The organism is Methylobacterium oryzihabitans, from assembly GCF_004004555.2.
Taxonomy (GTDB): Bacteria; Pseudomonadota; Alphaproteobacteria; order Rhizobiales; family Beijerinckiaceae; genus Methylobacterium; species Methylobacterium oryzihabitans.
On the sequence record NZ_SACP01000007.1, the window covers coordinates 1 to 54,908 of the forward strand.

Annotated in this window: 56 protein-coding genes (1 of these 56 running past the window's edge); 24 read left to right on the forward strand and 32 right to left on the reverse strand. The window is 71.6% G+C overall.

Annotated elements, in window-relative coordinates; all coding sequences use genetic code 11:
- Nucleotides 1-168: 168 nt before the first annotated feature.
- Together EOE48_RS08885 and EOE48_RS08890 are read right to left on the reverse strand one after the other, a co-directional pair.
- Nucleotides 169-2,184: a putative bifunctional diguanylate cyclase/phosphodiesterase gene (locus EOE48_RS08885; RefSeq protein ID WP_246154059.1), complete on the reverse strand. Its 2,016-nt coding sequence runs from the start codon at nt 2,182-2,184 to the stop codon at nt 169-171.
- Between the two features lie 411 nt (nt 2,185-2,595).
- The gene (locus EOE48_RS08890; protein ID WP_127728448.1) at nt 2,596-3,453 is read right to left on the reverse strand and encodes a helix-turn-helix transcriptional regulator; all 858 of its coding nucleotides are present in this window, start codon (nt 3,451-3,453) and stop codon (nt 2,596-2,598) included.
- 1,195 nt (nt 3,454-4,648) lie between these two features.
- Between EOE48_RS08890 and EOE48_RS08895 the strand changes: the two genes are divergently transcribed.
- On the forward strand, nt 4,649-5,182 hold the full coding sequence (locus EOE48_RS08895) for a gamma carbonic anhydrase family protein (protein WP_127728449.1): 534 nt from the start codon (nt 4,649-4,651) through the stop codon (nt 5,180-5,182).
- A 6-nt stretch (nt 5,183-5,188) separates the two neighbouring features.
- On the opposite strand, the gene EOE48_RS08900 is transcribed toward EOE48_RS08895, so the two are convergent.
- Nucleotides 5,189-5,932, reverse strand: coding sequence for an aspartate/glutamate racemase family protein (locus EOE48_RS08900; RefSeq protein ID WP_127728450.1), 744 nt, complete (start codon nt 5,930-5,932; stop codon nt 5,189-5,191).
- 17 nt (nt 5,933-5,949) lie between these two features.
- A complete protein-coding gene (locus EOE48_RS08905; protein WP_127728451.1) occupies nt 5,950-6,678 on the reverse strand; it encodes a GntR family transcriptional regulator in 729 nt (242 codons plus the stop codon).
- Between the two features lie 258 nt (nt 6,679-6,936).
- Between EOE48_RS08905 and EOE48_RS08910 the strand changes: the two genes are divergently transcribed.
- The 4 genes from EOE48_RS08910 (at nt 6,937) to EOE48_RS08925 (ending at nt 10,582) form a co-directional block, all read left to right on the forward strand.
- Nucleotides 6,937-7,890 carry an ABC transporter substrate-binding protein gene (locus EOE48_RS08910; RefSeq protein ID WP_425463641.1) on the forward strand — a complete coding sequence of 318 codons (954 nt, stop codon included), beginning with the start codon at nt 6,937-6,939 and terminating at the stop codon, nt 7,888-7,890.
- A complete protein-coding gene (locus EOE48_RS08915) occupies nt 7,874-8,746 on the forward strand; it encodes an ABC transporter permease (protein WP_127728453.1) in 873 nt (290 codons plus the stop codon). The genes EOE48_RS08910 and EOE48_RS08915 overlap by 17 nt, the downstream gene beginning before the upstream one ends.
- Nucleotides 8,747-9,095: 349 nt before the next feature.
- On the forward strand, nt 9,096-9,869 hold the full coding sequence (locus EOE48_RS08920; RefSeq protein WP_127728454.1) for an ABC transporter ATP-binding protein: 774 nt from the start codon (nt 9,096-9,098) through the stop codon (nt 9,867-9,869).
- Nucleotides 9,869-10,582, forward strand: coding sequence for a maleate cis-trans isomerase family protein (locus tag EOE48_RS08925; protein ID WP_127728455.1), 714 nt, complete (start codon nt 9,869-9,871; stop codon nt 10,580-10,582). The genes EOE48_RS08920 and EOE48_RS08925 overlap by 1 nt, the downstream gene beginning before the upstream one ends.
- A 4-nt stretch (nt 10,583-10,586) precedes the next feature.
- On the opposite strand, the gene EOE48_RS08930 is transcribed toward EOE48_RS08925, so the two are convergent.
- The 5 genes from EOE48_RS08930 to EOE48_RS08950 all read right to left on the reverse strand — a co-directional run bounded on the left by EOE48_RS08930 (nt 10,587) and on the right by EOE48_RS08950 (nt 17,241).
- Nucleotides 10,587-10,778, reverse strand: coding sequence for a hypothetical protein (locus EOE48_RS08930; protein ID WP_127728456.1), 192 nt, complete (start codon nt 10,776-10,778; stop codon nt 10,587-10,589).
- 407 nt (nt 10,779-11,185) lie between these two features.
- A complete protein-coding gene (gyrA, locus tag EOE48_RS08935; protein WP_127728457.1) occupies nt 11,186-13,906 on the reverse strand; it encodes a DNA gyrase subunit A in 2,721 nt (906 codons plus the stop codon).
- 227 nt (nt 13,907-14,133) lie between these two features.
- A complete protein-coding gene (locus EOE48_RS08940) occupies nt 14,134-14,706 on the reverse strand; it encodes a Uma2 family endonuclease (protein ID WP_187371355.1) in 573 nt (190 codons plus the stop codon).
- Between the two features lie 130 nt (nt 14,707-14,836).
- Nucleotides 14,837-15,400 (reverse strand): single-stranded DNA-binding protein, encoded by a 564-nt coding sequence (gene ssb / locus EOE48_RS08945; RefSeq protein WP_127728459.1) that lies wholly within the window; start codon nt 15,398-15,400, stop codon nt 14,837-14,839.
- A 644-nt stretch (nt 15,401-16,044) separates the two neighbouring features.
- A complete protein-coding gene (locus EOE48_RS08950; RefSeq protein WP_127728460.1) occupies nt 16,045-17,241 on the reverse strand; it encodes a penicillin-binding protein activator in 1,197 nt (398 codons plus the stop codon).
- Between the two features lie 146 nt (nt 17,242-17,387).
- Between EOE48_RS08950 and rsmI the strand changes: the two genes are divergently transcribed.
- The 3 genes from rsmI to EOE48_RS08965 all read left to right on the forward strand — a co-directional run bounded on the left by rsmI (nt 17,388) and on the right by EOE48_RS08965 (nt 19,062).
- On the forward strand, nt 17,388-18,371 hold the full coding sequence (gene rsmI, locus EOE48_RS08955; protein WP_127728461.1) for a 16S rRNA (cytidine(1402)-2'-O)-methyltransferase: 984 nt from the start codon (nt 17,388-17,390) through the stop codon (nt 18,369-18,371).
- Nucleotides 18,361-18,738 (forward strand): YraN family protein, encoded by a 378-nt coding sequence (locus tag EOE48_RS08960; protein WP_127728462.1) that lies wholly within the window; start codon nt 18,361-18,363, stop codon nt 18,736-18,738. The genes rsmI and EOE48_RS08960 overlap by 11 nt, the downstream gene beginning before the upstream one ends.
- A gap of 105 nt (nt 18,739-18,843) precedes the next feature.
- Nucleotides 18,844-19,062, forward strand: a complete 219-nt coding sequence (locus EOE48_RS08965; protein ID WP_127728463.1) for a hypothetical protein — start codon at nt 18,844-18,846, stop codon at nt 19,060-19,062.
- 306 nt (nt 19,063-19,368) lie between these two features.
- On the opposite strand, the gene EOE48_RS08970 is transcribed toward EOE48_RS08965, so the two are convergent.
- Nucleotides 19,369-19,683, reverse strand: coding sequence for a response regulator (locus EOE48_RS08970; protein ID WP_425463642.1), 315 nt, complete (start codon nt 19,681-19,683; stop codon nt 19,369-19,371).
- 233 nt (nt 19,684-19,916) lie between these two features.
- Here EOE48_RS08970 and EOE48_RS08975 point away from each other — a divergent pair, with 233 nt between their 5' ends.
- The 5 genes from EOE48_RS08975 to EOE48_RS08990 all read left to right on the forward strand — a co-directional run bounded on the left by EOE48_RS08975 (nt 19,917) and on the right by EOE48_RS08990 (nt 24,135).
- Entirely contained in the window at nt 19,917-20,906 is a 990-nt protein-coding gene (locus EOE48_RS08975) for a glycine betaine ABC transporter substrate-binding protein (RefSeq protein ID WP_127728465.1), read from the forward strand.
- Nucleotides 20,907-20,966: 60 nt separating this feature from the next.
- A complete protein-coding gene (locus tag EOE48_RS08980; protein ID WP_127728466.1) occupies nt 20,967-21,941 on the forward strand; it encodes an ABC transporter permease in 975 nt (324 codons plus the stop codon).
- The gene (locus EOE48_RS08985; protein ID WP_127728467.1) at nt 21,938-22,660 is read left to right on the forward strand and encodes an ABC transporter permease subunit; all 723 of its coding nucleotides are present in this window, start codon (nt 21,938-21,940) and stop codon (nt 22,658-22,660) included. The genes EOE48_RS08980 and EOE48_RS08985 overlap by 4 nt, the downstream gene beginning before the upstream one ends.
- A 94-nt stretch (nt 22,661-22,754) precedes the next feature.
- Nucleotides 22,755-22,922 carry a hypothetical protein gene (locus EOE48_RS29130; protein WP_187371356.1) on the forward strand — a complete coding sequence of 56 codons (168 nt, stop codon included), beginning with the start codon at nt 22,755-22,757 and terminating at the stop codon, nt 22,920-22,922.
- Nucleotides 22,923-23,160: 238 nt separating this feature from the next.
- Nucleotides 23,161-24,135, forward strand: coding sequence for an MBL fold metallo-hydrolase (locus tag EOE48_RS08990; RefSeq protein WP_127728468.1), 975 nt, complete (start codon nt 23,161-23,163; stop codon nt 24,133-24,135).
- Nucleotides 24,136-24,492: 357 nt separating this feature from the next.
- Here EOE48_RS08990 and EOE48_RS08995 read toward each other — a convergent pair whose 3' ends face one another.
- The 8 genes from EOE48_RS08995 to EOE48_RS09030 all read right to left on the reverse strand — a co-directional run bounded on the left by EOE48_RS08995 (nt 24,493) and on the right by EOE48_RS09030 (nt 29,807).
- Nucleotides 24,493-25,149, reverse strand: a complete 657-nt coding sequence (locus EOE48_RS08995; RefSeq protein ID WP_127728469.1) for a class II aldolase/adducin family protein — start codon at nt 25,147-25,149, stop codon at nt 24,493-24,495.
- Nucleotides 25,150-25,208: 59 nt separating this feature from the next.
- Nucleotides 25,209-26,495: an NTP/NDP exchange transporter gene (locus EOE48_RS09000; protein ID WP_187371365.1), complete on the reverse strand. Its 1,287-nt coding sequence runs from the start codon at nt 26,493-26,495 to the stop codon at nt 25,209-25,211.
- Nucleotides 26,496-26,554: 59 nt separating this feature from the next.
- On the reverse strand, nt 26,555-27,262 hold the full coding sequence (locus tag EOE48_RS09005; RefSeq protein WP_127728471.1) for an NADPH-dependent F420 reductase: 708 nt from the start codon (nt 27,260-27,262) through the stop codon (nt 26,555-26,557).
- Nucleotides 27,252-28,142, reverse strand: a complete 891-nt coding sequence (locus EOE48_RS09010) for an aldo/keto reductase (RefSeq protein WP_246154061.1) — start codon at nt 28,140-28,142, stop codon at nt 27,252-27,254. Before EOE48_RS09010 ends, EOE48_RS09005 begins: the two co-directional genes overlap by 11 nt.
- Before the next feature lie 335 nt (nt 28,143-28,477).
- On the reverse strand, nt 28,478-28,705 hold the full coding sequence (locus EOE48_RS09015) for an AsnC family transcriptional regulator (protein ID WP_127728473.1): 228 nt from the start codon (nt 28,703-28,705) through the stop codon (nt 28,478-28,480).
- Between the two features lie 141 nt (nt 28,706-28,846).
- Nucleotides 28,847-29,056 carry a cold-shock protein gene (locus EOE48_RS09020; protein ID WP_127728474.1) on the reverse strand — a complete coding sequence of 70 codons (210 nt, stop codon included), beginning with the start codon at nt 29,054-29,056 and terminating at the stop codon, nt 28,847-28,849.
- Between the two features lie 201 nt (nt 29,057-29,257).
- Nucleotides 29,258-29,464, reverse strand: coding sequence for a hypothetical protein (locus EOE48_RS09025; RefSeq protein WP_127728475.1), 207 nt, complete (start codon nt 29,462-29,464; stop codon nt 29,258-29,260).
- A 22-nt stretch (nt 29,465-29,486) separates the two neighbouring features.
- The gene (locus tag EOE48_RS09030; protein ID WP_127728476.1) at nt 29,487-29,807 is read right to left on the reverse strand and encodes a DUF6496 domain-containing protein; all 321 of its coding nucleotides are present in this window, start codon (nt 29,805-29,807) and stop codon (nt 29,487-29,489) included.
- Nucleotides 29,808-29,980: 173 nt separating this feature from the next.
- Between EOE48_RS09030 and EOE48_RS09035 the strand changes: the two genes are divergently transcribed.
- On the forward strand, nt 29,981-30,364 hold the full coding sequence (locus tag EOE48_RS09035; protein WP_127728477.1) for a hypothetical protein: 384 nt from the start codon (nt 29,981-29,983) through the stop codon (nt 30,362-30,364).
- 48 nt (nt 30,365-30,412) lie between these two features.
- Here the strand turns inward: EOE48_RS09035 and EOE48_RS09040 are convergent, their stop codons facing one another.
- On the reverse strand, nt 30,413-30,628 hold the full coding sequence (locus EOE48_RS09040; protein ID WP_127728589.1) for a hypothetical protein: 216 nt from the start codon (nt 30,626-30,628) through the stop codon (nt 30,413-30,415).
- A gap of 227 nt (nt 30,629-30,855) precedes the next feature.
- Between EOE48_RS09040 and EOE48_RS09045 the strand changes: the two genes are divergently transcribed.
- The 6 genes from EOE48_RS09045 to ugpA all read left to right on the forward strand — a co-directional run bounded on the left by EOE48_RS09045 (nt 30,856) and on the right by ugpA (nt 37,780).
- Entirely contained in the window at nt 30,856-31,425 is a 570-nt protein-coding gene (locus tag EOE48_RS09045) for a type 1 glutamine amidotransferase domain-containing protein (RefSeq protein WP_127728478.1), read from the forward strand.
- A 238-nt stretch (nt 31,426-31,663) separates the two neighbouring features.
- Nucleotides 31,664-32,836 (forward strand): CaiB/BaiF CoA transferase family protein, encoded by a 1,173-nt coding sequence (locus EOE48_RS09050; protein WP_127728479.1) that lies wholly within the window; start codon nt 31,664-31,666, stop codon nt 32,834-32,836.
- 83 nt (nt 32,837-32,919) lie between these two features.
- Complete coding sequence (locus EOE48_RS09055) at nt 32,920-33,672, forward strand: CCDC90 family protein (RefSeq protein ID WP_187371357.1); 753 nt, start codon at nt 32,920-32,922, stop codon at nt 33,670-33,672.
- Between the two features lie 37 nt (nt 33,673-33,709).
- Nucleotides 33,710-35,386: a thiamine pyrophosphate-binding protein gene (locus EOE48_RS09060; protein WP_127728480.1), complete on the forward strand. Its 1,677-nt coding sequence runs from the start codon at nt 33,710-33,712 to the stop codon at nt 35,384-35,386.
- Nucleotides 35,387-35,571: 185 nt separating this feature from the next.
- On the forward strand, nt 35,572-36,888 hold the full coding sequence (ugpB, locus tag EOE48_RS09065; protein WP_127728481.1) for a sn-glycerol-3-phosphate ABC transporter substrate-binding protein UgpB: 1,317 nt from the start codon (nt 35,572-35,574) through the stop codon (nt 36,886-36,888).
- A gap of 10 nt (nt 36,889-36,898) precedes the next feature.
- Nucleotides 36,899-37,780 carry a sn-glycerol-3-phosphate ABC transporter permease UgpA gene (gene ugpA, locus EOE48_RS09070; RefSeq protein WP_127728482.1) on the forward strand — a complete coding sequence of 294 codons (882 nt, stop codon included), beginning with the start codon at nt 36,899-36,901 and terminating at the stop codon, nt 37,778-37,780.
- 10 nt (nt 37,781-37,790) lie between these two features.
- Here ugpA and EOE48_RS09075 read toward each other — a convergent pair whose 3' ends face one another.
- From EOE48_RS09075 to rpmI, 7 genes are all read right to left on the reverse strand, one after another.
- Nucleotides 37,791-38,651, reverse strand: a complete 861-nt coding sequence (locus EOE48_RS09075) for a DUF1186 domain-containing protein (RefSeq protein WP_127728591.1) — start codon at nt 38,649-38,651, stop codon at nt 37,791-37,793.
- 21 nt (nt 38,652-38,672) lie between these two features.
- Nucleotides 38,673-41,096 (reverse strand): phenylalanine--tRNA ligase subunit beta, encoded by a 2,424-nt coding sequence (gene pheT / locus EOE48_RS09080; RefSeq protein ID WP_127728483.1) that lies wholly within the window; start codon nt 41,094-41,096, stop codon nt 38,673-38,675.
- Between the two features lie 18 nt (nt 41,097-41,114).
- The gene (locus EOE48_RS09085; RefSeq protein ID WP_127728484.1) at nt 41,115-41,597 is read right to left on the reverse strand and encodes a hypothetical protein; all 483 of its coding nucleotides are present in this window, start codon (nt 41,595-41,597) and stop codon (nt 41,115-41,117) included.
- Nucleotides 41,597-41,890 carry a hypothetical protein gene (locus tag EOE48_RS09090; RefSeq protein ID WP_127728485.1) on the reverse strand — a complete coding sequence of 98 codons (294 nt, stop codon included), beginning with the start codon at nt 41,888-41,890 and terminating at the stop codon, nt 41,597-41,599. Before EOE48_RS09090 ends, EOE48_RS09085 begins: the two co-directional genes overlap by 1 nt.
- 22 nt (nt 41,891-41,912) lie before the next feature.
- A complete protein-coding gene (gene pheS / locus EOE48_RS09095; RefSeq protein ID WP_127728486.1) occupies nt 41,913-42,998 on the reverse strand; it encodes a phenylalanine--tRNA ligase subunit alpha in 1,086 nt (361 codons plus the stop codon).
- Between the two features lie 248 nt (nt 42,999-43,246).
- Nucleotides 43,247-43,624: a 50S ribosomal protein L20 gene (gene rplT / locus EOE48_RS09100; RefSeq protein ID WP_127728487.1), complete on the reverse strand. Its 378-nt coding sequence runs from the start codon at nt 43,622-43,624 to the stop codon at nt 43,247-43,249.
- Between the two features lie 42 nt (nt 43,625-43,666).
- Nucleotides 43,667-43,867, reverse strand: coding sequence for a 50S ribosomal protein L35 (gene rpmI / locus EOE48_RS09105; RefSeq protein ID WP_055879647.1), 201 nt, complete (start codon nt 43,865-43,867; stop codon nt 43,667-43,669).
- 371 nt (nt 43,868-44,238) lie between these two features.
- On the opposite strand from rpmI, the gene EOE48_RS09110 reads away from it, so the two are divergent.
- Together EOE48_RS09110 and EOE48_RS09115 are read left to right on the forward strand one after the other, a co-directional pair.
- Nucleotides 44,239-45,366, forward strand: a complete 1,128-nt coding sequence (locus EOE48_RS09110) for a glycosyltransferase family 4 protein (protein ID WP_127728488.1) — start codon at nt 44,239-44,241, stop codon at nt 45,364-45,366.
- Nucleotides 45,367-45,607: 241 nt separating this feature from the next.
- Nucleotides 45,608-47,911, forward strand: coding sequence for an amylo-alpha-1,6-glucosidase (locus tag EOE48_RS09115; RefSeq protein ID WP_127728489.1), 2,304 nt, complete (start codon nt 45,608-45,610; stop codon nt 47,909-47,911).
- Nucleotides 47,912-48,031: 120 nt separating this feature from the next.
- Here the strand turns inward: EOE48_RS09115 and infC are convergent, their stop codons facing one another.
- Nucleotides 48,032-48,553 (reverse strand): translation initiation factor IF-3, encoded by a 522-nt coding sequence (infC, locus tag EOE48_RS09120; RefSeq protein WP_246154063.1) that lies wholly within the window; start codon nt 48,551-48,553, stop codon nt 48,032-48,034.
- A gap of 213 nt (nt 48,554-48,766) precedes the next feature.
- Complete coding sequence (locus tag EOE48_RS09125) at nt 48,767-49,999, reverse strand: glycosyltransferase family 4 protein (RefSeq protein WP_127728490.1); 1,233 nt, start codon at nt 49,997-49,999, stop codon at nt 48,767-48,769.
- 197 nt (nt 50,000-50,196) lie between these two features.
- Between EOE48_RS09125 and EOE48_RS09130 the strand changes: the two genes are divergently transcribed.
- Nucleotides 50,197-50,988 (forward strand): alpha/beta hydrolase, encoded by a 792-nt coding sequence (locus EOE48_RS09130; protein ID WP_127728491.1) that lies wholly within the window; start codon nt 50,197-50,199, stop codon nt 50,986-50,988.
- A 24-nt stretch (nt 50,989-51,012) separates the two neighbouring features.
- Here the strand turns inward: EOE48_RS09130 and EOE48_RS09135 are convergent, their stop codons facing one another.
- Nucleotides 51,013-51,279, reverse strand: coding sequence for a BQ00720 family protein (locus tag EOE48_RS09135; protein ID WP_127728492.1), 267 nt, complete (start codon nt 51,277-51,279; stop codon nt 51,013-51,015).
- Between the two features lie 93 nt (nt 51,280-51,372).
- Complete coding sequence (locus EOE48_RS09140; RefSeq protein WP_127728493.1) at nt 51,373-51,807, reverse strand: Hsp20 family protein; 435 nt, start codon at nt 51,805-51,807, stop codon at nt 51,373-51,375.
- A gap of 169 nt (nt 51,808-51,976) precedes the next feature.
- Between EOE48_RS09140 and EOE48_RS09145 the strand changes: the two genes are divergently transcribed.
- Entirely contained in the window at nt 51,977-53,509 is a 1,533-nt protein-coding gene (locus tag EOE48_RS09145) for a carbohydrate porin (RefSeq protein ID WP_246154064.1), read from the forward strand.
- A gap of 414 nt (nt 53,510-53,923) precedes the next feature.
- On the opposite strand, the gene EOE48_RS09150 is transcribed toward EOE48_RS09145, so the two are convergent.
- Nucleotides 53,924-54,580: a DUF2939 domain-containing protein gene (locus EOE48_RS09150; protein ID WP_127728494.1), complete on the reverse strand. Its 657-nt coding sequence runs from the start codon at nt 54,578-54,580 to the stop codon at nt 53,924-53,926.
- 60 nt (nt 54,581-54,640) lie between these two features.
- Nucleotides 54,641-54,908, reverse strand: partial view of an RNA pyrophosphohydrolase gene (locus EOE48_RS09155; protein WP_127728495.1) — the 3' portion only. The gene runs 278 nt beyond the window's last position; only the last 268 of its 546 coding nucleotides appear in the window; its start codon lies beyond the right edge, outside the window — the gene reads right to left on this strand; it ends in the stop codon at nt 54,641-54,643.

Below are 54,908 nucleotides of genomic sequence, written 5' to 3' on the forward strand. Positions count from 1 at the left end.
GTGGCTCGGGCTCAGAATGAAACGCCGAATGTCGAGCTGCGCGGCTCGACCGTTGGTGCTTAATCTTGAGCCCGAGCCACCCTCACCCCTACCCCTCTCCCACTCGGGAGAGGGGATCCCGCGTTCAAAAATTACTCGTCAAGTCAGTCACTTGGAGACAGTTTCTATTTAGGCGGCCCGGCCCGTCGCCACCGTGGCGGGCGGCTCGGAGCGGGCCAGCATCGGGTGGTCGCGCAGCAGCGGCAGCGGCACGGCCCTGCCGATGAGGAAGCCCTGGACGAGGTGGCAGCCGAAGTTGCGCAGGCGGTCGAGCTGGTCGTCGGTCTCGACGCCCTCGGCGACGCATTCGAGCCCGAGATTGGCGCACAGGTCGAAGATCGTCCGCACGATGCTCTCGCCGGTCCGCGTGCCGAGGCCGGAGGTGAAGCTGCGGTCGATCTTGATCTTGTCGAGCCCGAGGCGGTGGACGTAGCTGAGGCTCGAATAGCCGGTGCCGAAATCGTCGAGCGCGATGCGGATGCCGCGCTGGCGCAGGCTGCGGATCGAGGCCTCGGCGGCGTCGAAATCCATCATCAGGGCGGTTTCGGTGAGCTCGAAGGTCAGCCGCTCCGGCGCCACGCCGCTGCCGCCGACGACGTCGAGGATCCGGCTCGTGGTCTCGGGCGAGATCAGGTCCTGCGACGACAGGTTGAACGACAGCCCGACCTCGGGCGGCAGGTCGCGCATGTCGCGCAGCGCCCGGGCCAGGAGCGCGAGGGTGAGCGCGTGGATCATGCCGCAGCGCTCGGCCGCCGGGATGAACCGCGCCGGCGACACGTCGCCGAGGGTCGGGCTGGTCCAGCGCGCCAGCCCCTCGACCAGCACGATCCGGCGCGCGCTCAGGTCGAGGATCGGCTGGTAGTGCAGCGTGAACTCGTCCTCGATGTCGGCGGCCTGGAGGGCGGCTTCGAGGCGGTGCCCGTCCTGGATCAGGTCGTCGTGGTGCTTGGAATACACCGTCACCATCCCGCGCCGGTGCTCCTTGGAGAAGTACAGGGCGTGGTCGGCCTGCTCGAACAGCCGGTGCGGCTCGCACTCCGCCTCCGCGCAGACGGCGAGGCCGCCGGAGCAGCCGGGCGCGAGTCGGGCCTCGCCGATGCGGACCGGCCGCTTCAGCCGCGCGGCGATCTCGGCGCAGAACGCCGCCACCGGCCGGTCCAGGCGCGCGACCTCGATCAGGACCGCGAACTCGTCGCCGCCGAGGCGGGCGACCCGGACGCCGTCGCCGGCGAAGGCCCGCAGGCGGTCGGCGGCCTCGATCAGGACGCGGTCGCCGACGGCGTGGCCGTAGGTGTCGTTGATCGGCTTGAAGCGGTCGAGGTCGAAGATCGCCACCGCCACCACCTGTCCGGGCGCGCGCGGCGCCCGGCACAGGGCGTCCAGCTCGGCGAAGAAGTAGCGCCGGTTGGGAACCCCCGTCAGGCTGTCGGTGTGCGCCAGCCGGAGGTTCTCCTCGACGAGGCGGTGCATCTCCTCCTGCTTGTCGATGAGCGCGGCCTGCGATTCGATCAGCGACAGGAAGGACTGGAAGTTGTTGAGCAGCACCCGGACCATCACGATGGTCACGAAGGCGATGTTGAGCGCGATCGCCCGGAACACCGCGTTCCCGCTCAGGAGGTAGTAGGACAGGAACACCACGCTGACGATGCCGGTGATGAGCAGCGCCGCCGGCGGCAGGTGCATGAGGCAGAAGATGCAGGCGATCACCGTGATCGCCACGAAGATCGTGACGTGTCCGCGCTCGAACGTCCCGCCGTACTGGTCGAGGACCATCGCCCAGCCCACGAAGGCGACCGACAGCAGGCCGGTGATCGCGATGGTCCGGCGCAGCCGCCGGTCGGCCTCGGCGTCGTCGATCCGGCTGACGTCGAGGCGGTACCAGTGCAGGGCCCGCAGGGCGCAGACCGGCACGAGGATCGCGAGCACCCCCGCGGTGAGCCAGACCGGGGCGAGGCTCCAGTGCGTCGCCGCCAGCGCGAGGGCGTTGACGGAGAGGCAGGCGTACAGCGCCGGGATCTGCTTCTGGATCTCGGTGAACTGCGCGATCCGGATCCGGGCCGCGAGAGCCGGGTCGGCCCCGGCGCCCGGTGCGCCGGCGGTCGGGCTCAGCCATCGGCGCAATCCGGCGCTGACGCGGGCGATCACCGGCGCCGTCCCGACAGGGCGCGGCCGCGGACGCCTTCCGCGCCCTCCCGCCGTCCGATCGGCTCCTTCCGCATGAGCGGCATCCTGTCTTCGGGCCGGGATCACCCGATCACCGTATTCCCTAGCATCCGGCATAGGCGGCCAGATGTTAATACGCCGATAATTCGGGAATAATGCTCGGCCGCGAGGCTCGCCCGGGCCCTGCGACGAATCCCTCCTGTATCCGGGATGCCGCATGGTTGTCGGGTCATTCACGAGCGTCGATTTTGCACTGCAACGATCGGGTCGCCGGCGGGCTGCCAATGCGGAAAGTAGCGGGGTTTGCGCTGCGCCGGCGCCGGGAGCCGCGATGGTTGCTTTCGCGACACGCAGCGCCGCCGCGGCGCAGCAGACGATCCGGCGCGCTTCGGTTCAGGGCACCGCCGAGGCGACGGAGACCGACACGTTGCCGTTCGAGGCCCGGTAGACGCTCTCCGTGAGGGCTTCGAGCGTCTGGAACGCCGGACCGGGCTGCAAGTGCTTCAGGGCCCAGATCGCCGCCTGGGTCCGGTTGGAGACGCTGATCTTGCGCAACACGCCCTTGACGTGGATCTTCACGGTCGACTCGGCGATCGAGAGCCGGCGGGCGATCGCCTTGTTGGACTCGCCCTTGACGAGGCCGTACAGGATTTCGCACTCGCGCTCCGACAGCGTCCGGCGGCCCTCGGCGACCGGGAGGGCGGCCGGGCGCAGCACGCCCGGTTCGGCCTGCGGCGGGCCGTCCGCCGCGACGGGGTAGGCATCGCCGATCAGCCCCATCGAGATGATGCTGAAATCCTCGGTCACCAGATAGAGCAGCCGCACCAGAGCGGCGGCCGAGATGTCCCGGCTCACCACCGCGTTGACCGCCCCGAGGGCGACGAGCTGCGCCGCCCCGGAGGCATCCGCGGCGGCCAGCACGACCATCCGGGCCGACGGGACCTGCTCGCGCAACCGGGCCGCCGCCGCGGCGACCCGCACCGCGTCGACCTCGTTCGCGCAATCGACCACCACGACCGATCCCTCGCGGACCGCCCGGGCGAGGGTCTCGCCGTCGTCGAGCCCCTCGACGCTGGCCGTCACCCTGATGCCGCTCGCCGACAGGACGCTCCTCAACCCCTCCCGGAACATGCCGCTGGGTCCGACGAGAACCGCCGCCGCGATCGTCTGCGGCTTCGACCGGCGACCCTGGGACGAGCCGGCCGGATGATTGCCGAACCGGCTGCTGCTGCCTCCCTGATGCTTCGGCATCCTTCCGGCCTCCCTCCGAGCAATGGGTTGTTGAATCATTCCGCAACGAGTATGGCCACCAATCAACATTTTCAAGCATAAAAACAAAATTTTTCCTAACAATCCCCGCAGTATTGGTTGTAGTTCAAATGAATGATGCCGCTACGTCGCTAAATACCCCAATTCATCACCGTATAGGAGAGAATTTTGAGCCTCTATATTGGCTGCCGAGCAGATTGCGGGCGATCCGATGCGCCAACCTCGTCGGGTTACTTGCGCAGCATACAGGTCGGCACCCGGCAATCGCCCGCACGGACCGATCGGGCCGGCAAGCGGTCGGTGCGTCCTGGTACGATGACGCGATCGGGATCATGTGGGATTCATTGCAAGAAACCTCCTCCATCGCCTTGCCATCGTCCACATGAACTAGTCCGAGCGGACGATGACCATCATTCAATAGTGCCGCACCCTTCACGCCACAGCAAATATCAAATGATAACCGGCACGTGTGTCAATAAAATTTTTTTCTCTACATCCGTGATGCGAGTGATCGCCGGGTCGGAATTTGAGGATGGCGCCGGGAACGTCAGGCTTGATTGACAGTTTTGATCCCACCGGCTCGTGAGATGCAGCGACACCGGGGCCGGAGGCGTGATCGCCCACGGGAGCCGCCCTGCGCTCGTGACGGATCGCCGCGGCGCTCCGGCTGCCATGGAAGACGAATCGGGCGCCGCCCCGGACGTGGCCGCTCACCGGATCGAGCGGGACGCACCGGACATCAGTGGCAGGGCGCCCGCCGGCCCGCGCGCGGGGCCTCGATCGCGCCAAGGCACTCCCGGCCAGGCGGCCCGGCTCGGCCTGCGGCCCGCTTGTGATCCGTCGCGAAGCGCCCCAAGGCTTTGCAGGTGTGATACGGTTTTCGGACGATCAGTTCCGAAAACCGTATCACCAGCCCGCGCGGCGCTTGAGCGAAGCCGAAATCCGCATCGCGAATGCGATCCGCCAGGATCGCCTGAAGCGATCAATCGGATTTCGTATGATACGGGTCCGGAAGACGGCTTTCCTCTCGCGAGCCCGCGCGGTGGAGCCGGTGGCTGCACACACCCGGGCAGAGGCGAAATCCGCATCGCTCCAGGCGACCGCTTGCGGTCGCCTGGAGCGATCGAGCAGACATCGCACGACCCCGGACCCCGCGCGAGACGGCCAGGAGACGCCCATGCCCCTCTACACCCTCGACGACCTCCATCCGGTCATCGCCGACGCCGCCCGGGTGTGGATCGCCCCCGACGCCCACGTCATCGGTCAGGTCGAGATCGGCCTCGACGTCGGCATCTGGTTCGGGGCGGTGATCCGCGGCGACAACGAGCCGATCAGCATCGGCGACCGCACCAACATCCAGGAAGGGGCGATGCTGCACACCGATCCCGGCCTGCCGATCGTCCTCGGCGAGGACATCACGGTCGGCCACCACGCCATCGTGCACGGCTGCACGGTCGGGTCGAACTCGCTGATCGGGATGGGGGCGACGATCCTCAACGGCGCCCGGATCGGCCGCAACTGCCTCGTCGGGGCCAACGCCCTCGTCACCGAGGGCAAGGAGTTTCCCGACAACAGCCTCATCGTCGGCGCCCCCGCCAAGGCGGTGCGCACCCTCGACGCGGCCGCGATCGAGGGCCTGCGCCGCTCCGCCGAGCGCTACGTCGCCAATGCCCGCCGCTTCGCCGGCGGACTGGTGCGCCTCGACGGCTGATCGAACTCAGTCGGTTCCGTCGATCCGCGCGGCGAGCGCCGCCGGCAGGCCGAGGGTCGGCTTCGGGTCGGGCCGCCGGAACGCCCCGGCGGTGGCCTTGCGCGGGCGCAGGGCCACCGCGGCCTCGGCGAGCTTCACCGCGGCGACGACCTGATCGACCACCGGCACCGGCATCCGGTCGCGCACCCGCGCGCCGAGGCCGGTGAGCGGCGCCCCGGCGAAGATCAGCGCGTCGGCGCCGTCCTCCGCCACCACCGCCCGGGCGAGGTCGAGGAGCTGGTCCTCCTTCTCCGACTGCACGTCGGACAGCGAGGCGAACCGCCCCTCCAGGGCCCGCACCGCGGCACAGCGCCCGGTCAGGCCGTGGGCGGCGACGCACTCGACGTACCAGGGCACCAGGGCGCGGGCGAAGGTGACGATGCCGAACCGGCCGCCGAGCAGGCAGGCGCTCAGCATCGCCGCCTCGGCAAGCCCGATGACCGGAAAGTCGAACAGTTCGCGCGCCCCGAGCAGGCCCGGATCGCCGAAGGCCGCGACGATCGCCGCGTCCGGGCGCGGCGCCTCCGCCAGCATCTCCAGAACGAGCGCGCCGCCGATCTGCGCCTCGGCCCGGGTCGCGATGTAGGGCACGCCCCGGCTCGCCGTCATCGTGACGATCTCGGTGCCGGGCGCCGCCGCGGCGGCCCCGGTGACGCGCATCAGTTCGGTGACGTCGCGGCTGGTGTTGGGGTTGAGGAGAAGCAGACGCATCGGGCACTCGGGACGGGTCAGGCCGCGTCGGTCGCGGCGGGCGGGCACAGGCCGGCGAGCAGCGCCGCGCCGGTATGGGTGACGTGCTCGGACAGCAGGCGCCCGGCGGCGTCGGCGTTCCGGGCCTCGAGGGCTTCGAGGATCGCCCGGTGCTCGGCCACCGACTCGTCCCAGCGCGCGCGCCGGCCGAGGGCCCGGCGCCGGGCCAGCTCCGCCCGGGCGTGCAGGGCGTCGTGGGCGTCCCTCAAGGGGGCGTTGCGCGCCCCGGCGACGATCAGGCCGTGGATGCGGTGGTTGAGGGCGAAGTAGGGCGCGAGCGCCCCGGCGCGGTGATGCGCCTCCATCTCGGTCTGGAGCGCCCGCAGCCCGGCGAGGTCGGCCTCGCCCATCCGGTGCGCGGCGAGTTCCGCCGTCGCCCGCTCGATCCCGGCGATCGCCTCGAACAGGGCCGCCACGTCGCCGGGTCGCAGCTCGGTCACCCGCGGCGAGCGGTTCGGCCGCAGCTCGATCAGCCCCTCGGCGGCGAGCAGCTTCAGCGCCTCGCGCAACGGCGTGCGCGAGATGCCGAGCGCCGCCGACAGGTCGGTCTCGACGAGGTCGGCCCCGGCCGGCAGCTCGCCGCCGACGATCAGTCCGCGCAGGCGCTGCACCGCGCGCTCGTGCAGGCCCAGACGGGCGAGGCCCGGTTCGGCCTGGAGCAGCACCGGCTTGCGCGGGCGGCCGCGGGGGCGCCGGACCTCTTCCATGAACACCTCGCTCCTCTGGTCGCGCCGAGCATAGCGCCTACCGGCGCGCCGGCGCGCAGCAAGTTCAGGCAACTCGTGACGCCCTCGTCGGCATTTAGCATTAATTGCATGCAGAGCACGAAAAATGCGTTGCGCCGCCTCCGGGACCGCCGCAACCTCTGTCCCGGCCGCCGAGCGGCGCCCGCCAATCCGAGGGATCCCGTGATGCGACGTCGATTCGGCCCCGTCCTGGCCGCCTCCCTGTGGGCGCTGTCGTGGATGCCCGCGCCGGCCCAGGCTCAGGGCGAGCCGGTGAAGGTCGGCTACGCCAAGTGCGCCCATTGCCTGCCGATGGCGCTGCTGCCGGACTTCGCGAAGGGGGCGACGATCGACGCGATCGGCTTCAATTCCGGCAACGACGTGCTGACGGCGCTGATCTCGAAGAGCCTCGACGTCGCGCAGGTGACCTACCTCCATTACGTCACCGCCCTCGACAAGGGCTTCGACGTCGTGGCGGTGGCCGGCGAGGTGAACGGCGGCTCGGAATGCCTCGCCGCCAAGGGGCTGGCGCTGAAGGCCGACGACTGGGCCGGGTTCAAGGCCGCAGTCGAGAAGGCCAAGGCCGCCGGCACGCCGCTGAAGGTCGCGGCCTCGCGCGGCAACGCGCAGGACATCCACATGCGCGGCGCCTTCCTCAAGCACGGCATCAACCCGAACAAGGACGTGCAGTTCGTCAACATCCCGAACCCGTCCGACCACCTCGCGGCGGTGCAGCGGGGCGAGATCGACATGGTGTGCTCGGTCGAGCCGTTCGCCTCGCAGATCCGCATGGCCGGCGCCGCGACCCGCTTCGTGCTCCCCTACGACCAGGCCGCCGGCAACCTGACCAACCTCATCGTCACCCGCTCGGACGTCATCAAGACCCGCCGCGCCGCCGTGCAGGCGGTGGTCGACGCCGACGTCGCGCTGGTCGCCAGGCTGGACGCCGACAAGTCGGTCTGGATCGACGTCATCAACCAGAAGACCGGCCTGTCGAAGGAGGTCGCCGCCGAGGCGATCAAGAACGCCGAGCCGGACTACCGCATGCACCGCGCCAAGACGCTGGCGATCGCCGCGATGATGCGCGATCTGAAATACATCGGCCGCGACGTCTCGGCCGAGGCCGAGAAGAACATGGACTATTCCTTCCTCGAAGCCGCGACGAAGAAGACCCGCGATGGCCTCGGTCACTGACGCCGCGCCCCGCGCCGCCGCGCCGGCGGTCCTGCCCGGCCCGCGGCGCGCCATCGGCCGGCGCCTCGCCGGCCTCGCCGAGCGGGCGGCCCTGCCGCTCGTCCTCCTCGCCGGCTGGGAGGCGTTCTCGCGCTCCGGCGCCCTGCCGCCGGCCCTGCTGCCGGCGCCGACCGCGGTGCTGCACGCGCTGGCCGACTGGATGTTCGGCCTCGACGAGACCACCCAGAGCTATTCCGGCGAGTGGCTCGGCGGCGCCCTCGCCAGCCTGACCCGGGTGCTCGCCGGCTTCGCCATCGCGGCGGTGAGCGGCACCCTGATCGGCGTCGCCATCGGCTGGTGGCGGATCGTCGAGCGCACCGTCGAGCCGACCCTGCAGATGCTGCGGCCGATCCCGCCGGTGTCGTGGATCCCCCTCGCCATCGTGTGGTTCGGCATCGCCAACAAGCCGGCGATTTTTTTGGTGTTCCTCGGCGCGTTCTTCCCCGTGCTGATGAACACCATCCACGGGGTGCGCGGCGTCGACCGCAACCTGATCCGCGCCGGCGCGATGATGGGCGCCTCCGAGCGTCAGCTCCTCACCGACATCGTGCTGCCGGCCGCCCTGCCGTCGATCTTCTCGGGGCTGCGCATCGCCATCGGCTCGGCCTGGATGCTGACCGTGACCGCCGAGATGGTCGCGGTGAAGAGCGGGCTCGGCTACGTGCTGTGGGATTCGTACTACTTCCTGCGCTACGACATCGTCCTCGCCGCGATGATCTCGATCGGCCTGCTCGGCTTCCTGTCCGACCTCGCCATCAAGGCGGTGATGGCCTCGGTGCTGCACTGGCAGAAGGGGACCACGGTCCAGGGGCGGTGAGGGGGAGGCGCGCCGCCCCGAACCCTCCCCCGCAGAGGGCAACGGCTGTCCGGGGGAAAATCTCTTTTGAAAGCAAGCGCGGGATCCCCTCTCCCGAGTGGGAGAGGGGTAGGGGTGAGGGTGGAGACGGCGCAGAATCGAGCGCCAACGGTTGAGCCGCGCAGCTCAACGGTTCAGGGTTATTGCGGAAGCCGAGCCACCCTCACCCCCGGCCCCTCTCCCACTCGGGAGAGGGGAGGTGCGCCCCATCTTTTCCCGACAGCCCTGCGTAGAGGGGAGGGTGAAGGCGGCGTCCCCGACCAACCCGTCACCCCATCATCCCATCCCATTCACGAAAGCACCCCCGGCCATGAGCGCGATCGACTTCGCCGACGTCCAGAAGGTCTTCCGCGACCGCGACGGGCGCGACCTCGTGGCGGTGGAGCGCACCCGGGCGACGATCGAGGCCGGCGAGTTCGTCTGCCTGCTCGGGCCGTCGGGCTGCGGCAAGTCCACCCTGCTCAACATGATCGCCGGGTTCGAGGCTCCGACTTCCGGCGAGATCCGGGTCGCCGGGCGCCGGGTCGAGCGGCCGGGCGCCGACCGCGGCGTGGTGTTCCAGCAGCCGACCCTGATGCCGTGGCTCACCGTCATCGACAACGTCGCGTTCCACCTCAAGCTCAAGGGCGTCGGCAAGGCCGAGCGGCGGGAGCGGGCGCAAGCCTACGTCGACCTCGTCGGCCTGCGCGGCTTCGAGCGGCACTACCCGTCCGAACTGTCGGGCGGCATGAGCCAGCGGGTCGGCATCGCCCGGGCGCTGCTGATGAACCCGGCGGTGATCCTGATGGACGAGCCGTTCGCGGCGCTCGACGCCCAGACCAAGATCGAGATGCAGGAGGAGCTGGTCGCGATCTGGCAGCGGGTCGGCGCCACAGTGGTGTTCGTCACCCACTCGGTCGACGAGGCGCTGGTGCTCGGCAACCGCATCGCGGTGATGAGCCGGCGTCCCGGCCGCATCCGCGAGTTCATCCCGTTCGACCTCGCCCGGCCCCGCGACGTGACGAGCCCGGCCTTCAACGACATGAAGCGCCACGTCCTCGGACTGATCCGCGAGGAGTCGACCCGCAGCAAGGTGGCCGCGTGATGACCCGCCTCGGCATGCTGACGCCGTCCTCGAACACCCGGCTCGAACCAGCCACCGCCGCGATGCTGGCGGGGATGCCGGAGGCGACGGCGCATTTCTCGCGCTTCCGCGTCACCGAGATCTCGCTGTCGCCGCAGGGGCTCGGCCAGTTCGACGAGGCGCCGATCCTCGCCGCCGCGACCCTGCTCGCCGACGCCAAGGTCGACGCGATCGCCTGGAACGGCACCTCGGCGGCGTGGCTGGGCTTCGCCCGCGACGAGGCCCTGTGCGCGCGCATCGAGGCGGCGACCGGCATTCCGGCCTGCACCGCGGTTCTGGGCTTTCGCGAGGTCTTCCGCCGCGGCGGCCACCGCCGGATCGGCCTCGTCACCCCCTATACCGGCGACGTGCAGGCGAGGATCCGGGCGAACTGGGCCGAGGCCGGCTTCGACTGCACCGCCGAGCGCCATGCCGGCCTGAGCGACAATTTTTCCTTCGCCGGCCTCACCGAGGCCGATGTCGCCGGCATGGTCCGGGCGGTGGCGGCGGAGGGCGCCGAGGCGGTGGCGATCGTGTGCACCAACATGGCGGGTGCGGGCCTCGCCGCCTCGCTGGAGGCGGAACTCGGGATCCCGGTCTACGACTCGATCGCCGTGACCCTATGGGCCGCCCTGCGCCGGGCGGGGGCCGATGCGTCGCGCGTCACCGGCTGGGGCCGGGTGTTCGGGCTGTAGGGGGTCAGCTTCCGGGATTGACGAACAGGCTGTCGAACTCGGCCGGAGCGTAATCGCGGCCGGTGATGTCGGTGATGACCACGCTCTCGTGGCCGTCGGCATTGAGTTCGTGGGCCTTCTCCAGAGCCGCCTCGGGGGTCGTCCGCTGATAGGACAGGTGGCCTTCGAGCGTGTGGGCGGTCACGACGAGCTGCATCGAATCTCCTGCTTGGTTCGAGGACCGGTATAGCCGCGCTGCACCGCGACGGCGAGGCCGCGGCGGCGATCGGCGTCCCGGGCCGTTCCCCGCCACGCGGGCCGTCTGACGGGGAAAGGCTGGACCGGTAGGGTTAACGAAGGGTTGCCGGCGCTTGGGGCCGGCGCCTCCCCTCCCCCCCTGCGGGGGAGGGGACCCCGCTGCGAGTGCGAAGCACTGGTGCCCGGAGCGGGCCGGGACGAAGTCCCGCAAGAGGGGATCGCGACGCCGATCCCAGGTGGCGCCCTTCACGACGGCTCCGACTTTTCCGGAAGCCGCGTCCCCTCTCGGCGGGACTACGTCCCGCTGCGCTCACTTCGTTCGCCCCCCTCCCCCCAGAGGGGGGAGGGTTCGCGTCGCTCCCCCCCTCAGTTGCCCTCGGCGATCTCGTCGCCCTCGGCCTCGCTCTCGCCCTCGATGTGCTCGACCGAGACGACCTTCTCGGCCTTGTCGGTGTTGAACACCGTCACGCCCTGCGAGGCGCGGCCGACGATGCGGATGTCGTCCACCGGCACCCGGATGAGCTGGCCGCCATTGGTCACCAGCATGATCTGGTCGGTGGACTCGACCGGGAACGAGGCCACGAGGCTGCCGTTGCGGGCGTTGACCCGCATCGCCGTGATGCCCTTGCCGCCGCGGCCCGAGGTCCGGTACTCGAACGACGACGACCGCTTGCCGAACCCGCGCTCGGACAGCGTCAGCACGAACTGCTCGCTGGCGCTCATCTCGGCGTAGCGCTCGGTCGAGATCGCGGCGGCCGGGGCCTCCTCCTCGGCGCCCTCGCCCTCGACCGGCTCGCCCATCACGGCGCGGCGCATCTTGAGGTAGCCGGACCGCTCCTCGGGCGTCGCCTCGAAGTGGTTGAGGATCGTCATCGAGATCACCCGGTCGCCGGGCGCGAGCTGGATGCCGCGCACGCCGGTCGAGTCGCGGCCCTTGAACACCCGCACGTCCTCGACCGGGAAGCGGATGCACTGGCCCGCGGCGGTGGTGAGCAGCACGTTCTGCTCGGGCCGGCAGATCTCGACGTGGACGATGTGGTCGCCCTCGTCGAGCTTCATCGCGATCTTGCCGTTGCGGTTGACCTGGACGAAGTCCGACAGCTTGTTGCGCCGCACGTTGCCGCTGGCGGTGGCGAACATCACGTCGAGGGTCTCCCACGACGCCTCGTCCTCGGGCAGCGGCATGATCGTGGTGATGCGCTCGCCGCCCTGGTCGAGGGGCAGGATGTTGACCAGCGCCTTGCCGCGGGCGTTCGGCGCGGCGAGCGGCAGCCGCCACACCTTCTCCTTGTAGGCCTGACCCTGCGAGGAGAAGAACAGCACCGGCGTGTGGGTGTTGGCGACGAACAGCCGGGTGACGAAATCCTCGTCGCGGGTCGACATGCCCGAGCGGCCCTTGCCGCCGCGGCGCTGCGCCCGGTAGGTCGAGAGCGGCACCCGCTTGATGTAGCCGGCGTGCGACACGGTCACGACCATGTCCTCGCGCTGGATCAGGTCCTCGTCCTCGACGCTGGAATCCCAGTCGAGGATCTCGGTCCGGCGCGGCGTGGCGTACTCGGCCCGGACCTCCGCCAGCTCGTGCTTGACGATGCCCATGATGCGGGCGCGCGAGCGCAGGATGTCGAGGTAGTCGGCGATCTCGTCGGCGAGGCGCTTGAGCTCGTCGCCGATCTCGTCGCGGCCGAGGGCGGTGAGGCGCTGCAGGCGCAGGTCGAGGATGGCGCGGGCCTGGGTCTCGGACAGCCGGTAGGTGCCGTCGTCCCGCAGGCGGTGGCGCGGGTCGTCGACGAGGGCGATCAGCGGCGCGATGTCCTCCGCCGGCCAGTCGCGGGCCATCAGCGCCTCGCGGGCGGTGTTGGGATCGGGCGAGGTGCGGATCAGCCGGATCACCTCGTCGATGTTGGCGACCGCGATCGCGAGCCCGCACAGGACGTGGGCGCGCTCGCGGGCCTTGTTGAGCAGGAACTTGGTGCGCCGGGAGACGACCTCCTCGCGGAAGTCGATGAAGGCCTGGATCAGATCGCGGAGGTTGAGCAGCTCCGGCCGGCCGCCGTTGAGCGCCACCATGTTGCAGCCGAAGCTGGTCTGCAGCGGGGTGTAGCGGTAGAGCTGGTTCAGCACCACGTCGGCGACCGCGTCGCGCTTCAGCTCGACCACGATGCGCATGCCGTCGCGGTCGGATTCGTCGCGCAGGTCGGCGATGCCCTCGACGCGCTTCTCGCGCACGAGGTCGGCGATCTTCTCGACCAGCGACGCCTTGTTCACCTGATACGGGATCTCGGTGAAGATCAGCGCCTCGCGCTCCTTGCGCAGCTCCTCGATGTGGGATTTGGCCCGCATCACCACCGAGCCGCGGCCGGTGGCGTAGGCCGAGCGGGTGCCGGCCCGGCCGAGGATCGCCGCGCCGGTCGGGAAGTCCGGCCCCGGGATGATCTCGTTCAGGCCCTCGACGGTCAGTGCCGGGTCGTCGATCAGCGCGATGCAGCCGTCGATCACCTCGCCGAGGTTGTGCGGCGGGATGTTGGTCGCCATGCCGACCGCGATGCCGCCGGCGCCGTTGACGAGGAGGTTGGGGAAGCGGGCCGGCAGCACCGCCGGCTCGTCCTTCGACTCGTCGTAGTTCGGGGTGAAGTCGACGGTGTTCTTGTCGATGTCCTCGAGCAGCGCCATCGCGGGCTTGGCGAGGCGCGACTCGGTGTAGCGCATCGCCGCCGGCGGATCGCCGTCGATCGAGCCGAAGTTGCCCTGGCCGTCGACCAGCATCATCCGCATGGCGAAGTCCTGGGCCATCCGCACCAGGGCGTCGTAGATCGACTGGTCGCCGTGGGGATGATACTGACCCATGACATCGCCGACGATGCGCGCCGACTTGACGTACTTGCGATCCGGCAGGTAGCCGTTCTCGTACATCGAGTACAGGATGCGGCGATGCACGGGCTTCAACCCGTCGCGCGCGTCCGGCAGCGCCCGGCTCACGATGACGCTCATCGCGTAGGCGAGGTAGGACTGGCGCATCTCGTCGGTGATCGAGACGGGCTTGATGTCGGTGGCGGGCGGGGGCGCGCCGGTCGGGTCGTTCTCTGCCAAGGTCACTCTCTCGTCGCGGCCCGCGCGGGGTCACCTGAGACGGTCGGCATAGCCGATTTGCCGCCCGGTCGCCAGCACGGCCAGGGCACGCGGAAGCATGAAGCGGATCAGGATGTTAGATGGGATTCTTCCGCCCCGCCCGCAACCCGCCGGCGGGGCCTGCCCGGCTCCCCGCACCGGGCCCGCAGTGTCGCGCCGAATGGTTAGCGTTTGATGGAGGGCGGGCCTCAGGGGCCGGGCTTGCGATAGATCTCCGACAGGGACACAGCCGCCCCGATGGCCGGGAACGGCACGACCGCATCAAGGCCCTCGTGGACCGTCGGCGCCTGCGGCCAGTCCCAGGCTTCGTCCTTCAGCCACGCGAACGCCTTCGGCTCGGTCTGGGCGAAGACGACGTATTGGCACAGCGTCGGTCGGACCCGGTACTTGGCGAACTTGGCGCCGTGATCGTCATAGGCGGTGCTGGCGGACAGGACTTCCACCACGACGACGGGTGTCGGGGTGGCCCGCTCGCTGCCTTGACCGCTCTGCCGGTCGACCACGACATCGGAATACAGGATCGTACCCTGTCCCCGCCCTGGGCGGATCCTGACGCCGAAATCGCCCTTGTTGACGTCGAAGGCCGCCTCGTCGGCCCGGGCGTGCAGCGCGACGAAGACCCGCTTGGCCACCCGCTCGTGGTCGCGGGTCGCTCCGGCAGGCGTCACGACGACACCCTCGATCAATTCGAACCGCCCGTCGCGATGTTCCGCCCAGGCGAGGAACTGGTCCTCGGACAGGCGCGCCGGGGTCTCGGACACGGCGGATCCCATGTCAGTCACACCCTCTCCGCAGCCAGGGCCGGCCGATCGTGCCGCCTTCCGGCGGCCTGGAAAAGCGAAGGCCCGGCGCTCCTCACGGAGGCCGGGCCGGATGCGCGTCGCCGGGCGACTAGAACGGGATGTCGTCGTCGAGGTCGTCGTAGCGCTTCTGGTTGCCGCCGCCCGAGGCGGCCGGGCGCCGCTCGCCGCCGCGGTCGCCGCCGGAGCGCTCGCCGCCGCCCGACCGGTCGCCGCCGTAGGAGCGTCCGCCGCCGCCGTTGAAGTCGCCGCCGCGGCTGATCTGGCCGCCGCCCATCTCCTCGCCTGCCGATTCACCGCCGCCGCGGCCGTCGAGGATCGTCAGTTCGCCGCGGAAGCGCTGGAGCACCACCTCGGTGGTGTACTTCTCCTGGCCGGACTGGTCCTGCCACTTGCGGGTCTGGAGCTGGCCCTCGAGGTAGACCTTCGAGCCCTTGCGCAGGTACTGCTCGGCCACGCGGGCGAGGTTCTCGTTGTAGATCACGACCGAGTGCCACTCGGTCTTCTCCTTGCGCTCGCCGGACGCCTTGTCCTTCCAGGACTCGGAGGTCGCCAGCCGCAGGTTCACCACCGGGTCGCCGGAGGCCAGCCGGCGGGTCTCGGGATCGCGCCCGAGATTGCCCACCAGGATCACCTTGTTCACGCTGCCCGCCATCACTCTCTCCTGTCGATCCATCTCTCGGGCTGCCGCGCCCGGCCGGAGGCACGGACCCGCGACGGGTCCTGCCAGATGGGCCGAACGGACCGGGTCCGGCAAGCCGGTGCGCGGGGCTGTACCCGCTACACACAGAACGCCGGACGGCCGAGGATGTTCTATCTTTGTTCGGATCGGTTGGCAAGAATGCGGGCGACCGGGGCCCGCGTCATACGAAATCCGATTGATTGCTTCAGGCGATCCTTCCGGATCGCCTTCGCAATGCGGATTTCGGCTTCGCTCAGGCGCCGCGCGGGCTGGTGATACGATGTCCGGAACTGATCGTCCGGAAATCGTATCAGCTGCTCACCGGCATGGCCGTCCCTTGCGGATGAAACGGGATCGCGGATTTTCTGCACCCGTTGCAGCCATCGAAGACAGTTTTCGTCTTAGCGCTGGTCCCCCTCTCCCGAGTAGGAGAGGGGACAGGGGTGAGGGTGGCTCGGGTGCAGAATCAGGCCCAACGGCTGAGCTGTGCAGCTCGACCTTCAGGTCTCCATTCTGCATCGTCTCCACCCTCACCCCTACCCCTCTCCCACCCGGGAGAGGGGATCCCGCGCTCAAAATTTCTGATTTAAAATCAATCGTTTGCAGCGAGTTTCTATTTAGGTCCCGGACGGGCCGAGACTGCGCGGGGCCGGGCTCACCACGGTCGGCGTGCCGCCGCGGATCTCGAACACCGCCAGCGCCCGCTCGCTCGTGCCCTCCGGCCGGAACCGGAACGTGCCGTCGACGCCGGCGAAGCCGGACGGGTTGGTGAGCGTCGTGTCGGCGTAGCGCTGCGACCCGTATTGCCGGTTGAGCGCAGCGGCCAGCGACACCGCGTCGTAGGCGAGCGAGGCGACCCGCGCCGGCTCGCTGCCGTAGCGGGCGCGGTAGCGCCCGGCGAAGGCGGAGAAGCCGGCCGGGTCGGCGGCGGCGAACCAGCCGCCCTGGAGCGCCGGCAGGGCGAAGACCCGCGGATCGTTCCAGGTCGCGGTGCCGACCGGCCGGACCCGGGCCGGGTTGAAGCCGGCCTTGGCCAGGGCGGCGGAGGTGGTGGCGAGCCCCTCGGGCGTGTCGGGCAGAAACAGCACGTCGGCCTGCGGCGCGGCCCCGCCGATCACCGGCGCGAGCCGCGCGACCGCGGCGCCGGGCTGGCCGGGCGGGAAGCGTTCGAGCGCGGCGAGCCGGACGCCGCGCCGGGCCACCGCCTCGCGGAACTGCGCCTCGACGGCGCTGCCATAGGCGTTGTCGGGAATCAGGGCCGCGAAGGAGCGCCGGCCCGACGCGCTCGCCTCGTCGACGATGCGGTCGACCTCCGGCTGCGGCAGGAAGCTCAGGAGGTAGACGCCGCGGGCGGCGACGGCGGCGTCGGTCGAGAACGCGATCACCGGCTTGCCGGCCGGGCGCGCCGTGGCGGCGGCCGCCTGGACGCTGCCGGCGAAGAGCGGGCCGATCACGAGGTCGGCGCCCTCAGCGAGGGCGGCGGCGGCGGCCTCGCGGGCGCCGTCCGGGGTCGAGCGGTCGTCCTTGACCAGGAGCTTCAGGTCGGGCCGGTCGGCCTCCTGCAGGCTGAGCTGGGCGGCGTTGCGCATCGCCGCGCCGACCGCGGCCCCCGGCCCAGTCAGCGGCAGGATCAGCGCGACCTTCACCGAGCCGGTCCCGAGCGGTCCGGTCTCGACGGGGGCGGGCGGCACATCCGCCACCGGCCGGCTCGCGATGACCGGGCTGTCGAGCCCGCGGCCGCAGGCGGCCAGCCCGAGGCCGGCGAGCAGCACCCATCCGAACCCGCGGAGGCTCCTCGTTGCCCGGCGCGCCATGCCTCCGCTCCCCCGCTGCGGCGCCGGCGGGTCCGCCGGCCGTGTCGTCCCTCGTGCCTTGCGTGGAAGCCCGGGCGGGAAAAGTAAACCGCCGCCCCCCCTGCCGGAATGGTCAGCCCGCACGAAACTGTGCCAGTGTCGCCGCGATGACCCAGAGATCCGACCCGACCTCGCGCCCCGGGCCCGGCCGCGGCCCGGCGACCTACACCGCCTTCGGCCTCGCGGCGGAAGCCGAGCCGCTCGCCCCCGGCCTGCACGTGGTCGCGACGCCGATCGGCAACCTGAAGGACGTGACGTTCCGGGCGCTGGCCACCCTGGCGGCGGCCGACGCGGTGCTGGCCGAGGACACCCGCGTCACCCGCACGCTGCTGGCGCATTACGGCATCACCACGCCGCTCGTCGCCTATCACGAGCATTCCGGCGAGGGGGTGCGCGAGCGGATGATCGCCCGCATCCGGGCCGGCGAGGCCCTGGCGCTGGTCTCCGATGCCGGCACGCCGCTGGTGTCGGATCCCGGCTTCAAGCTGGTCCAGGCGGCGATCGCCGCCGGCCTTCCGGTAACGCCGATCCCGGGCGCGTCGGCCGCCATCACCGCCCTGATGGCGGCGGGCCTGCCGACCGACCGGTTCTTCTTCGAGGGGTTCCTGCCGCAGAAGAGCGGGGCGCGCCGCAACCGCCTCGCGGCGCTCGCCGGCGTGCCCGGCACGCTGGTGGTGTTCGAGGCGCCCCACCGCCTGCCCGAGATGCTCGCCGACGCCGCCGCGATGCTCGGCGGCGCCCGCCCGGCCGCGGTCGCTCGCGAGCTGACCAAGCTGTTCGAGACCGTGCGGCGCGGCGACCTCGCCGGCCTCGCGGCGGACTACGCCGCGTCGGGCCCGCCCAAGGGCGAGGTGGTGGTGGTGATCGGCGCCGGCGAGGCCGCGCCCGGCCCGGAGGACGACGCCGACCTCGACGCCCGCCTGGGGGCGGCGCTCGCCCGCCACTCGATCAAGGACGCCGCCACCCTGGTGGCCGAGGAGACCGGCCGCAAGCGCCGCGAGGTCTATGCCCGCGCCCTGATCCTCGCCCGTCGCCAGGACGACAAGGATTCCGACGAGGATTCCGGCGAGGCGCCCGGCGATGCCGGCTGACCTCGTCCGCCGCCGGGCGACCTTCCTGCGCGGCCACCGGGCCGAGACCCTGGCGCTGCTCGCCCTGCTGCTGAAGGGCTACCGGCCGCTCGCCCGGCGCTTCGCCGCCGCCGGCGGCGAGATCGATCTCGTCGTGCGCCGCGGCGACGTGATCGCCTTCGTCGAGGTCAAGGCCCGGCCGACCCTGGACGAGGCCCTGGCGGCCATCGACGCCGCCAAGCGCCGCCGCTTCTCCCGGGCGGCCCTGGCCTGGATCACCCGCCATCCCGCCAGCGTCGGCCTGACCCTGCGGGCCGACGCGGTGTTCGTCGCGCCCGGGCGCTGGCCCCGCCACGTCGTCTCGGCCTTCGAGATCGAAATTCGCTGACGCCGTTAACAATCCGTGCGTTTCGCGGATTGCGTTCATCTCGTGTGCAGTGCAGCATGCGCAAGCTTGGGCACCAACACGGACGACACGACGCGCGAGGACGGCATGCGGAGCGGATTCGGATGCGACGACTGCGGCAGCCCGGCCGTACGGCTGCCCGCGATCCTGCACGACGAGGCGCCGATCCAGTGCGATCGCTGCGGTTGCACACTGATGGCCTGGGGCGCGTTCAAGCGCCGGGTCGAGGCCGAGGCGCCGCCCGAGGGCGGCCCGGCGGTGGACCTGATCCGGGCGCCCGGACTGGCCGAGGCGGCGGCGACCTGACGGGCGGCCGGTCTGTGTGATCGGCACAGGGTCTGCGGGGTGGCGCGGTCCCCCCTCTGCGGGAGAGGGTGCCCCACGAAGTGGAGCGGGCCAGGACGATAGTCCCGCAAGAGGGGATCGCGGCGCCGATCCAGGGAGCACCCTTCAGGACGGTCGCGCCCTTTCCGGAAGCGGCGTCCTCTCTCCCGGCTCACTGCTGTCGCCACCCTCCCCCACCCCGAGTCGGGCAAGGGATGCGGAACTCGGACAGTCCCAAGTTCCGGAGGGGGAAAGGGGCGGAGCGGAGCGCTCGACGCGCTCTCCGTGTCAGTCGGCGTGGCCCTTGATCGCCGCGATCAGGGTGCGCTTCAGGTCCATCTGGCTGAACGGCTTCTGCACCACCGGGCGCTCGCGGAACGGCTCGCGGATGCCGGCGCCGCCGTAGCCGGTGGAGAAGACCAGCGGCAGGCCGCGCTTGGTGATGATCTCGGCGACCGGATAGATCGGCTCGCCGGCGACGTTGACGTCGAGGATCGCGACCGCGAAGCTCTCCTTCTCGGCCATTTCGAGGGCCGTGCTCAACCGGGCCGCCGGTCCCACCACCGTGCAGCCGAAATCCAGGAGCATGTCCTCCAGGAGCATCGAGATCGCGGCCTCGTCCTCGACCACGAGGACGCTGGCACCCTGCAGGAGTTCGTCGCTTGTGTCCGTGCTCACGCCGGAGGCTCTTTCCCTCATCGCCCCGCACCGAGGCCCTGGTTCGACCGGCCGGCCCCGGCGCAGCATCGACCGCGACTCCGGACCGGCGCATCCGTCACGGCGTCCTGCCCGGCCGATCACGAGATGTTCCTGAGCCGTCGCCCGGAACGCCAGCCATGTCAAGCGCGGCGGCCGACGCGCAGCGTGTGCCGGGCGCCGCCCCCGCGGCGGCGCTCCCGACCCGGCGCGCCGCCCTCGCGGGCCTCGCGGCCGCCCTGGTGCCGGTCGCCGGACCGGGGACGGCCCGGGCCGCCGGACCGGGGCCGGCCCGGGCCGCCGACGGGCCACCGGTGGTGGTCGCCTCGAAGACCGACGGCGAGGGCGCGCTCCTCGGCCAGATGATCCTCCAGACCCTGCGCCGGCTCGGCATCCCGGCGGCCGACCGGCTCCAGCTCGGGCCGACCCGGATCGTCCGCACCGCCCTCACGGCCGGCGAGATCGACCTCTACCCGGAATACACCGGCAACGCCGCGTTCTTCTCCGGCACCGAGACCGACCCGGCCTGGAAGAACGCCGCCAGCGCCTACGAGCGCGCCCGCGCCTTCGACGCGCCGCGCGGGCTGGTCTGGCTGGCGCCGGCGCCGGCCGACAACACCTGGCAGATCGCGGTTCAGGGCGCCCTCGCCCGCCGGGAGCGCCTCGTCACGATGGCGGACTTCGCCGGCGCGGTCCGGCGCGGCCTGATCGAGCTCGCCGCCTCGGCGGAATTCGTCGAGAGCCCGGCCGCCCTGCCGTCGTTCGAGCGGGCCTACGGCTTCGCGATGCCCCTGGAGCGCATCGTGGTCCTGCCGGGCGGCGATACCTCGGTCACCCTGCGGGCCGCCGCGCAGGGCATCAGCGGGGTCAATGCCGGCATGGTCTACGGCACCGACGGGGCGATCGCGGCCCTCGACGTAGTGGTGATGGCCGACCCCGCCGGCGCCCAGATCGTCTACGAGCCGGCGCCGGTGATCCGCGCCGCGGTGCTCGAGCGCCATCCCGGCCTCGCCCCGGCGCTGGCCGACGTCTTCGGGCGGCTCACCCTGCCGGTGCTGCGCCGGCTCAACGCCGAGGTCGCGGTCGAGGGCCGGCCGCCCGAGGCGGTCGCCCGGCGCTTCCTCGGCTGAACATCCCCGGCGGAGTGTCGCGGGCGACAACCGGCCCGCGCCCGCGTAACCTCGGCCGCGATGATCCGCCACGCCTCCCCGTTCCCCCTCGCGCTGGCGGTGCTGGCCGCCGCCGCCCTCATCGGCCTGCCGCTGCTCACCCTGGCGCCGAACCGGCTCGTGCCCGGCATGCCCCAGGCCGGCGGTCCGGTCGCCGGGGCGGCGGCCGTGCTCGCGCTCATCGCCGGGTTTCTGATCGCGGTGGCGCGCGGCCGGCCGGGCCATGCGGCGGCGGGCGGCGTCGCGGCGCTCGCGGCGCTCGCCGCCCTCGGGCTCGCCGCCGGGGCCGTGGCCGGCGGCCTGTTCGATTCGCTGTCGCTCGCGGTCGAGTACCGCGGGCGGGCCGGCGCCGTGAACGCCGCGATCCTCCAGCATCTCGGCCTGTCGGCCGCCGCCCTGGTGCTCGCCGGCCTCGTCGCGGTGCCGCTGGCGCTGGCCCGGCTCGGCGGCGGCCGGGCAGGACGGGTGGCCGACGGGCTGATCGGCGGCGTGCAGGTGGTGCCGGCGCTGGCGCTGTTCGCCGGCCTCGTCTCGGCGCTGTCGGCGCTGCTCGCCGTCGCGCCGGCCCTGCGCGGCCTCGGCCTCGCGGCGATCGGGCCGACGCCGGCGGTGATCGGCACCGCCGCCTACCTGCTGCTGCCGCTGGTGCGCAGCCTGGCGGCGGGCCTCGCCGCGCCGGAACCCGCGGTGCTCGACGCCGCCCGGGCGGTCGGCCTCACCCCGCGCCAGGAACTGCTGCGGGTGCGCCTGCCGCTCGGCGCCCCGATCCTCGTCGGCGGCGTGCGGGTCGCGGCGGTGCAGAGCATCGGCCTCTCGACGCTCGGCGGCCTCGTCGGGGCGGGGGGCCTCGGCGCGGTGGTGTTCGAGGGCATGGCGCAGTTCGCCGCCGACCTGATCCTGCTCGGCGCGCTGCCGGTCGTGCTGCTCTCGCTCGCCGCCGACCGCCTGCTCGCGCGCTTCGGCGCCCGGTTCGCCCTCGCCGGGGGCGCCGCGTGAGCCGCCCCGGCCTCGGCACCGCCCTCCTCGGCCTCGCCCTCGCGGCCCTGAGCCACCCGGACCTCGCCGGTCCGCTGGTGCGGGCGCTCGGGCTCCAGGCCGGCACGCCGGTTCCCGCCGGGCGGCTGGCCTGGCTCGCCGGGCGCCACCTGACGCTGGCGCTCGGCGGCTTCGCCCTCGCCGGCGGGCTCGGCGTCGCCCTCGGGATCCTGGCGACCCGGGCGGCGGGGGCGCGCCTGCGCGGCGCCATCGAGACCCTCGCGGCGGCGGCCCAGGCGGCGCCGCCGGTGGTGGTGATCGGGCTCGCCCTGCCGCTCCTCGGCTTCGGCGCGCCGCCGACCCTGCTGGCGCTCGCCGCCTACGGGCTAATGCCGGTGCTGCGCGGCACCCTCGACGCCCTCGCGACGGTACCGGCGGAGGTGCGGGGCGCCGCGGCGGCGATCGGGATGACGCCGGACCAGATCCTGTGGCGGGTCGAGCTGCCGCTCGCCGCCGGGCCGATCCTCGAAGCCCTGCGGGTGGTGATGCTGCTCGCCGTCGCCACCGCGGCCCTCGGGGCGCTCGCCGGGGCGCCGACCCTCGGCACGCCGATCGTCGTCGGGCTCCAGAACCAGAACGGCCTCCACCTCGTCCAGGGCGCCGCGGCCGCGGCCGGCCTCGCCTTCCTCGCCGACGCGGCGTTCCAGGCGGCCCGGGCCCTCGCCCGCCGGTGGGTGTGAGCCCGGCGCGACGATTCCGGGCCTTGCCGGCGGCGGCCGCCTGCGCGCAGAACCCGGTCTGGGCCGGGGACGACCGGCGCGAGGAGGCCAGGCCGTGGTGTGGTTCGCGATCGGTGCCGTGCTCGGGGCGGGGGGCGGCCTCGCGGGAGCGCTCCGCGAGCCCGCGCCGGAGCGCCGGCTGCTGCGCGACGTCGGGGCCGGCATCGTGTTCGGGCTCGTCGCCCTCGGGACGCCGCTCTGGGTCGTCGCCCACCTCGTCTGAGCAGACTTGCGTTGGCAGGCCAACGCTTCGCCCGCTCAACTCATTGTTGTGTCGCAGGTTTTTCTCGCAAAAGCGGCGACCACTTTTGCGAAACCTGCTTAGGCCGCCGGCCGGTTTGACAAGCCCGCGGGATCGGCAACACACTCCACCGCAAGGCTTCGGCGCCCCACCCCCCGAGGGGCGGGCGTACACAAGAGGCCGAACGGGCCGGCCGGCCCGGAACCTTGCGGAGGAAATCATGACGATCGGGCTGGAGAATCCGGGCCGGCGCGGCCTGATGCTGGGCGCCGCCGCCGCAGCCGTGACGGCGGGCACCGGGGCGCTCGCCAAGGCGCCGATGCTGAAGAGCCAGGCGCCGTACTTCTACCGCTTCATGCTCGGCGACGCCGAGGCGACGATCGTGTCGGACGGCACGCTGCCGCTCGGCGACCCCCACACCAACTTCCTCGGCCTGTCGGCGGCCGAGATGGACGAGCAGCTCACCCGCAACTTCCTGCCGCTGTCGAACGCGGTGCTGGAACAGAACATCCTGGTCCTCAACACCGGCAGCCGGATGGTGCTGTTCGACACCGGCATGGGCTCGCTCAAGCTGTTCGGCCCGACCACCGGCAAGCTGATGACCACCCTGCGCCAGTCCGGGATCAAGCCGGAGGACATCGACGCGGTGGTGATGAGCCACGCCCACGTCGACCATTGCGGCGGCTGCGTCGGCGACGACGGCAAGCCGAACTTCCCGAACGCCCAGTTCTACATCTCGCAGGCCGACTTCGACTACTGGACCGACCCGGCCAAGGTGCCCCAGCCGATGGGCGCCTTCCTCGACACCGCGCGCAAGAACCTGCTGCCGGTGCGCGACCGCCTCGTGTTCTTCAAGGACGGCGAGGAGTTCCTGCCCGGCATCCAGGCGCTCGCGGCGCCCGGCCACACCATCGGCCACACCATCTTCATGATCACCTCGGGCCGGCAGAACCTCTGCTACCTCGGCGACCTCACCCATCACCCGGTCCTGCTGATGGAGAAGCCGCTGACCGAGTTCGCCTACGACAGCGATCCCAAGCAGTCGGCGCAGTCGCGGCTCAAGATGCTGACGATGCTGGCCCAGAACCGCATCCCGGTCCTGGCCTACCACTTCGCCTGGCCGGGCATCGGCCACGTGGCGAAGAACGGCGACGGCTTCCGCTACGTCCCCGAGCCGATGAAGATGGAGCTATGAGGCGGGGCCGGCCGCTCCGGCGGCCGGCTCGTCAGACGTCCGCACCGCTCGGGTGCTGCGCGGGCGGGTGACATGGTTCCCGGATTCATGGTCCGGCAACCCTATCGAAGCCGGTTCGACTCCCGATCTAAAGAATGGCTCCCTTTCCCGGACGACTGGAGCGTCAGCGGAAGGAGATCCGGGATCCAGACGTCAGATGCGCCGCGAAGCGGCTCCGTCTGCCAGCACTGTCGCTGGGTACGGACGCTTCGCGACTTTTTGTGCTGGATCCCGGATCTCCTTCCACTTCGTTGCAGTCGTCCGGGAAAAGGGGTGCTTGACGCGGCAAAGACGATGGGCGGTCACTCAAGCAGGCTTTCACTCCGCCTTCGGCCGCGGCCCGTAATCGCGGAATTTCTCCAGCGTCTCCGCGATCTCGGCCTCCGACAGGATGTGCGGGCGCCCGACCTGGAGCGCCACGGCGTATTGCCGGCACAGGGTCTCCATCTCGACGGCGAGCCACAACGCCCTGTCGAGGCTCGGCCCGGTGGCGATCATGCCGTGGTTGGCGAGCAGGCAGCCGGCGCGGCCCTCCAGGGCTTCGAGGGCGAGCACCGAGAGTTCCGGCGTGCCGAAGGTGGCGTAGCCGCTGCACCGGATCGTGGCGCCGCCGGCCGCCGCGATCATGTAATGCGCCGCCGGGATCTCCATGCGGCACATCGCGAAGGCGGTGCAGTGGATCGGGTGGCCATGCACCACCGCGTTCACCTCCGGCCGCGCCCGCAGGATGTCGCGGTGGAAGCGCCATTCCGAGGACGGCCGCAGCGGATGCTCGAAGCTGCCGTCGAGGCGCAGGAACACGATATCGTCGGCGCTCATCTGTCCGTAGGGCAGGCCCGACGGGGTGATGAGCAGGCCGTCCTCCCAGCGCACCGAGAGGTTGCCCGAGGTGCCCTCGGCGAGGCCGAGCCCCGCGAGGCTGCGGGCGGCCTCGACGATCCCCTGGCGGGTGGCGAATTCTGTGTGACGCGGCATCGACGGCTCCCGGCGGGTCGGAACCGCTTGTCGGGCCGAATCCGGCCGGCGCCAATCCCCTATCCGGCCGCCTCGTCCCCGGCCTGCTCCCGCGCCAGCGCCTCCTGCCGGCGGCCGAGCCACAGGGCGTTGGCGAGCCAGGCGAGGGACAGCGGCACCGCCGCGACCGCGAGCGCCGCCGACCCGAGCCCGAGCGCCCCGACGAGGCTGTAGGACCACGCCCCGACCTGGTCGCCGAGGCGGTAGACCACCGTGTCGATGAAGCTCTTGGCCTTGTAGCGGTCCTCCCGCGGCAGGACGGTGAACAGCACCTCGCGCACCGGCCGGGCGAGGGCGAAGTTGCCGGCCCGGCGCAGGACGTAGAACGCGACCACGCTGGCGATGGTCGGCGCGAGGGCCAGCAGCGCGAAGCCGATCGCGCTGGCAAACGGCAGGATCGCCATGGTCGGCCCGACGCCGATGCGCCGCACGATCCGCCCGGTGAGGAAGAACTGCACGCCCAGCGTCAGCACGTTCACCGCGAGGTCGATGCCGGCGAAGAACTGCGTCTGGGCGGCGCGGTCGGGGAAGCTCGCCTTCGCGATCGCCGCCTGCTCGAAATACAGGAAGGTCGTGGTGATCGAGAACAGCAGCAGGAAGAGGCTGATGTTGAGGAGGTAGGGCGAGGACAGGGCGCGGCGGATGCCCGCGAAGGCGCTGCCGCCGATCGCCCGCCCGGCCTCGCCCGGCTGCCGGTGCAGGGCGTCGGAGAGGCGCGACAGCCCGCGCATGCTGAACACTGCGACTTCGAGCAGGAGCGCGGCGGCGACGAGCAGCACCTCGGTCGGGACCGATCTGGCGAGCAGCGCCGTGACGGCCGAGCCGGTGATCGCCCCGATCGTCGCGCCCGCCGCGATGAAGCCGAACAGCCGCTTGCCCTGTTCGGTCGAGAACACGTCGACGATCGTGGCCCAGAAGATCGAGACCACGAACAGGTTGAACACCGACAGCCAGACGAAGAAGGCCCGGCCGATCCACACCTGCCGGTCAGGCCCCGCGACCGCGAGCGCCACCGCGAAGGCCAGGATGTTGAGGGCGAAGAACCGGTAGGTGAGCGGCACGAAGCGCGCCCGCGGCAGGCTGCGCACCAGCCAGCCGAACGGCACGTTCAGCACCACCATGCCGACGAGGGTCGCGGTGAACAGCCAGGGCAGGTTCTCGATGCCGCCGGCGACGCCCATCTGGTCGCGGATCGGCCGCATGACGTAGTACGAGGCCAGGATCGAGAAGATGTAGGCCCACGACCAGCCGAGCGCCGGCACCTCCCCGGCGCGCACGTCGGTGAGGCGCCGCAGCCAGTCCGGCACCCGCCGGCCGGTCCGCTCCGCGGCGGCCGCGGCGCCGGCGGCCGCCCCGGTTCCGTCGTTCACCGGGCGAGCCCGAAGGTCTTGCGGGCCTCGGCCGCGGTGGCGTCGTGGCCGAAGCCGGGGCTGCCCATCTGGAACAGCCGCGCCTTGTCGAGGCCGCCGACGGTCACCGGCTCGAAGCCGGCGTCGCGCACCAGCCCCTCGGCGACCGCGAGCGCCCCGGCATCGTCGCCGGCGATCGGCACCGCCATCGGCGGCCCGTCGCGGTGGGCGTTGCGCTCGAACAGCCGGACGTTGGCGGCGTTGAAGGCGCGCACCAGCCGCGCCCCCGGCAGGTACCTGGCCGAGGTCGCCCCGATGCCGTCGGCCTCGGCCTCCGCCGCGAGGTCGCCGTCGCGGGCCCGGGTCGCGTTGCCGGCATCGAGCACGACCTTGCCGGCGAGCGCCGCGGCGTGCTCGCGGCCGAGCTCCGGATAGGCCCGGTAGGGCACGGCGAGAAACACCACCTCGCCGAAGCGCAAGGCCTCGGTCACCGTGCCGGCCCGGGCGAGCGGCCCGAGCCGGCCGACCAGCCCGGACAGCTCCTCCGGGTGGCGCGAGGCGATCATCACCGGGTGCCCGGCCTTGGTCCACAGGGCCGCGAGGGTGCCGCCGATGTTGCCGGCCCCGATGACGGCGATGCGGGACTTCTCCTGCGCCCGCGCGGGCAGCGCCGCCACGAGAGCCAGGGCGAGGACGAAGCGGCGCGAGAGGGTGTCACAGGCCATCGATGTAAGCCTCCATCCGGCGCCGGGCGGCTTCGTCCGGCAGCCGGCCGCGGGCGGCGCCGAGGTTGTCCTCGGCATAGGCCACCCGGGCGGTGCCGGGCACCGGGCAGGTCACGGCCTCGTTCCCGAGGACGTACTTGAGGAAGAATTGCGGCCAGGTCGCGCAGTCGAACTCCGCGGCCCAGGGCGGCAGCTCGCGGCCCTTGACGAGGTTGAACAGCCGCTCGCGGCCGAACGGCACGTTGACCATCACGGCGACGCCGCGGTCGCGGGCCAGCGGCAGGATCCGCTCGGCCGCCGCGCGGGCATCGACCGCGTAGTTGACCTGGATCACGTCGAGCGCCTCGCGCCGCATCAGGGCTTCGAGGTCGGCGTATTGCCGCTCGGCCCAGGTGGTGGCGCCGAGGTAGCGGATGCGCCCGGCCGCCTTCATCTCGCGCAGGAGCGGCAACTGGGCGTCGGGGTCGATGAGGTTGTGGACCGCGATCAGGTCGATGCGGTCGGTGCCCATGCGGCGGAACGAGCGCTCGATCTGCGCCTGCCCCGCCTCGCGCCCCTGCGCCGCGACCTTGCCGCACAGGAAGACCTTGCCGCGCAGGTCCGAGCCGGCGAAGACCGCGCCCAGCACCTCCTCGGCCCGGCCGTAATCCGGCGCCGTGTCGACGACCCGGCCGCCGAGGGCGACGAAGCGGGCGACCGTCTCGCGCAGCGGCTCGACCCCGGGCCCGGCCGGATCGGTGTCGTAGCGCCGCGACGTGCCGATGCCGACGACCGGGATCGTCTCGCCCGAGGACGGGATCGGCCGCATCCGCAGCGGGCCGTCGGCCTCGGCGGCGCGGGCGTGGGGCACCGCGGCGCCGGTCATTGCGGCGGCAGCCATGGCGGCGCCAGCCATTGCGGCGCCAGCCGCCAGAACGGCGCGGCGGTCCGGATTCATGCGGGTTCCTCCCTCGCGAGCGGGCTGGTGCGTCCCCTGCGGGTGCGTTCGACCTCTGGTTGCCGATCGTAGGCGGGATTCGCGCGGCCGTCCCGGGGGAGCGGCGGAAAAATCACCGGCACGTCCCGTGGCGAAGCGCCCTGCTCGGCACGCGAGAAAGCCGGCCGGTGCCCGTCGGGGCCCGTTGCCGGCTTGGGTCTTTCGGGTGGGTGGGTGGGGCGCGATGCCCCGGGATCGACAGGGAGGCGCCGGACCCGAGGTCCGGGCCGCTTCGCGGCTCAGTGCGCCTCGCGCAGGGCCACCGCGTTCGGCGTCAGGCCGAACCGCTCGGCGAGATGCCAGCGCAGCTCGCGGGACGAGTGGTAGCCGTAGCTGCTGTCGATGAGGTGGCTGACGTCGATCGGCCGGCGGTCGTCGCCGAAGCGGCTGATGTGATCGACGTGGAAGGTCCGTCCGTCGTTGAACAGGGACGGGGCGCCGGAGCGCCGGGTGAACTCGAACAACATGTCTTTTCTTTTTCTCTCTGAGTTGGCGCCCCGCGTCGCGGAGCGTCGTGTTTGGCGGGTCCCGATGGCGTCCCCGCAACCGATCGTTAACGCCCGATCCTCGTCGAGGATCCGGGGGCGCCGCGACCGGAGGGCGGCCGATCAGGCCGCCTGCAGGTTGCCGGCCGAGACCTTGCCGCTGCGCTTGTCGGTCTGCATCTCGTAGGAGATCTTCTGACCCTCGACGAGCCCGCGCAGACCAGCCCGCTCGACGGCGGAGATGTGGACGAAGACGTCCTTCCCGCCGTTATCCGGCTGGATGAAGCCATAGCCCTTCTGGTCGTTGAACCACTTGACAGTACCGGTTTCCACGTAGCTCGTCCTCAGTCTCGTGCCGAAAATCCCCTGCGAGCCGTCTCGAGGACGATCCGCAAAAAGCAACGATGAAGCTTGGGGAATGGCAGGGCTCTCACGCGGACCCCGGGTCCTCGACCCGATCCGTCAGCCCGTCGTCGCCAAGGGATATCTAGGGAGTCTCTGCGGCCTTAACAAGGCGGCGGGCGCCGGGCGCGCTCACTTGTTCTTGCGCGGGCGCTGGTCGGGGTCGATCCCGCCCTCGGGGGTGGTGTCGTTGTCGACGTCGCCCTCATAGGTGTTGGCGGCCTCCGGATCCTCGGGGTCGGCACCCGACAGCGTCGTGCCGGCGCTGCCGCCGATGCCCGGATTGCCCTTCAGGTCGGCGTCGGTCGGGGTGGTGGTCTTCGGCTGCTTCGAGCTCATGCGATGATCCTGTGCGGCGGCCTCAGCGGTTGAGCGCCCGTTCGAGTTCGTCCCGGCTCATCCGCGAGCGGCCGGGGATGTCGCGACGCTTCGCCTCGTCGTAGAGGGCGGCGCGGGTGGCGTGGCTGCGGGTCTCGCGCTCCTTGCGGCGTGTGCGCCGGAAGGTGGCGCGGTTGTCCGCCGGGCTCTCCTGGTTGGAGGTGCCGGCCTCGCGCAGCGCGATCGCGATGGCCTGCTTCGGGTTCGTCACCGGCCGCCCGTCGTTGCGCTCCAGCTCGCCCTCCTTGAAGGCGTGCATCACGCGGCCGATCGTGTCCTTCTGCGCCCTGGTCGGCGTGGCCATGGTCGTCCTCCGGGAATGGCCCGAGCAGCGCCCGCGGCGCCGGTGTCGTCCCGGTCAACGCCCGAACCGAGCCCATGTTCGGCGCCGTCGATCCGGTTCCGGGGCCGCACCCGCCTGTCGCATCCGCCGGCCGGGTCCCATATAGAGAGTCGTGTAGACGTATCGGGCGCTCCATGGCGGGTATTTCTGTTTCCCTCGAAGGCTCCAACATCCAGCTCGCGTTCCAGAAGGACGATCAGGCCACCGCGGTCGTCATGGACGCGCGGGCGGCGCGCGCACTGGTGCGGGCGGTCGGCCAGCTCCTCATCGCGATCGACGAGCCGGACGAGGATGCGGGGAGCGACCCCGACGACGACATCGCCACCCTGGACGTGACGTCCTCGGCGATCGAGGTCGGGACCGACGAGAGCGGGCAGGCGGTCGTCGCGCTTCAGGCCGGCGCCCTGCCGCCGTTCCAGCTCCGGCTCACCGACGACGAGGCCCGCCACGTCGCCCGCAGCCTCGACGAGATCCTCAACGCGCCGCGCGACGTGCGCGCCTCGCACGGCGGCCATTGAGGACGGCGGACCCGCAGGTCCGCCGCCCGCCGAGGCCCGCCGCGCGTCTCAGAAGCGGGTGCCCGGGTTGCTCGGCCCGCCCGGCAGGTAGTCGGGCTCCGAGCCCGGCCCGGCCGGATCGATGACCCCGGGATCGTTCACCGGGTAGGGCGAGCGCGGGCCGGTCGGGCCGGTATCCGGCAGGTCGTCGGGGTCCACCGGCGGCGGAAGGTCGCCCGGAATGCCGCCGCCGGGATTCGGGTCCGGGATGCCCGGGTTGACCATGCCGTGAGCCGCGCTCCGCAGGGTCGTGTCCGCCTCGGCCATGTTCGTGAACATGCGTCGCCTCCTCGCGCCGATGTGGGGGTGTGGAAGGGAAACAGGCCCGCCCCGAGGGGGGTTCCGGGTACGGCGGGACCACCGCCCTGCGGCCATCCGACCGCCGCGGCATCGCGGAACCGCCCCCGGCACCGCCTGTTGCCCAGGCATCCCTCCAACTCCCGGAGCCAGCGATGCCCGACATCCGGCAGGCGAAGATCCTCATCATGGCGACCGACGGCTTCGAGCAGTCGGAGCTGGAAGTGCCGAAGGCGAGGCTGGCCGAGGCCGGCGCCACCGTGACGGTGGCGGCGCCCCGGTCCCGCCAGTCCCCCGACGCGATCCGCGGCTGGGACGAGACCGACTGGGGCCGCCCGGTCAAGGTCGACGCCGACATCGAGACCCTCGACGCGGGCGGGTTCGACGCCCTCGTCCTGCCCGGGGGGCAGATCAACCCCGACAAGCTGCGCCTGGAGCCGAAGGCGCTCGAGATCCTGAAGAGCTTCCTCGCCGGCGGCAAGGTCGTGGCCGCGATCTGCCACGCGCCGTGGCTGCTGGTCGAGGTCGGCGCCGTGAAGGGCCGCAAGGTGACGTCGTTCGCCTCGATCAGGACCGACGTGGTCAATGCCGGCGGCGACTGGCGCGACGAGGCGGTGGTGACCGACACGGGCATCATCACCAGCCGCAACCCCGGCGACCTCGACGCCTTCAGCGCCAAGATCATCGAGGAGGTGCAGGAGGGCCGCCACCGGCGCGCCGCCTGACGCCTGCTGCGAAATCCGGAAGATTGCTTCCGGATTTCGCAGCACGAGCCCGCGCGGCGCATGAGCGAAGCCGATTTCCGCGTCGCGAAAGCGATCCCCCGGGATCGCCGAGCGATCGATCGGAAATCGCATGAGCGGGGCAGGCCCGGCGCCGCGGCGCTTGGTGCCTGCCCCCGACCTCCTCTAGACAAGGTCCCGCGACCCCGAACGGGGCGCCGCCACGTCCCGAGGAGCGCCCGTGCACAAGCCACTCGCCGGCATCAAGGTCCTGGAACTCGCCCGCATCCTGGCCGGGCCGTGGATCGGCCAGCTCCTCGCCGATCTCGGCGCCGACGTTGTCAAGATCGAGCGGCCGGGAGCCGGCGACGACACCCGCTCCTGGGGACCGCCCTTCGTCGAGGCGGCGGACGGGGGCCATCTCTCGGCGTCGTATTTCCACTCGACCAACCGCGGCAAGCGCTCGGTCGCGGCCGATTTCGAGACCGCCGAGGGCCAAGCGGTGGTGCGGCGGCTCGCCGCCCATGCCGACGTGGTGATCGAGAACTTCAAGGTCGGCGGGCTGAAGAAGTACGGGCTCGACCACGAATCGCTGCGGGCGCTCAACCCGCGCCTCGTCACCTGCTCGGTCACCGGGTTCGGCCAGGACGGCCCCTACGCGCCGCGGGCCGGCTACGACTTCATGATCCAGGGCCTCGGGGGCATCATGTCGCTCACCGGCGAGCCCGCCGGCGAGCCGGTGAAGAACGCGGTCGCCTTCGCGGACGTGTTCACCGGGGTCTACGGCACCGTCGCGATCCTCGCCGCGCTCCAGGGCCGCCACGCCACCGGCGCGGGCTGCCACATCGACATGGCGCTCCTCGACACCCAGGTCTCGGTGCTCGGCAACCAGGCCCTGGTCTATCTCGTCTCGGGCCTGCTGCCGCCGAGGATGGGCAACGAGCACACCAGCATCGTGCCCTATCAGGTGTTTCCGACCCGCGACGGCCACGTCATCGTCGCCTGCGGCAACGACGGCCAGTTCGCGAAGTTCTGCGGCGTGCTCGGCACCCGGTGGCACGAGGACCCGGACTACGCCACCAATCCCGGCCGGGTGACCCGCCGCGAGACGCTGATCCCGCTCATCGCCGCCGAGACCCGCCGCCACGCCAAGGTCGACCTGCTCGCCGGCCTCGCCGCGGTCAACGTGCCGAGCGGGCCGATCAACGACCTCGCCGAGGTGTTCGAGGATCCGCAGGTGGTGCATCGCGGCCTGCGCCTCGACCTGCCCGAGCCGCGGGCGAAGGGCGGCAGCGTGCCGACGGTGCGCTCGCCGATCGTCATCGACGGCGAGCCGATGGTGGCGCGGACCGCCCCGCCGCAGGTCGGCGACCATACCGAGAGCGTGCTCGCCGACCCGGCCTGGGGCGGGTGAGACGCAATGCCGTGCGCCGCGCGGCGTGGTAGCGTATCCGTCGCGACGGTGAGGCCGTCGCCCGACCGAGGGTGTGCCGCCCGATGACCGCTGTGGCGTTCGACACGCTGAAATTCGCCCGCACGCTGCGCGATCAGGCCGGGATGCCGGCCGAGCAGGCGGAGGGCCTCGCCGGCGCGATGGCCGAGGCGCTCCAGGGCGACCTCGCCCGCAAGAGCGATCTCGACGTGCTCGGAAACGATCTTCGGACCCGCTTCGACGCCCTGCGGGCCGAGATGAAGTCGAATTTCGAGCGCCACACCGCGGACACCGCGGCCAGAATCGATGCCCTGCGCGACGAGACGGCTGCCGGCTTCGAGCGTCAAAGCTCGGCAACGACGGCCAGCATCAACGCCTTGCGGGCTGAGACGACGGCCAGCATCGACGCCCTGCGGGCTGAGACGACCGACCGCATCGAGGATCTGCGGGCTGAAACCAAGTCGAGCATCGAGGGCCTGCGGGCCGAAACCAAGTCGAGCATCGAGGGCCTGCGGGCCGAGATGAAGTCGAACTTCGAGCGTCAGAAATCGGACACGACAGCCAGCGTCGAGGCTTTGCGGGCAGAGACAAAATCAGGCATCGAAGCTTTGCGCGTTGAGATGAAATCCGGCATCGATGGGCTGAGATCGGAAACCAGTTCGCGCATCGATGGCTTGCGGATCGACATGAAGGCTGTCGAGGCAAAGATCGAGTCGACCAAGAGCGACGTCATCAAGTGGGTCGCAGGCATGATCGGCTTCCAGACCCTGGCGGTGATCGGCGCCGTGATCGCGCTGGCCCGCCTCATCCGGCCGTGACACGCGGTCCTGCGACCAAGGACACGAAAGGACCACCATGGCCGAGGAGCCGCGCCCGCGCACCGGCGGACAGATCCTGATCGACCAGCTCGCGATCCACGGTGCCGCCGACATCTTCTGCGTGCCGGGCGAGAGCTACCTCGCCGCCCTCGACGCGCTGCACGATTCGCCGATCCGCCTCACCGTCTGCCGCCAGGAGGGCGGGGCCGCGATGATGGCGGAGGCCGCCGGCAAGCTCACCGGGCGGCCGGGGCTGTGCTTCGTCACCCGCGGGCCGGGGGCGATGAACGCCGCGCCGGGCCTGCACGTCGCCCGCCAGGACTCGACCCCGCTGATCCTGTTCGTCGGCCAGATCGAGCGGGCGGCGCGGGAGCGCGAGGCGTTTCAGGAACTCGACTACCGGGCGGTGTTCGGCACGGTCGCCAAGTGGGTGACCGAGGTCGACGACCCCGCCCGACTGCCGGAGGTCGTCTCGCGCGCCTTCCACACCGCCGTCGCCGGCCGGCCCGGCCCTGTGGTGGTCGCGCTGCCGGAGGACGTGCTGACCGAGACCGCGACGGTCGCCGACGCCTCGCCGTACCGGCCGGTCGAGACGCACCCGGCGCTCGCCCAGATGGTGAAGCTCCAGACCCTCCTGCGCGAGGCCGAGCGGCCGCTGGCGATCCTCGGCGGCAGCCGCTGGAGCGCCGAGGCGGTGCGCCGCTTCGCCCGCTTCGCCGACCTGTTCCGGCTCCCGGTCGCCTGCTCGTTCCGCCGCCAGGGCCTGTTTCCGGCCGACCACCCGTCCTATGCCGGCGATCTCGGCCTCGGGGTCAATCCGGCGCTGCTGGCGCGCATCCGCGAGGCCGACCTGCTGCTGCTGGTCGGTGGCCGGCTGTCCGAGATCCCGTCGCAGGGCTACACCCTGCTCGGGATCCCCGAGCCGGGCCGGCGCCTCGTCCACGTCCACCCGGACCCGGAGGAACTCGGCCGGGTCTACAGCCCGCATCTCGCGATCAACGCCGCCCCCGGCGCCTTCGCGGCGGCGATCGAGACCGTGCAGCCGCCCGCCCGCCTGCCCTGGGAGGACGGAACTGCGCAGGCCCATGCGGGCTACCGCGCCTGGAGCGATCCGACCCGGATCACCACGCCCGGCGCGCTCCAGATGGGCGGGGTGATGACGCATCTGCGCGAGACGCTGCCGGCCGACACGATCTTCTGCAACGGCGCCGGCAACTTCGCGACCTGGGTCCACCGCTTCTGGCCCTTCCGCGCCGTCGACGGCCAGCTCGCGCCGACCTCGGGCTCGATGGGCTACGGCGTGCCGGCCGGCGTCGCCGCCAAGCGCCTGCGCCCGGATCGCACCGTCGTGGTGGTGGCCGGCGACGGCGACTTCCTGATGAACGGGCAGGAATTCGCCACCGCGGTCCAGTACGACCTGCCGCTGATCGTGATCCTGGTCGACAACGGCATGTACGGCACGATCCGGATGCACCAGGAGCGGGAGTATCCCGGCCGCGTCTCCGGCACCGCCCTGCGCAATCCGGACTTTGCCGCCTACGCGACCGCCTTCGGCGGCTACGGCGAGCGGGTCGAGCGCACCGAGGATTTTCCCGCCGCCCTCGCCCGTGCCCGGGCCAGTGGTTTGCCGGCGATCCTTCACTGCCCGACCGACCCCGAGGCGATCACCCCGACCACGACGATTCAGGCGCTGCGGGGAGCCAAGCGCCCCTGATTCACGGTTGCAGGAACGCGCCGGCCGTGCTTTGCGGTTGAATCACCGCAGGCCGGCCGGCGCGGGCCATCCCCGTGGCCTTCGACCGGCACGGTCGGGATTGCCGGCAATCTGTCGTGGCGGACCGTCACGGAGATGCAATCGAACCCGACCATGACGGGCCGCGGCACGAGGAGACATCGCCCATGGCCCCGACCCATCCGTTCCGGTTCGCGCTCACCGCCCTCGCCCTCACGGCGGCCGGACCGGCCTTCGCCGTCACCGAGCTGCAATGGTGGCACGCGATGACGGGCGCCAACAACGACGCGGTCAACCGCCTCGCCGAGGAATTCAACGCCTCGCAGCCCGACTACAAGATCGTGCCGGCCTACAAGGGCAATTACGGCGAGACGCTGAATGCCGGCATCGCGGCGTTCCGGGCCGGCACCGCGCCGCACATCATGCAGGTGTTCGAGGTCGGCACCGCCACCATGATGGCCGCCAAGGGCGCGGTGAAGCCGGTCTACCAGTTGATGAAGGACGCGGGCGAGCCGTTCGACCCGAAGGCCTACCTGCCGGCGATCACCGGCTACTACTCGACCTCGTCGGGCGACATGCTGTCGTTCCCGTTCAACTCGTCGTCGATGGTGATGTGGGTCAACAAGGACGCGCTGAAGACCATCGGCCTCGACGAGGCGCCCAAGACCTGGCCGGAGGTGTTCGAGGCGGCGAAGAAGCTGCGCGCGAACGGCTTCCCGAATTGCGGCTTCTCCAACACCTGGGTGAGCTGGGCCCACCTGGAGCAGCTCTCGGCCTGGCACAACGTGCCGCTCGCCACCAGGGCCAACGGCCTCGACGGCTTCGACACGACCCTGGAGCTGAACGGCCCGCTCCAGGTCAAGCACCTCGCCAACCTCGCCGAGGCGCAGAAGGACAAGACCTTCGACTATTCCGGCCGCTACGACAACGGATTCGGCCGCTTCACCGCGGGCGAGTGCCCGATCATGCTCGGCTCGTCGGGCTCCTACGGCAACGTCAGGGGATCGGCCAAGTTCGCCTGGGCCTCGGCGCCGCTGCCGTACTACCCCGACGCGCCCGGCGCGCCGCAGAACAGCATCATCGGCGGCGCCTCGCTGTGGGTGATGGGCGGCAAGAAGCCCGACGAGTACAAGGGCGTGGCCAAATTCTTCGCCTTCCTGTCCGACACCGACCGTCAGGCCAAGCTGCACCAGACCACCGGCTACATGCCGATCACCAAGGCCGCCTACGAGAAGACCAAGGCCGAGGGCTTCTACGAGAAGAACCCGGCCCTCGAAGTGCCGGTCAAGGAACTCACCAACAAGCCGCCGACCGAGAATTCCCGCGGCCTGCGCCTCGGCAACATGCCGCAGATGCGCGACGTCTGGGCCGAGGAGATCGAGGCGGCGCTCGCCGGCAAGAAGACCGCCAAGCAGGCCCTCGACGAGGCGGCGACGCGGGGCAACGCCATCCTGCGCCAGTTCGAGCGTCAGGTCGCCAAGTAGGCGGGCCGCGATGGACAACCGGGTCGTCTTCGGGGGCTGGCGGCTGCCGCTGGCCCTCCTCCTGCCGCAACTGCTGATCGTCGGCGTGTTTTTCTACTGGCCGGCCTCGCAGGCCGTCTGGCAGTCGTTCCTGTCGCAGGACGCGTTCGGGCTCTCGACCGAGTTCGTCGGGATCGCCAATTACCGCGCGCTGTTCGACGACCCGGCCTACTACGCCTCGCTCGGCCTGACCTTCCTGTTCGCCGCCGCGGTGGCCGGGCTGTCGCTGTCGGCGGCCCTGCTGCTCGCCGCGATGGCCGACCGCGAGATCCGCGGCTCGGGGATCTACCGCACCCTGCTGATCTGGCCCTACGCGGTGGCGCCGGCGGTGGCGGGCGTGTTGTTCGGCTTCCTGTTCCAGCCCTCGCTCGGGATGGTGGCGCGGGGCCTGCGCGACCTCGGCATCCCGTGGAACCCGCTGCTCGACGGCGACCACGCCCTGATCCTGGTCGTGCTGGCCTCGGCCTGGAAGCAGATCTCCTACAACTTCCTGTTCTTCCTCGCCGGGCTCCAGGCGATTCCGGCGAGCGTGATCGAGGCGGCGGCGATCGACGGCGCCGGGCCGGCGCGGCGGTTCTGGACCATCGTCTTCCCGCTTCTGTCGCCGACCACCTTCTTCCTGCTGGTGGTCAACGTCGTCTATGCCTTCTTCGAAACCTTCGGCGTCATCGACACCCTCACCCATGGCGGCCCCGGCCGATCGACCCAGACCCTCGTCTACAAGGTCTATCTCGACGGCCGGCTCGGCGCCGACCTCGGCGGGTCGGCGGCACAGTCGGTGGTGCTGATGGTGATCGTGATCGCGCTGACCGCGATCCAGTTCCGCTACGTCGAGCGCAAGGTGGCGTACTGAGCCACCGCGCCTACCGCGCCGCGACCGTGTCGAGGCAGCATTTCTTGAACTTGCGGCCGCTGCCGCACGGGCACGGATCGTTGCGGCCGACATGCCGGTACGGGTTGCGCTCCGGCTCGAGAGGAACGTAGTCGGGATCCTCGTCGTCCGGCAGGGGAGCGAACTCCGCGTCCAGATCCGTCAGGTAGCAGTAGCCGTAATCCTCGAAGCGGGTGCGATCGTCCGGCTGCTCGACGGCCTCGGCGAGGACCCCGCGGAATTCCTCCTCCAGCCCGTGATCCGGCGAAATCCGGCCGTCGCGCCAGGCCGGCTCGGCCCGCTCCACGAGGTCGGTCAGGCCGAGGAGCGAGATGGCGTCGGTCCAGCCGACCCAGGCGTCGTCGTCGTCCTCGGCCAGACGCTCGTCGTCGAAGCGGATCAGGAAATCGCGCATCGCGCCCGCCTCGACCCGCCCCTCGGCGGTCAGGAAGGCGAGGGTGCCGAGCATCATCGTGCGCAGCATGCTGTCGGCGGTGCGGCGGCCGGCGAGGGCGAAGAGCGGCCCGGCCTCGCCGTCGAACAGGCCGGCGACGATCCGCGGCAGGGTCGCGGGCAGGTCGTCGTCGAAGGCCCGGTCGATCGGCGCCTGTGGCCCGGACAGCAGCCGCATCAAGGGCCGGTAGGCGCGGGTGTCCCGCGCCACGGCGAGGACGTGGAGCCCCCAGAACAGCAGGTTCACCTCGCCGTCGGACAGGTCCTTGCCGGCCGCCACCTTGTCGAGGGCCGCCAGGACCGGAGCCGCGACCGCGTCCGGCGCCGCGATCGCGCGCCGCAGCGCCTCCTCCGGATAGGCGTCCGCCCCCGACAGCGCCTCGATCAGGTCCCGGTCCATGGCGGTTCTCTCCCGTCAGTCTCAGCCGCGCAGGGTCGCGCCGGTCTTGCGGCCGACCTCGGCCACGATGCGGGCGCTCACCGCCTCGATCTCGGCGTCGGTCAGCGTCCGCTCGGCCGGCTGGAGCCGGACCGCGACCGCGACCGACTTCCGGCCCTCGCCGACATGCGGCCCCTCGTAGACGTCGAACACCTCGATCCCGGCGATCAGATTGCGCTCGGCCGCCTGCACCGCCTTGAGGATGTCGCCCGCCGCCACGTCGCGGCCGACCACGAAGGCGAAGTCGCGGGTGAGCGGCTGGAAGTCCGACAGCTTCGCCGCCGGCTTGACCTTGGTCGGGCGGTGCTTGGGCAGCGGCAGCGCGTCGAGGACGATCTCGAACGCCACCACCGGCCCGCGCACGTCGAGGGCCTTCAGCACCCGCGGATGCAGCTCGCCGAACACGCCGACCGGGTTGCGCGGCCCGAACTGGAGCGTGCCCGAACGGCCGGGATGCAGCCAGTCCGGCCCGCCGGCGGCGACCTGGAGGCCGCCGGTCGGCACGCCCAGCGCGGTCAGCAGCGCCAGCGCGTCGGCCTTGGCCTCGAAGGCGTCGACCGTTGCCGCGGCGCCGTCCCAGTGCCGGCCGGCGCCGCCGTGGCGGGCGGTGCCGCGGCGCAGGGCGGCGGCCTTCATCGTCTGGCCCTCGGGCTCGTCGGAGGCGAAGCACTGCCCGACCTCGAACAGCGCGACGTCGGGCAGGCCGCGGTCGGCGTTGCGCTGCGCCGCCTTGAGCAGGCCGGGGATCAGGCTCGGGCGCATGTCCGACAGGTCGGCGGCGATCGGGTTGGCGAGCGCCAGTTCCGGCCTGCCGCCGCCGAACGCCAGGGCCTCGTCGCGGGCGATGAACGACCACGTCACCGCCTCGGTCAGGCCGCGGGCGGCGAGTTCGCGCTTGGCGAGCCGGGTGCGCTTCTGGAGCACGGTCAGCACCGGGCGGATCACCGCGGCGTCGATCCGCGGCAGCGGCTTCGCCTCGATCCGGTCGAGCCCGGCGATGCGGACGATCTCCTCCACGAGGTCGGCCTTGCCCTCGACGTCCGGCCGCCAGGACGGCGGCAGCACCTTCACCCGGTCGCCGGTGCCGGCGACGTGGAAGCCGAGGGTTTCGAGGGTCACCTTCATCTCGGGCCGCGGCAGGTCGAGGCCCGACAGCCGGCGCACCTCGGTCCACGGGAAGTCGATGATGCGCTCGTTCTCCGGCATCGCGCCCGACACCACTGCCTCGCTGGCGCTGCCGCCGCACAGGTCGAGCACCATCCGGGTCGCGAGGTCGAGGCCCGGCACCGCGTAGGCCGGGTCGACGCCGCGCTCGAAGCGGTAGCGCGCGTCGGTGACGATGCCGAGCCGGCGCCCGGTGCGGGCGATGGCGAGCGGGTCCCACAGGGCCGATTCGATCAGCACGTCGGTGGTGGACTCGTCGCAGCCCGAATGCTCGCCGCCCATGATGCCGGCGATCGATTCCGGCCCGGCCGCGTCGGCGATGACGACGGTGTCGTCGTCGAGCCGGTAGGTGCGGCCGTCGAGGGCGAGCAGCTCCTCGCCCGCCCGCGCCCGGCGCACCACGAGGTCGCCCGTCACCTTGGCGGCGTCGAAGACGTGCAGCGGCCGGCCGCGGTCGAAGGTGACGTAGTTGGTGATGTCGACGAGCGCGTTGATCGGGCGCAGGCCGATCGCCGCGAGGCGCCGGCGCAGCCACTCGGGCGACGGGCCGTTCCTCACGCCGCGCACCCGGCGCAGGGCGAAGAGCGGGCACAGGCCCTCGTCGCCCGCGGCGAAGTCGCGGGTGACGGCGATGCCGGCGCTCCCCTCCCCCCGCAGCGGCGGCGCGGCCCCTCGCTTCAGGCTGCCGAGCCCGGCGGCGGCGAGGTCGCGGGCGATGCCGTGGACGCTGGTGCAGTCGGGGCGGTTGGGCGTCAGGTTGATCTCGATGACCGGATCGTCGAGCCCGGCCCAGACCGCGTAGGGCTGCCCGACCGGGGCGTCGGCGGGCAGGTCGAGGATGCCGTCGTGATCCTCGGACAGGCCGAGCTCGGCCCCCGAGCACAGCATGCCGCGGCTCTCGACGCCCCGGATCGTGCCGACCGAGAGGGTGATGTTCTTGCCCGGGACGTAGGTGCCGGGCGGCGCGAACACGCTGCGCATGCCGGCGCGGGCGTTCGGCGCCCCGCACACCACCTGCACCGGCGGGCCGTCGCCGACATCGACGGTGCAGACCCGCAGCCGGTCGGCGTTGGGGTGCTGCTCGGCGGTCAGCACCGCGGCGATGCGGTAGGGCGCGAGGTCGGCCGCCTTGTCGGCGATGCCCTCGACCTCGAGGCCGATGCGGGTGAGGGTCTCGGCGATCTCGGCCACCGGGGCGGCGGTGTCGAGGTGGTCCTTGAGCCAGGAGACGGTGAATTTCATCGGGCGGAACCTCTCGGCTCAGGCGAGCCGGGTCTTCGTGATGAGGAGGACGGCCAGCCGGCGGCGCTGGTCGTCGTTGAGGGATTCGAGAGCCGTGACGGCCTCGCGGGCACGGGCCACGAGGATGAGCGTCTGGTCCCGGCTCACCGGCAGGGAAGGCGGGCTGTAGTCGGCGAGGTGGCGCTGCTCCTGGAGCAGCGCGAAGGCCGCCCCGATATCGGCGACGCGGGGGTCGATCTGCGCGGCCTCGGCGGAGGTCAGACGCTTCTTGGCCTGTCCATGATCGAGCATCCTGTAGACCGGCTCGAGCTCGCCCGTCCGGCTCCAGCCGACGACCACCGCCGCGCAGACGAAGCACATGGCGTGGAACAGGGCGTAGTACGCGCTGCTGACGGCACGACGCATCGACGCCTTGCGGAGGTTCATGCGGCCGGTCTGTCGGACCAGCCCGTCGGCCACATCGAGCAGGTCGTAGACGAGAAGGTTGCCGAGGCGGGGCATCACGGCTCCTCGACGTCGCCGACCAGAACCTCGTCGTCCGGGTACTCGACGTTCAGGTACGGAAACCGCTCCTCGCCGCCCGTCAGGAGCCGCGTGCGCAACTCGGCGTTGGCCCTGTTGAGGCGCCCCCCGTCGGTCAGGCCGGCACCCGGCCGGAACACCGCCTTCACGAACAACGACGGGTCGCCGTCGTGGTCGTAACCGTGACGCACCTCGACCCGCTCGTAGCCGGAGCTGCCGAGCGTCGCGGCCAGCACCTCGTTCGCGATCGTGCGGATCTCGGTCTCGGTCATCGTGGCTCCCTCCGCCAGGGCCTCAGCCCGTCAGGCCGCCGACCAGACTCGGGATGTCGAGCGGGCGGAAGCCGTAATGGTCGAGCCAGCGCGCGTCGGCCTCGAAGAACGGGCGCAGGTCCGGCATGCCGTACTTGAGCATCGCGATACGGTCGATGCCCATGCCCCAGGCGAAGCCCTGCACGGCGTCGGGGTCGAGGCCGCAATGGCGCAGCACGTTCGGGTGGACCATGCCGCAGCCGAGGATTTCGAGCCAGTCGTCGCCCTCGCCGAAGCGGATCTCGCCGCCCTTGCGCGAGCACTGGATGTCGACCTCGGCCGAGGGCTCGGTGAACGGGAAGAACGACGGCCGGAAGCGCATCTTCACGCTGTCGACCTCGAAGAACGCCTTGCAGAACTCCTCCAGCACCCACTTCATGTGGGCGATGGTGGCGCTCGAATCGATCACCAGCCCCTCGATCTGGTGGAACATCGGGGTGTGGGTCTGGTCGGAATCGTGCCGGTAGGTCCGGCCCGGGCAGATCACCCGGATCGGCGGCCGCTGCGCCCGCATGGTGCGGACCTGGACCGGCGAGGTGTGGGTGCGCAGGAGCTTGCGGCGGCCGTCGCGGCCGGGCGGCAGGAAGAAGGTGTCGTGCATCTCCCGGGCCGGATGGCCCTCGGGAAAGTTGAGCGCGGTGAAGTTCAGCTCGTCGGTCTCGATGTCGGGCCCCTCCGCCACCGAGAAGCCCATGTCGCCGAAGATCGCCGTGATCTCGTCGATGACCTGGGAGATCGGGTGGATGCGCCCGCGCGTCTCCGGCCCCTCGCGGACCGGCAGCGTCACGTCGATGCGCTCGGCGGCGAGCCGGGCTTCGAGGGCGGCGGCCGCCAGCGTCTCGCGCCGGTCGAGGAGCGCGCCCTGGACGCGGTCGCGCAGGCCGTTGATGAGCGGCCCGCGCTCCTTGCGCTCCTCGGGGGACATGCCGCCGAGGGTCTTCAGCAGGTCGGAGACGGCGCCCTTCTTGCCGAGGGCGGCGACCCGCAGGCTCTCCAGGGCGGCCTCGTCGGCAGCGCCCGCGACCTGGGCCAGGAGGTCGGCTTCGAGGCTGGAAAGGTCGGTCGTCATCGTGTCCTCACGCCCTCATACGATTTCCGATTGATCGCTTCGCGATGCGGAAATCAGTTTCGCTCAGGCGCCGCGCGGGCTGATAGCGCGGAATCCGGAAGCCATCGTCCGGATTCCGTGCCATCCCGGCCCCGAGGCCGGCGCACAACGAGAAACGGCCCGCGCGAGGCGGGCCGTGGGACGCATCGCGGGCGGCGCGGGCCTCTGCCGCGCCCCCGCGGGGCAAGCCGGGTCGGTCGGGCCGCGCTTTACGCAGCCTTGGCGAGCTCCGCCGGCAGCGCCGCCTTGGCCTTCTCGACCACCGCGGCGAAGGCCGCCGGCTGGTGGATGGCGAGGTCCGACAGCGCCTTGCGGTCGACCACGACGCCCGCCTTGGCGAGACCGTCGATGAAGCGCGAATAGGTCAGGCCGTGCTCGCGGACCGCCGCGTTGAGGCGCTGGATCCACAGCGCCCGGAAGGTGCGCTTGCGGTTCTTGCGGTCGCGATAGGCATACTGCATGCCCTTCTCGACCGCCTGCTTGGCGATCCGGATCGTGTTCTTGCGCCGGCCGTAATAGCCCTTGGCGGCCTTGAACACCTTCTTGTGCTTCGCGTGACTCGTCACGCCGCGCTTGACGCGGGCCATGGTGATCTCCTCGGATTAGAAACAGATGAGCGCGGAAGGACTTCAGCCGTTGGGCAGGAAGTACTTCTTGACGTTGGCGGCATCGCCCTCGAACAGGGTGGTGGTGCCGCGCAGGTTGCGGATCTGCTTCGTGGTCCGCTTGATCATGCCGTGGCGCTTGCCGGCCTGGGCGTACATGACCTTGCCGGTCCCGGTGATCTTGAAGCGCTTCTTGGCGCCCGACTTGGTCTTCAGCTTGGGCATTTGGCTCTCCTGACGCGAACTCCACCGGGCCCCTTGTCCGGACCCGACCATCGCGTGCGATGTCTCGTGGAGCGACACGAACCGCCACGGCAGCCCTGTCGGCCGGGCGGTTCGGTGAGGCGCGCCCTATAGCAGAGGTGCCGGCGCTTCGCAACGATGGCCCGCGACAGCTTGGCAACGATGGCCCGCGGCAGCTTGGCGATGGCCCGCGGCCGTGTGGAGAGCGGGCATTCCGGGCCCGGTTGGGAAGCTCGGCCGTTCTTGTGCGGCGCACCGGAACCATAACCGTATAAGCGTGGTTTCGTTCATATCCCGCTCAGGCCCGATCGTGCTTGATGCCGCCAACGATTGGCGTTTCAGGAGAACCCGCCGTGCGCATTGCCCAGATCGCCCCTCTCGCGGAGGCCGTCCCGCCGAAGTTCTACGGCGGCACCGAGCGCGTCGTCTCGTGGCTGACCGAGGAGCTGGTCCGGCAGGGCCACGACGTCACGCTGTTCGCCAGCGGCGACTCCGAGACCTCGGCGAAGCTCGTCGCCTGCGCCCCCGAGGGCCTGCGGCTCGCCGGCATCCGCGACCACGTCGCGAGCCACCTCGCGATGCTCTACCATCTGCGCCGGCGGGCGGACGAGTTCGACATCATCCACTTCCACATCGACCTCCTGCAGTACCCGCTGTTCGAGGACCTGAACCACAAGTGCGTCACGACCCTGCACGGTCGCCTCGACGTGCCGGACTTCATGCCCGTCTACCGCACCTTCACGGGCATGCCGCTGGTGTCGATCTCCGACCACCAGCGCGGGCCGATGCCGTCGAACGCCAACTGGCTCTCGACCATCCACCACGGCCTGCCGGCGGAGAACTGCCGCTTCTCGCCCCAGCCGAAGGACGGCGGCTACCTCGCCTTCCTCGGCCGCATCTCGCCCGAGAAGCGCCCGGACCGCGCGATCGAGATGGCCAAGCGCTCCGGCGTGAAGCTGAAGATCGCCGCCAAGGTCGACAAGGCCGACCAGGAATACTGGGACGAGGTCATCGAGCCGATGATCCACCACCCGCTGATCGAGTACATCGGCGAGATCAACGAGGATCAGAAGCACGAATTCCTCGGCAATGCCCTGGCCCTCGCCTTCCCGATCGACTGGCCGGAGCCGTTCGGCCTCGTGATGATCGAGGCGATGTCGGCGGGCACGCCGGTGATCGCGTGGCGCAACGGCTCGGTGCCGGAAGTCATCAAGGACGGGGTATCGGGCGTGGTCGTCGACTCGATGGACGCCGCCGTGGCCGCGGTCGACACCGTCAAGGCGATGAGCCGCGAGCGGGTGCGCCGCTACTTCGAGACCCGCTTCACCGCCACCGTGATGGCGCAGAGCTACGTCTCGGCCTACGAGTCGCTGATCGCCCGCGAGGCCGACGCGATCAAGCTGCCGGGCCTCGGCCTCGGCGTCCCGGGCGCGATCAACGGCGCCACCAACGGCGCCCACGCCCACCTGCGGGTCGTGTGACCCGTGCCGGTCGTCTGACCCGTGCGGGTCGTGTGACCCGCAACGCCCATCCCCGAACCGCCGCGAAGCCCGGCCTCCCCGCGGAGGCCGGGCTTTCCCGTTCTGCCCATCGCGGCGGCGCCGGCTGCCCGACATCCGCGCAGGCGCGGCCCTGGCACCGGCCGCACGATGGCCCACATTGGCAGGCGTTAGGAGGCAGCGGGCGGCGAATCGCCCCGCCCTCTCCGGGAGACCCGTGCCGATGACCGACACCGCGACGGCGCTCGCTGCATTCCCCGCCCCCGGCGCCCCGTCGGACGAGAACCTGCCCCAGTACCACATCGAGGCCCAGCACTCGCTGATCGAGCGGCCTCTGCGCTCGCTCAAGCACGGCGACGCCTTCGCGGTCCTCGACAGCTACGGCGACATCGGCGTGTTCCCGGGGCCCGAGGGGCTGTATTTCCAGGACACCCGGTTCCTGTCCCGGCTCCAGCTCACCGTCGAGGGCCAGCGGCCGATGCTGCTCGGCTCGGTGATCCAGGACGACAACGGCGCGCTGTCGGTCGACCTGACGACGCCCGACATCCGCCTCGACGCCAACGACGAGACCAGCATCCCGCGCGAGCTGATCGCGCTCGAGCGGACCAAGTTCCTGTTCCGCGGCACCTGCTACGACCGGATCGGCCTGCGCAACTACGACACCCGGCCGCGCCACCTGCGCCTGCGGGTGAGCTTCGACGCCGATTTCCGCGACCTGTTCGAGGTCCGCGGCAGCAACCGCCCGCGCCAGGGCGAGCGCACCGTGGCGGTCACGGGCGAGGACGAGGTGACTTTCCGCTACGCCGGCCTCGACGGGCGGGCGCGCACGACCCGCCTGTGCTTCGGGCCGCGGCCGGCGCGGATCGCTGAGGAATTCGCCGAGTTCGAGGTCCGGCTCGCTCCCGGGGGCCGCGCCTCGGTGTTCGTGCGGGTGGTGTGCGAGAGCACGCAGGCCGACCAGGGCGCGGGGCGCCTCGCCGCGGTCGGCAGCGCCCTGCCGCCGACCTCCCCGGTCTATCCGAAGCCCCTGCGCGCGCAGGTGCATCCGAAGGGCGAGGGCATGACCTTCGCGCTGGCCTACCGCGACGCCCGCCGCGACCTGCGCGCCGCGACCGCCAACATCACCACGATCGAGAGCTCGAACGACCAGTTCAACGAGGCCGCCTGCCGCTCCACGGCCGACCTCTACATGCTGGCGACCCGCACGCCGCACGGCATCTACCCCTATGCCGGCATCCCCTGGTACAGCACGGTGTTCGGCCGCGACGGCATCATCACGGCGATGATGGCGCTGTGGATCGACCCGGAGATCGCCCGCGGGGTGCTGCGCTACCTCGCGGCGACCCAGGCCAAGACGGTCGATCCCGCCGCCGACGCCCAGCCCGGCAAGGTCCTGCACGAGACCCGCAACGGCGAGATGGCGATCCTCGGCGAGGTGCCGTTCCGGCTCTACTACGGCACCATCGACGCGACGCCGCTCTTCGTGATGCTGGCCGGGCAGTATTTCGAGCAGACCGGCGACCGGGCGACGATCGAGGCGATCTGGCCGAACATCACGGCGGCCCTGGCCTGGATCGACACCTACGGCGACCGCGACGGCGACGGCTTCGTCGAATACGCCCGCGAGACCGAGAAGGGGCTGGCCAACCAGGGCTGGAAGGACAGCCACGATTCGATCTTCCACGCCGACGGCCGGATGGCGCAGGGGCCGATCGCGCTGTGCGAGGTCCAGGGCTATGTCTACGCCGCCAAGCGCGGCGCGGCGAAGCTCGCCGCCGAACTCGGCCACGCCGCGCTGTCCGAGCGCCTCAAGGCCGAGGCCGACCGCCTGCGGACCGCCTTCGACAAGGCGTTCTTCCTCGAGGAACTCGGCACCTACGCGCTGGCCCTCGACGGCGACAAGCGCCCCTGCGCGGTGCGGTCCTCGAATGCCGGCCACGCCCTGTTCACCGGCATCGCCCTGCCGGAGCGGGCGGCGCGGGTGGCCGAGGCGCTCATGTCGAAGGACGGGTTCAGCGGCTGGGGCGTGCGCACGATCGCCCAGGGCGAAGCGCGCTACAACCCGATGTCGTACCACAACGGCTCGATCTGGCCGCACGACAACGCGCTCTGCGCGCTGGGGCTCGCCCGCTACGGCTACAAGCGCGAGGCGGCGCGGATCTTCGAGGGCCAGCACGGCGCCGCGCTCTACCAGGAGGGGCGGCGCTTGCCGGAGCTGTTCTGCGGCTTCGTGCAGCGCAAGCAGCGCGGCCCGACGAACTATCCCGTCGCGTGCAGCCCGCAGGCCTGGGCGGCGGTGGCGCCGTTCGCGTTCCTGGCCGCCTGCCTCGGGCTGGAGCTGCGCCACGACCGCAACCGGATCCGCTTCCGCGATCCGATCCTGCCGGGCTTCCTCGACGAGGTGCTGATCCGCAACCTGAAGCTCGGCGGGTCGCGCGTCGATCTGCTGCTGCACCGGCACGGCGCCGACGTGACGGTCAACGTGCTCAAGCGGCGGGGCGACGCGCAGGTGGTGCTGCTGAAGTGAGGAACGGGCGCAGGCTCCCCTGGAGGGGAGCCTGCGACGACCCCTGCCCATGCGACAAATCCCGGCGAGGCGGGGCCTGCCGGGCGGGTCATCCCATCGGGTGGTGCGGGCCGCGCGGTCTCAGCGCGGCGCCAGGATCATGATCATCTGCCGGCCTTCGAGCTGGGGCTCGCTCTCGACCTTGGCGACTTCCTGGGTCTCGGCCTTCACGCGTTCGAGCAGGCGGTAGCCGAGATCCTGGTGCGCCATCTCGCGACCGCGGAAGCGCAGCGTGACCTTGACCTTGTCACCTTCCTCGAAGAACCGCTGAACGGCCTTCATCTTGGTGTCGTAGTCGTGCTTGTCGATGCCGGGGCGGAGCTTGATCTCCTTGACCTCGACGGTCTTCTGCCGCTTGCGCGCCTCGGCCTGCTTCTTCTGTTCGTTGAAGCGGTAGCGGCCGTAATCGAGCAGCTTGCAGACGGGCGGCGCCGAGTTCGGGGCGATCTCGACGAGATCGAGTCCCGCCTCCTCGGCCACCTGCAGCGCGTCGAAGAACGCCATGACGCCGCGGTTCTGGCCGCTCTCGTCGATGAGCTGGACTTCACGGACGCCACGGATGTCCCGGTTGGCGCGCGGCCCGTCCTTCTGCGGGGCCGGCATGGCTCTCATCGGTCTGCGAATGGCTGGAATCTCCTTGCTGTTGACGGTGTGCGGTGGAGCCCGGGCCGCCCGCTCGGGCGGGCTCCGGTTCACCGTGCGGTCAAACTCAGTTGAACCGCGTCACCTTGTCCAAACTCCACGGGAAGTCAACTCGCGGTCGCGCCACTTGGTTGCCACATCGCGAATCTCCGCCGTGACCTTGCCACGGCCGGCTCATCCGGCCGACGTCGTGCCGTCGACGGGGCCGCCGAGCAGGCCGGCATAGACGTCGAGGGTGTCGGCGATCATCCGCTCGAGCGAGAAGTTCTGCTCGACGTGGCGGCGTGCCCGGCGCGCCAGCGCCTCACGGGCGCTGGCGCCGAGCTGCAGCGCCTCCGCGATCGCCGCGGCGAGGGCCTCGGCGTCGCCGGCGGGCACGCGCCAGCCGGTGCGCTCGGCCGCCGGCGCCTCGGGCGGCGCCAGCACGGTCTCGGGCACGGCGCCGAGGTCCGAGACGACGACGGGGGTGCCCAGCGCCTGGGCTTCGACCGCCGAGCGGCCGAACGCCTCCGGCTCCGTCGAGGGCACGGTCACCACCGAGGCGGCCCGGAACGCCGCCGGCATGTCGGTGCAGTGCCCGACCCGGCGCACGACCCCGCCGAGGTGGTGGGACGCCACCATCGCGTCGACCTCCCGCACCGTGCCGGTGCGGCCCTGCGAATCGCCCGCGAGCACCACCGCGACGTCGCCGAGGCCCTGGCGGCGCAGGATCGCGGCGGCCTCGATCAGCACCCGGTGCCCCTTCCAGCCGGTGAGCCGGGCGGCGAGCAGCACCACGCGCTCGTGCGGGGCGACGCCCCAGGCCCGGCGCACCGCCTCGACCCGGGCCGGTGCGACCTGGCCGGGGGAGAACGCCGAGAGGTCGGTGCCGCGGTGGATCACCCGCACCCGGTCGCCGGCGGCCTGCGGGTGCAGGGAGCGGATCGCGTCGGCGGTGAAGTGGGAATTAGCGATCACCACGTCGCCGCGGGCCATCACCGAGTTGTAGAGCAGCTTGACCGGCGAGCGGCCGGAATAGCTGCCGTGGAAGGTGGTGACGAAGGGCAGGCGCAGGCGTCGGCTGGCGCCGAGCGCCACCCAGGCCGGCGCGCGCGAGCGGGCGTGGACGATCCCGACGCCCTCCTGGCGGCAGATCCGGGCGAGCCGGCCGACGTTGAGCGCCATCGCGGCCGGGTTCTTGGTCCCGGCGGGGAACGGCACCCAGACCCCGCCCTTGGCCTGCAGCTCGCCGACGAGGCGCCCGCCCTCGCTCGCCACCAGGGCGCGGGCCCCGACCGCCGCCAGGGCCGCCGCGACGTCGACCGTGGTCCGCTCCGCGCCGCCGGCATCGAGGTCCGGGATGATCTGCAGCACGGTCCGCCCCGCGAGGGGATGGAGCGTGGTCGGGAACGTCGCCTGGGTCGGCAGAGTCGGGCTCCGGGTCAGGACTGCGCCCGATCGGGGCGGGAGCGATGCGGCGCCGGGGCGCCGGATCGGGTAGAGCGGGTGACGGGGTCACCGTGCAACGACGGGATGCACGGCGCCAGCCTCGCGCGATTGCGTTTCCGAGCGGTAAACCGCATCCCGGCGCGCCCGGACGACGGCCATGGGATGAAGGGGGTACGATGACCGAGACAGCACGACCACCCGCGATCCCGATGCCGGCCGGCTGCGGGCCGCACCGCCTCGCCACCCTGGTGCGCGAGGGCGACGGGCCGCCGGTGGTCTGGCTCGGCGGGTTCCGGTCGGACATGCGGGCGACCAAGGCCGAGGCGATCGACGCCTGGGCCGCGGCCCGCGGCCGGCGCTTCGTGCGCTTCGACTATTCCGGCCACGGCGAATCGGAGGGGCGGTTTTCCGACTTCACCATCTCGGACTGGCTCGCCGACGCCGAGGCGGTGATCGGCCGCCTCGCGCCGGAGCGTCCGGTCCTCGTCGGGTCGTCGATGGGCGGCTGGATCGCCCTGCTGGCGGCGCGGCGCCTGCGGCCGGCCGGGCTGGTGCTGATCGCACCGGCGACCGACTTCACCGAGGCGCTGATGTGGCGCCGGTTCCCGGACGAGATCCGCCGTCAGGTGATGGAGGACGGGGTCTGGCAGCGCGACTCGGCGTACTCGCCCGAGCCGACGCCGGTGACCCGGGCCCTGATCGAGGACGGCCGGCGCCACCTGCTGCTCGACGGCCCGATCGATCCCGGCTGCCCGGTCCACATCCTCCAGGGCATGGCCGATCCGGACGTGCCGTGGCGCCACGCCCTCGCGCTGGTCGAGCGCCTGCCGGAGCAGGACGTAACCCTGACCCTGACCAAGGCCGGCGAGCACCGCCTGTCGGGGCCTGACGACCTCGCGCGGCTGACCGCCGCGGTGGAGACCATCGCGGCGGCCGACCCGGCCGCTTCCGCGGTCAGCGGGCGCTGACCGCCTTCCTGGCCGCTTCCGGGATCAGTGGACGCTGACCGCCTGGAGGTCGTGCGCCCAGGCGTTGGCGATCGCCGCGTCGCGGCTGTCGGTGAGCAGGATCGGGGCGCCGCTCGCCGAGAGCAGGGCGAACAGGTCGACGCCGGGGGTCAGGTCCGGCGCCTGCGGAAACAGGCGCTTGACCTCCTCCGAGCGCATCGCCTTGACGTAGGCGACATGGCCCTCGCCGAGGGCCGCGAGGCTGCCGGGGTCGAGGACGGGATTCGGGCTGGTGACGGTGGTGTCGGACATGATGCGCCCTCCTTCGAGGCGGCAGAGCGGGGGTCCGGGCGGCTCCCGTGCGGGCGGTCCGGCCGGATGGCTGTGAACCGGATATGGGGACGGTCAGTCGGTCTCGCGCGAGGCGATGTCGATCCGCCGCACGATCCGCTCCGGCTCGGGGCGGGCGAGGTCGATCGACAGCAGGCCGTTCGAGAGGTCCGCCCCCAGCACCTCCATCCCGTCGGCGAGGAGGAAGGCGCGCTGGAACTGCCGCGCGGCGATGCCGCGATGCAGGAAGGTCCGGCTCTTGTCGTCGGTCTGGCGACCGCGGACGATGAGCTGGCTCTCCTCCAGCGTCACGTCGAGCTGCTCGCGGGTGAAGCCGGCGACCGCCAGCGTGATCCGCAGGCGCTCCGGCTCCCGCTCGGTGCGGACGAGACGCTCGATGTTGTAGGGCGGGTAACCGTCGCCGGCGGCCTTGGCGACGCGGTCGAGCGCCTGCTCGATCTCGTCGAAGCCGAGGAGAAACGGATGCCCGAACGGCGAGGGACGCGACATGGCCTGGAACGAAGCCCTTTCGTGAGAGGCACTTCGGAGGGGGAGCCCACGGCTGCGGCACTCCCGGGCCGGACCCGGCCGGCTTCGACGATATGAGGATGCGAGCCCAGCGCATCAAGGGGCCGGCCCGTTACCCGGACGTTACGTCGGGCCGGTAGGGTCCCGCGTCATGATGCCGGGCCGCCCGCCGCCTCTCCTCGTCGCCCTCGTGTGGGGATCGGCGCTCGCCCTGTCGCCGGCGCCCGCCCCGGCCCAGGCGCCCGCGCCAGCTCGGGCGCCGGGCGGGATCGGGCGCCTGCCGCTGCCGTTCGTCCTGCGGGAAGGCGCCGGCGGCGACCCCCGCACCTCGATCGGCCAGCCGGAGGTCTCGGCCAAGCGCTCGGCCGGCGAGGAAAGCTCGATCCAGGAGCTGCTCGGGCCCTCCGGCGATCCCGGCGGGATCCGGGCGCGGCTGGACGCGGCCGGCATCCGCTACAGCCTGACCTACATCAGCGGCGTGCTGGGCAACGTCACCGGCGGCGCCCGCCGGGGGGCGATCTACCAGGGTCTGCTCGACGGCCAGCTCGACGCCGATCTCGGCCCGCTGCTCGGCTGGTCGGGCGCGGCGTTCCACGCCAACGCCTACCAGATCCACGGCCGTGGCCTGCAGCGCAGCTACCTGCGCAGCCTCGCGGCGGTCAGCGGCAACGAGACGCTGCCGGCGACCCGGCTGTTCGAGGCCTGGATCGAGCAGCGCCTGTTCGACGACCGGCTCGGGATCCGGCTCGGCCAGCTCGCGGCCGACACCGAGTTCATCGTCAGCCAGACCGCGACGCTGTTCATCAACGGCACCTTCGGCTGGCCGGACATCGCCGGCGCCAACCTGCCGAGCGGCGGGCCCGCCTACCCGCTGGCGACGCCCGGCATCCGCGCCAAGATCGAGCCCAACCGCAACCTCTCGGTGCAGGTCGGCCTCTACGACGGCGATCCGGCCGGACCCGCCGTGCCCGCCGGCTCCCTCGACCCGGCGCGGCTCAACCGCAACGGCACCAACTTCCGGTTCCACGATCCGCCGCTCGCGATCGCCGAGGCGGCCTACGCCTACAACCTCGACCCGTCGACCTGGGGCGGGTTCATCCTCGGCGAGCCCGGAACGGTGACGCTCGGCGCGTGGCACCATTTCGGCCGCTTCGACGACCTGCGCCGCGACGCCGCCGGCCTGCCGCTGGCGAGTCCCCTCGGCACCGGCGTGCCCCGGCGCCTGCGCGGCGAGGACGGGATCTACGCGATGATCGACCAGACCCTGTTTCGCGAGCCCGGCCGCGACCAGGGCCTCAGCGCCTTCGTGCGGCTGATGGGCTCGCCGGGCAGCGCGAGCCTGCTCGACCTCTACCTCGATGCCGGCTTCGCCTATCGCGGCCTGCTGCCGGGGCGCCCGCGCGATACCGCCGGCATCGCGGTGACCTACCAGCGGATCTCCGACGCCGCCCGCCGGGCCGACCGCGACGCCATCGCGCTCACCGGCCAGCCGCAGCCGGTACGCGACTTCGAGGCGGTGATCGAGGCGACCTACCAGATCGTCGCCGCCGCCGGCCTGACGGTGCAGCCGCACGTCCAGTACTTCGTCCGTCCCGGCGGCGGGATCGCGAACCCGATCTTCCCGGGGGCCGGGCGGATGAAGAACGCCCTGGTGTTCGGCGTCAGCACGGCGATCCGGTACTAAATAGAAACTCGCTGCAAACGACTGGTTTTGCAGTCGAATTTTAAGCGCGGGATCCCCTCTCCCGAGTGGGAGAGGGGTAGGGGTGAGGGTGGAGACACTTCAGAATTGAATGCCGACCGTCGAGTTGCGAAGCTCAACCGTTGGTGCCTGATTCTGAACCCGAGCCACCCTCACCCCTGTCCCCTCTCCCACTCGGGAGAGGGGGACCCGCGTTAGGACGAAGACCGCCTTCCACGGCTGCAACGGGAGCAGAAAACCGCCGCCCCGTTTCATCCGCAAGGGACGGCGAAGCCGGTGAGGAACTGATACGGATTTCTGGACGTTTCGTTCAAAAACCGTCTCACCAGCCCGCGCGGCGCTTGAGCGAAGCCGGTTTCCGCATTGCGACGCAATCGGTCGGATTTCGTATGAACCTCAGCGCCGGGGGAGCCGGACCAGGGCCTGGGTCAGGCGGTCGCGCAGGGCCGCCGGCAGGTCGAGTTCGACGACCCGCCACGCCAGCCCCCGCAGCCGCAGGCGCAGATGGTACTGCTCGCTGCGGTCCAGGTCGGGGGGATAGCTGACCACGATGCCGCGGAAGCCCCGCGGCTCGGCGGAGCGGAACAGCGCGAAGAGCTGGCCCAGGCTGGCGCCGTGCAGGCCGCTGCGGTGACGGCGGACCTCGCCCGCGGCTTCGCCCGTGCGGGTTTCACCCGTGCGGGTTTCACCCGTGCGAGCTTCGCTCGCCCCGAGATCGAGCCGCTGCGGCCAGCCGTCGTCGAGGAGGTCGGTGACCGCCTCCGGGGTGACGAGGGCCGCGACGACCGGCTCGGCGAGGCTCGCGGCGGCGTCGGTGAGCATCTGCCGCTCCGGGGCCGAGAGGTCGCGCCGCGCCGCGATCGCCGCCACCGCCGCGGCGGTGGCCTGCCGGGCGAGCGACTGGCGCAGGGTGCGGAAGTTGACCCGCTCGGCCACCGCCGGCACGTCGTGCGCCTGCGCCGACCGGCTCAGGCGGTACAGCGCGACGTAGGGCGACAGGCCGTAGGCGAGCCAGAGCAGGATCAGCGCCAGGAAGGCGGAGCACCAGCGCATCGGCTCAGCCCGGCACGGACGGCGCGACGGGGCCGGGCACGCGCCCGCGCACGCCGCCGCTCACGCCGGCCGCGCGTAGGGCGCGAAGGCGGCGACCACCTGCTCGTAGACCGGCCGCTTGAACGGCACGATCAGCTCGGGCAGGCGGTCGAGCGGCTCCCAGCGCCAGTCGTCGAACTCGGCCTTGTGGCTGCCGCCACCGGGATGATGGATGTCGATCTCATCGTCGGAACCGAGGAAGGCGAAGGCGAACCATTTCTGGGTCTGGCCGCGATAGCGGCCCTTCCAGAGCTTGCCCGAGGCGAGGGTCGGCAGGTCGTAGCTGTAC

Coding starts and splice junctions, on each gene's coding strand:
- EOE48_RS08890 (WP_127728448.1), bottom strand. CDS start 3,453: ATGCCGAAGCATCAGGGAGGCAGCAGCAGCCGGTTCGGCAATCATCCG.
- EOE48_RS08895 (WP_127728449.1), top strand. CDS start 4,649: ATGCCCCTCTACACCCTCGACGACCTCCATCCGGTCATCGCCGACGCC.
- EOE48_RS08900 (WP_127728450.1), bottom strand. CDS start 5,932: ATGCGTCTGCTTCTCCTCAACCCCAACACCAGCCGCGACGTCACCGAA.
- EOE48_RS08905 (WP_127728451.1), bottom strand. CDS start 6,678: ATGGAAGAGGTCCGGCGCCCCCGCGGCCGCCCGCGCAAGCCGGTGCTG.
- EOE48_RS08910 (WP_425463641.1), top strand. CDS start 6,937: ATGCCCGCGCCGGCCCAGGCTCAGGGCGAGCCGGTGAAGGTCGGCTAC.
- EOE48_RS08915 (WP_127728453.1), top strand. CDS start 7,874: ATGGCCTCGGTCACTGACGCCGCGCCCCGCGCCGCCGCGCCGGCGGTC.
- EOE48_RS08920 (WP_127728454.1), top strand. CDS start 9,096: ATGAGCGCGATCGACTTCGCCGACGTCCAGAAGGTCTTCCGCGACCGC.
- EOE48_RS08925 (WP_127728455.1), top strand. CDS start 9,869: ATGACCCGCCTCGGCATGCTGACGCCGTCCTCGAACACCCGGCTCGAA.
- EOE48_RS08930 (WP_127728456.1), bottom strand. CDS start 10,778: ATGCAGCTCGTCGTGACCGCCCACACGCTCGAAGGCCACCTGTCCTAT.
- ssb (WP_127728459.1), bottom strand. CDS start 15,400: ATGGCGGGCAGCGTGAACAAGGTGATCCTGGTGGGCAATCTCGGGCGC.
- EOE48_RS08950 (WP_127728460.1), bottom strand. CDS start 17,241: ATGGCGCGCCGGGCAACGAGGAGCCTCCGCGGGTTCGGATGGGTGCTG.
- rsmI (WP_127728461.1), top strand. CDS start 17,388: ATGACCCAGAGATCCGACCCGACCTCGCGCCCCGGGCCCGGCCGCGGC.
- EOE48_RS08960 (WP_127728462.1), top strand. CDS start 18,361: ATGCCGGCTGACCTCGTCCGCCGCCGGGCGACCTTCCTGCGCGGCCAC.
- EOE48_RS08965 (WP_127728463.1), top strand. CDS start 18,844: ATGCGGAGCGGATTCGGATGCGACGACTGCGGCAGCCCGGCCGTACGG.
- EOE48_RS08970 (WP_425463642.1), bottom strand. CDS start 19,683: ATGCTCCTGGAGGACATGCTCCTGGATTTCGGCTGCACGGTGGTGGGA.
- EOE48_RS08975 (WP_127728465.1), top strand. CDS start 19,917: ATGTCAAGCGCGGCGGCCGACGCGCAGCGTGTGCCGGGCGCCGCCCCC.
- EOE48_RS08980 (WP_127728466.1), top strand. CDS start 20,967: ATGATCCGCCACGCCTCCCCGTTCCCCCTCGCGCTGGCGGTGCTGGCC.
- EOE48_RS08990 (WP_127728468.1), top strand. CDS start 23,161: ATGACGATCGGGCTGGAGAATCCGGGCCGGCGCGGCCTGATGCTGGGC.
- EOE48_RS08995 (WP_127728469.1), bottom strand. CDS start 25,149: ATGCCGCGTCACACAGAATTCGCCACCCGCCAGGGGATCGTCGAGGCC.
- EOE48_RS09005 (WP_127728471.1), bottom strand. CDS start 27,262: ATGGCCTGTGACACCCTCTCGCGCCGCTTCGTCCTCGCCCTGGCTCTC.
- EOE48_RS09010 (WP_246154061.1), bottom strand. CDS start 28,142: ATGGCTGCCGCCGCAATGACCGGCGCCGCGGTGCCCCACGCCCGCGCC.
- EOE48_RS09015 (WP_127728473.1), bottom strand. CDS start 28,705: ATGTTGTTCGAGTTCACCCGGCGCTCCGGCGCCCCGTCCCTGTTCAAC.
- EOE48_RS09025 (WP_127728475.1), bottom strand. CDS start 29,464: ATGAGCTCGAAGCAGCCGAAGACCACCACCCCGACCGACGCCGACCTG.
- EOE48_RS09030 (WP_127728476.1), bottom strand. CDS start 29,807: ATGGCCACGCCGACCAGGGCGCAGAAGGACACGATCGGCCGCGTGATG.
- EOE48_RS09035 (WP_127728477.1), top strand. CDS start 29,981: ATGGCGGGTATTTCTGTTTCCCTCGAAGGCTCCAACATCCAGCTCGCG.
- EOE48_RS09040 (WP_127728589.1), bottom strand. CDS start 30,628: ATGGTCAACCCGGGCATCCCGGACCCGAATCCCGGCGGCGGCATTCCG.
- EOE48_RS09045 (WP_127728478.1), top strand. CDS start 30,856: ATGCCCGACATCCGGCAGGCGAAGATCCTCATCATGGCGACCGACGGC.
- EOE48_RS09055 (WP_187371357.1), top strand. CDS start 32,920: ATGACCGCTGTGGCGTTCGACACGCTGAAATTCGCCCGCACGCTGCGC.
- EOE48_RS09060 (WP_127728480.1), top strand. CDS start 33,710: ATGGCCGAGGAGCCGCGCCCGCGCACCGGCGGACAGATCCTGATCGAC.
- ugpB (WP_127728481.1), top strand. CDS start 35,572: ATGGCCCCGACCCATCCGTTCCGGTTCGCGCTCACCGCCCTCGCCCTC.
- ugpA (WP_127728482.1), top strand. CDS start 36,899: ATGGACAACCGGGTCGTCTTCGGGGGCTGGCGGCTGCCGCTGGCCCTC.
- EOE48_RS09075 (WP_127728591.1), bottom strand. CDS start 38,651: ATGGACCGGGACCTGATCGAGGCGCTGTCGGGGGCGGACGCCTATCCG.
- pheT (WP_127728483.1), bottom strand. CDS start 41,096: ATGAAATTCACCGTCTCCTGGCTCAAGGACCACCTCGACACCGCCGCC.
- EOE48_RS09085 (WP_127728484.1), bottom strand. CDS start 41,597: ATGCCCCGCCTCGGCAACCTTCTCGTCTACGACCTGCTCGATGTGGCC.
- EOE48_RS09090 (WP_127728485.1), bottom strand. CDS start 41,890: ATGACCGAGACCGAGATCCGCACGATCGCGAACGAGGTGCTGGCCGCG.
- pheS (WP_127728486.1), bottom strand. CDS start 42,998: ATGACGACCGACCTTTCCAGCCTCGAAGCCGACCTCCTGGCCCAGGTC.
- rplT (WP_127728487.1), bottom strand. CDS start 43,624: ATGGCCCGCGTCAAGCGCGGCGTGACGAGTCACGCGAAGCACAAGAAG.
- rpmI (WP_055879647.1), bottom strand. CDS start 43,867: ATGCCCAAGCTGAAGACCAAGTCGGGCGCCAAGAAGCGCTTCAAGATC.
- EOE48_RS09115 (WP_127728489.1), top strand. CDS start 45,608: ATGACCGACACCGCGACGGCGCTCGCTGCATTCCCCGCCCCCGGCGCC.
- infC (WP_246154063.1), bottom strand. CDS start 48,553: ATGCCGGCCCCGCAGAAGGACGGGCCGCGCGCCAACCGGGACATCCGT.
- EOE48_RS09130 (WP_127728491.1), top strand. CDS start 50,197: ATGACCGAGACAGCACGACCACCCGCGATCCCGATGCCGGCCGGCTGC.
- EOE48_RS09135 (WP_127728492.1), bottom strand. CDS start 51,279: ATGTCCGACACCACCGTCACCAGCCCGAATCCCGTCCTCGACCCCGGC.
- EOE48_RS09140 (WP_127728493.1), bottom strand. CDS start 51,807: ATGTCGCGTCCCTCGCCGTTCGGGCATCCGTTTCTCCTCGGCTTCGAC.
- EOE48_RS09145 (WP_246154064.1), top strand. CDS start 51,977: ATGATGCCGGGCCGCCCGCCGCCTCTCCTCGTCGCCCTCGTGTGGGGA.
- EOE48_RS09150 (WP_127728494.1), bottom strand. CDS start 54,580: ATGCGCTGGTGCTCCGCCTTCCTGGCGCTGATCCTGCTCTGGCTCGCC.